The organism is Mixta calida, assembly GCF_002953215.1.
GTDB classification, from domain to species: Bacteria; Pseudomonadota; Gammaproteobacteria; order Enterobacterales; family Enterobacteriaceae; genus Mixta; species Mixta calida.
In genome coordinates, this window is sequence record NZ_CP026378.1 from 3,312,826 (window position 1) to 3,366,949 (window position 54,124).

Annotated in this window: 62 protein-coding genes and 1 other RNA gene (2 of these 63 running past the window's edge); 17 read left to right on the forward strand and 46 right to left on the reverse strand. The window is 57.6% G+C overall.

Translation table 11 applies throughout. From position 1 onward, the window contains the following. Positions 1 to 1,004, forward strand: the 3' portion of a protein-coding gene (gene csiE / locus C2E16_RS15730; RefSeq protein WP_038624680.1) for a stationary phase inducible protein CsiE. Its footprint begins 265 nt before the window's first position; the window shows 1,004 of its 1,269 coding nt (coding positions 266-1,269); its start codon lies off the left edge, out of view; it ends in the stop codon at positions 1,002 to 1,004. On the opposite strand, the gene C2E16_RS15735 is transcribed toward csiE, so the two are convergent. Both C2E16_RS15735 and glyA read right to left on the reverse strand, forming a co-directional pair. After that, positions 987 to 2,150, reverse strand: coding sequence for a 3-phenylpropionate MFS transporter (locus C2E16_RS15735; protein ID WP_038624678.1), 1,164 nt, complete (start codon positions 2,148 to 2,150; stop codon positions 987 to 989). The two genes, csiE and C2E16_RS15735, sit on opposite strands and share 18 nt — an antisense overlap. A 124-nt stretch (positions 2,151 to 2,274) precedes the next feature. Further along, on the reverse strand, positions 2,275 to 3,528 hold the full coding sequence (gene glyA, locus C2E16_RS15740; RefSeq protein WP_038624676.1) for a serine hydroxymethyltransferase: 1,254 nt from the start codon (positions 3,526 to 3,528) through the stop codon (positions 2,275 to 2,277). A gap of 318 nt (positions 3,529 to 3,846) precedes the next feature. On the opposite strand from glyA, the gene hmpA reads away from it, so the two are divergent. Further along, positions 3,847 to 5,031: an NO-inducible flavohemoprotein gene (gene hmpA, locus C2E16_RS15745; RefSeq protein WP_038624674.1), complete on the forward strand. Its 1,185-nt coding sequence runs from the start codon at positions 3,847 to 3,849 to the stop codon at positions 5,029 to 5,031. A gap of 36 nt (positions 5,032 to 5,067) precedes the next feature. Next, on the forward strand, positions 5,068 to 5,760 hold the full coding sequence (locus C2E16_RS15750) for an aspartate/glutamate racemase family protein (protein ID WP_038624672.1): 693 nt from the start codon (positions 5,068 to 5,070) through the stop codon (positions 5,758 to 5,760). 109 nt (positions 5,761 to 5,869) lie between these two features. On the opposite strand, the gene glnB is transcribed toward C2E16_RS15750, so the two are convergent. From glnB to purL, 5 genes are all read right to left on the reverse strand, one after another. After that, complete coding sequence (gene glnB / locus C2E16_RS15755) at positions 5,870 to 6,208, reverse strand: nitrogen regulatory protein P-II (RefSeq protein WP_038624670.1); 339 nt, start codon at positions 6,206 to 6,208, stop codon at positions 5,870 to 5,872. A 123-nt stretch (positions 6,209 to 6,331) separates the two neighbouring features. After that, positions 6,332 to 7,666 (reverse strand): two-component system response regulator GlrR, encoded by a 1,335-nt coding sequence (glrR, locus tag C2E16_RS15760; RefSeq protein WP_038624669.1) that lies wholly within the window; start codon positions 7,664 to 7,666, stop codon positions 6,332 to 6,334. Next, positions 7,666 to 8,397, reverse strand: coding sequence for a two-component system QseEF-associated lipoprotein QseG (gene qseG / locus C2E16_RS15765; protein ID WP_052133868.1), 732 nt, complete (start codon positions 8,395 to 8,397; stop codon positions 7,666 to 7,668). Before qseG ends, glrR begins: the two co-directional genes overlap by 1 nt. 5 nt (positions 8,398 to 8,402) lie before the next feature. Continuing rightward, on the reverse strand, positions 8,403 to 9,827 hold the full coding sequence (locus C2E16_RS15770; protein WP_038629909.1) for a sensor histidine kinase: 1,425 nt from the start codon (positions 9,825 to 9,827) through the stop codon (positions 8,403 to 8,405). 641 nt (positions 9,828 to 10,468) lie between these two features. Beyond that, complete coding sequence (gene purL, locus C2E16_RS15775; RefSeq protein ID WP_104951566.1) at positions 10,469 to 14,359, reverse strand: phosphoribosylformylglycinamidine synthase; 3,891 nt, start codon at positions 14,357 to 14,359, stop codon at positions 10,469 to 10,471. A 264-nt stretch (positions 14,360 to 14,623) separates the two neighbouring features. Between purL and mltF the strand changes: the two genes are divergently transcribed. After that, the gene (gene mltF / locus C2E16_RS15780) at positions 14,624 to 16,081 is read left to right on the forward strand and encodes a membrane-bound lytic murein transglycosylase MltF (protein ID WP_084970428.1); all 1,458 of its coding nucleotides are present in this window, start codon (positions 14,624 to 14,626) and stop codon (positions 16,079 to 16,081) included. On the opposite strand, the gene tadA is transcribed toward mltF, so the two are convergent. Both tadA and yfhb read right to left on the reverse strand, forming a co-directional pair. Next, positions 16,078 to 16,602 (reverse strand): tRNA adenosine(34) deaminase TadA, encoded by a 525-nt coding sequence (gene tadA, locus C2E16_RS15785; protein ID WP_038629908.1) that lies wholly within the window; start codon positions 16,600 to 16,602, stop codon positions 16,078 to 16,080. The genes mltF and tadA overlap by 4 nt on opposite strands. Positions 16,603 to 16,661: 59 nt before the next feature. Continuing rightward, on the reverse strand, positions 16,662 to 17,297 hold the full coding sequence (yfhb, locus tag C2E16_RS15790; protein ID WP_084970427.1) for a phosphatidylglycerophosphatase C: 636 nt from the start codon (positions 17,295 to 17,297) through the stop codon (positions 16,662 to 16,664). Between the two features lie 240 nt (positions 17,298 to 17,537). Here yfhb and C2E16_RS15795 point away from each other — a divergent pair, with 240 nt between their 5' ends. Then, complete coding sequence (locus tag C2E16_RS15795) at positions 17,538 to 18,377, forward strand: MurR/RpiR family transcriptional regulator (protein ID WP_038624665.1); 840 nt, start codon at positions 17,538 to 17,540, stop codon at positions 18,375 to 18,377. Positions 18,378 to 18,436: 59 nt separating this feature from the next. Continuing rightward, on the forward strand, positions 18,437 to 18,691 hold the full coding sequence (locus C2E16_RS15800) for a YfhL family 4Fe-4S dicluster ferredoxin (protein WP_038624664.1): 255 nt from the start codon (positions 18,437 to 18,439) through the stop codon (positions 18,689 to 18,691). A 12-nt stretch (positions 18,692 to 18,703) separates the two neighbouring features. On the opposite strand, the gene acpS is transcribed toward C2E16_RS15800, so the two are convergent. From acpS to rpoE, 11 genes are all read right to left on the reverse strand, one after another. Further along, positions 18,704 to 19,084, reverse strand: a complete 381-nt coding sequence (gene acpS, locus C2E16_RS15805; RefSeq protein ID WP_038624663.1) for a holo-ACP synthase — start codon at positions 19,082 to 19,084, stop codon at positions 18,704 to 18,706. Next, positions 19,084 to 19,815, reverse strand: a complete 732-nt coding sequence (gene pdxJ / locus C2E16_RS15810) for a pyridoxine 5'-phosphate synthase (RefSeq protein ID WP_038624662.1) — start codon at positions 19,813 to 19,815, stop codon at positions 19,084 to 19,086. Before pdxJ ends, acpS begins: the two co-directional genes overlap by 1 nt. A gap of 60 nt (positions 19,816 to 19,875) precedes the next feature. Beyond that, entirely contained in the window at positions 19,876 to 20,610 is a 735-nt protein-coding gene (recO, locus tag C2E16_RS15815) for a DNA repair protein RecO (RefSeq protein WP_038624660.1), read from the reverse strand. 7 nt (positions 20,611 to 20,617) lie between these two features. Next, positions 20,618 to 21,523 carry a GTPase Era gene (gene era, locus C2E16_RS15820; protein ID WP_038624658.1) on the reverse strand — a complete coding sequence of 302 codons (906 nt, stop codon included), beginning with the start codon at positions 21,521 to 21,523 and terminating at the stop codon, positions 20,618 to 20,620. Further along, entirely contained in the window at positions 21,520 to 22,200 is a 681-nt protein-coding gene (gene rnc / locus C2E16_RS15825) for a ribonuclease III (RefSeq protein WP_038624657.1), read from the reverse strand. The genes era and rnc overlap by 4 nt, the downstream gene beginning before the upstream one ends. A gap of 131 nt (positions 22,201 to 22,331) precedes the next feature. Next, positions 22,332 to 23,306 (reverse strand): signal peptidase I, encoded by a 975-nt coding sequence (lepB, locus tag C2E16_RS15830; protein ID WP_038624656.1) that lies wholly within the window; start codon positions 23,304 to 23,306, stop codon positions 22,332 to 22,334. Positions 23,307 to 23,315: 9 nt separating this feature from the next. Beyond that, positions 23,316 to 25,115 (reverse strand): translation elongation factor 4, encoded by a 1,800-nt coding sequence (lepA, locus tag C2E16_RS15835; RefSeq protein ID WP_038624655.1) that lies wholly within the window; start codon positions 25,113 to 25,115, stop codon positions 23,316 to 23,318. 204 nt (positions 25,116 to 25,319) lie between these two features. Beyond that, entirely contained in the window at positions 25,320 to 25,820 is a 501-nt protein-coding gene (gene rseC, locus C2E16_RS15840) for a SoxR-reducing system protein RseC (RefSeq protein ID WP_104951567.1), read from the reverse strand. Continuing rightward, positions 25,817 to 26,773, reverse strand: coding sequence for a sigma-E factor regulatory protein RseB (rseB, locus tag C2E16_RS15845; protein WP_084970426.1), 957 nt, complete (start codon positions 26,771 to 26,773; stop codon positions 25,817 to 25,819). Before rseB ends, rseC begins: the two co-directional genes overlap by 4 nt. Further along, on the reverse strand, positions 26,773 to 27,423 hold the full coding sequence (rseA, locus tag C2E16_RS15850; protein WP_038624652.1) for an anti-sigma-E factor RseA: 651 nt from the start codon (positions 27,421 to 27,423) through the stop codon (positions 26,773 to 26,775). Before rseA ends, rseB begins: the two co-directional genes overlap by 1 nt. A gap of 30 nt (positions 27,424 to 27,453) precedes the next feature. After that, complete coding sequence (rpoE, locus tag C2E16_RS15855) at positions 27,454 to 28,029, reverse strand: RNA polymerase sigma factor RpoE (protein WP_038624651.1); 576 nt, start codon at positions 28,027 to 28,029, stop codon at positions 27,454 to 27,456. Positions 28,030 to 28,194: 165 nt separating this feature from the next. Here rpoE and C2E16_RS20610 point away from each other — a divergent pair, with 165 nt between their 5' ends. Both C2E16_RS20610 and nadB read left to right on the forward strand, forming a co-directional pair. Further along, positions 28,195 to 28,467: a hypothetical protein gene (locus C2E16_RS20610; RefSeq protein WP_133052062.1), complete on the forward strand. Its 273-nt coding sequence runs from the start codon at positions 28,195 to 28,197 to the stop codon at positions 28,465 to 28,467. Between the two features lie 5 nt (positions 28,468 to 28,472). Continuing rightward, the gene (gene nadB / locus C2E16_RS15860; RefSeq protein ID WP_038624650.1) at positions 28,473 to 30,092 is read left to right on the forward strand and encodes an L-aspartate oxidase; all 1,620 of its coding nucleotides are present in this window, start codon (positions 28,473 to 28,475) and stop codon (positions 30,090 to 30,092) included. Here the strand turns inward: nadB and trmN are convergent. After that, a complete protein-coding gene (trmN, locus tag C2E16_RS15865; protein WP_038629906.1) occupies positions 30,077 to 30,814 on the reverse strand; it encodes a tRNA(1)(Val) (adenine(37)-N(6))-methyltransferase TrmN in 738 nt (245 codons plus the stop codon). The genes nadB and trmN overlap by 16 nt on opposite strands. Before the next feature lie 132 nt (positions 30,815 to 30,946). Here trmN and srmB point away from each other — a divergent pair, with 132 nt between their 5' ends. Then, positions 30,947 to 32,287, forward strand: a complete 1,341-nt coding sequence (gene srmB, locus C2E16_RS15870) for an ATP-dependent RNA helicase SrmB (RefSeq protein ID WP_038624648.1) — start codon at positions 30,947 to 30,949, stop codon at positions 32,285 to 32,287. 227 nt (positions 32,288 to 32,514) lie between these two features. Here srmB and grcA read toward each other — a convergent pair whose 3' ends face one another. Continuing rightward, complete coding sequence (gene grcA, locus C2E16_RS15875) at positions 32,515 to 32,898, reverse strand: autonomous glycyl radical cofactor GrcA (RefSeq protein WP_038624646.1); 384 nt, start codon at positions 32,896 to 32,898, stop codon at positions 32,515 to 32,517. A gap of 274 nt (positions 32,899 to 33,172) precedes the next feature. Between grcA and ung the strand changes: the two genes are divergently transcribed. Then, a complete protein-coding gene (gene ung / locus C2E16_RS15880) occupies positions 33,173 to 33,850 on the forward strand; it encodes a uracil-DNA glycosylase (protein WP_084970425.1) in 678 nt (225 codons plus the stop codon). A gap of 39 nt (positions 33,851 to 33,889) precedes the next feature. On the opposite strand, the gene grpE is transcribed toward ung, so the two are convergent. Continuing rightward, the gene (gene grpE, locus C2E16_RS15885) at positions 33,890 to 34,483 is read right to left on the reverse strand and encodes a nucleotide exchange factor GrpE (RefSeq protein WP_038629905.1); all 594 of its coding nucleotides are present in this window, start codon (positions 34,481 to 34,483) and stop codon (positions 33,890 to 33,892) included. 122 nt (positions 34,484 to 34,605) lie between these two features. Here grpE and nadK point away from each other — a divergent pair, with 122 nt between their 5' ends. From nadK to bamE, 3 genes are all read left to right on the forward strand, one after another. Next, positions 34,606 to 35,484, forward strand: a complete 879-nt coding sequence (nadK, locus tag C2E16_RS15895) for an NAD(+) kinase (RefSeq protein ID WP_084970424.1) — start codon at positions 34,606 to 34,608, stop codon at positions 35,482 to 35,484. 87 nt (positions 35,485 to 35,571) lie between these two features. Next, complete coding sequence (gene recN, locus C2E16_RS15900) at positions 35,572 to 37,233, forward strand: DNA repair protein RecN (protein ID WP_038624640.1); 1,662 nt, start codon at positions 35,572 to 35,574, stop codon at positions 37,231 to 37,233. Positions 37,234 to 37,419: 186 nt separating this feature from the next. Then, positions 37,420 to 37,773, forward strand: a complete 354-nt coding sequence (bamE, locus tag C2E16_RS15905; protein ID WP_038624638.1) for an outer membrane protein assembly factor BamE — start codon at positions 37,420 to 37,422, stop codon at positions 37,771 to 37,773. 37 nt (positions 37,774 to 37,810) lie between these two features. Here bamE and C2E16_RS15910 read toward each other — a convergent pair whose 3' ends face one another. Both C2E16_RS15910 and C2E16_RS15915 read right to left on the reverse strand, forming a co-directional pair. Beyond that, positions 37,811 to 38,098, reverse strand: coding sequence for an RnfH family protein (locus tag C2E16_RS15910; protein WP_038624636.1), 288 nt, complete (start codon positions 38,096 to 38,098; stop codon positions 37,811 to 37,813). Further along, positions 38,091 to 38,525 carry a type II toxin-antitoxin system RatA family toxin gene (locus C2E16_RS15915; protein WP_038624635.1) on the reverse strand — a complete coding sequence of 145 codons (435 nt, stop codon included), beginning with the start codon at positions 38,523 to 38,525 and terminating at the stop codon, positions 38,091 to 38,093. Before C2E16_RS15915 ends, C2E16_RS15910 begins: the two co-directional genes overlap by 8 nt. Before the next feature lie 159 nt (positions 38,526 to 38,684). Here C2E16_RS15915 and smpB point away from each other — a divergent pair, with 159 nt between their 5' ends. Beyond that, a complete protein-coding gene (gene smpB, locus C2E16_RS15920; RefSeq protein WP_038624633.1) occupies positions 38,685 to 39,167 on the forward strand; it encodes an SsrA-binding protein SmpB in 483 nt (160 codons plus the stop codon). Positions 39,168 to 39,211: 44 nt separating this feature from the next. Further along, positions 39,212 to 39,574, forward strand: a transfer-messenger RNA (tmRNA) gene (gene ssrA / locus C2E16_RS15925). Between the two features lie 123 nt (positions 39,575 to 39,697). Here ssrA and C2E16_RS15930 read toward each other — a convergent pair. The 9 genes from C2E16_RS15930 to C2E16_RS15970 all read right to left on the reverse strand — a co-directional run bounded on the left by C2E16_RS15930 (position 39,698) and on the right by C2E16_RS15970 (position 47,084). Beyond that, a complete protein-coding gene (locus C2E16_RS15930; protein WP_084971529.1) occupies positions 39,698 to 39,916 on the reverse strand; it encodes an ogr/Delta-like zinc finger family protein in 219 nt (72 codons plus the stop codon). A 72-nt stretch (positions 39,917 to 39,988) separates the two neighbouring features. Then, on the reverse strand, positions 39,989 to 41,086 hold the full coding sequence (locus C2E16_RS15935) for a phage late control D family protein (protein ID WP_084971531.1): 1,098 nt from the start codon (positions 41,084 to 41,086) through the stop codon (positions 39,989 to 39,991). Continuing rightward, positions 41,083 to 41,568: a phage tail protein gene (locus C2E16_RS15940; protein ID WP_084971533.1), complete on the reverse strand. Its 486-nt coding sequence runs from the start codon at positions 41,566 to 41,568 to the stop codon at positions 41,083 to 41,085. The genes C2E16_RS15935 and C2E16_RS15940 overlap by 4 nt, the downstream gene beginning before the upstream one ends. Next, complete coding sequence (locus C2E16_RS15945) at positions 41,565 to 44,204, reverse strand: phage tail tape measure protein (RefSeq protein ID WP_104951568.1); 2,640 nt, start codon at positions 44,202 to 44,204, stop codon at positions 41,565 to 41,567. The genes C2E16_RS15940 and C2E16_RS15945 overlap by 4 nt, the downstream gene beginning before the upstream one ends. Continuing rightward, on the reverse strand, positions 44,197 to 44,319 hold the full coding sequence (locus C2E16_RS15950) for a GpE family phage tail protein (protein ID WP_084971544.1): 123 nt from the start codon (positions 44,317 to 44,319) through the stop codon (positions 44,197 to 44,199). Before C2E16_RS15950 ends, C2E16_RS15945 begins: the two co-directional genes overlap by 8 nt. 14 nt (positions 44,320 to 44,333) lie before the next feature. Continuing rightward, complete coding sequence (locus C2E16_RS15955; RefSeq protein WP_084971535.1) at positions 44,334 to 44,657, reverse strand: phage tail assembly protein; 324 nt, start codon at positions 44,655 to 44,657, stop codon at positions 44,334 to 44,336. Between the two features lie 57 nt (positions 44,658 to 44,714). Further along, positions 44,715 to 45,230, reverse strand: coding sequence for a phage major tail tube protein (locus C2E16_RS15960; protein ID WP_084971537.1), 516 nt, complete (start codon positions 45,228 to 45,230; stop codon positions 44,715 to 44,717). Positions 45,231 to 45,242: 12 nt separating this feature from the next. Continuing rightward, the gene (locus C2E16_RS15965; RefSeq protein ID WP_084971540.1) at positions 45,243 to 46,415 is read right to left on the reverse strand and encodes a phage tail sheath protein; all 1,173 of its coding nucleotides are present in this window, start codon (positions 46,413 to 46,415) and stop codon (positions 45,243 to 45,245) included. Positions 46,416 to 46,451: 36 nt separating this feature from the next. Beyond that, positions 46,452 to 47,084 carry a recombinase family protein gene (locus tag C2E16_RS15970; protein ID WP_084971542.1) on the reverse strand — a complete coding sequence of 211 codons (633 nt, stop codon included), beginning with the start codon at positions 47,082 to 47,084 and terminating at the stop codon, positions 46,452 to 46,454. 135 nt (positions 47,085 to 47,219) lie between these two features. On the opposite strand from C2E16_RS15970, the gene C2E16_RS21505 reads away from it, so the two are divergent. Then, positions 47,220 to 47,516: a gp53-like domain-containing protein gene (locus tag C2E16_RS21505; RefSeq protein ID WP_016066020.1), complete on the forward strand. Its 297-nt coding sequence runs from the start codon at positions 47,220 to 47,222 to the stop codon at positions 47,514 to 47,516. A 19-nt stretch (positions 47,517 to 47,535) separates the two neighbouring features. Then, complete coding sequence (locus C2E16_RS21450; protein WP_218925957.1) at positions 47,536 to 47,937, forward strand: gp53-like domain-containing protein; 402 nt, start codon at positions 47,536 to 47,538, stop codon at positions 47,935 to 47,937. A gap of 69 nt (positions 47,938 to 48,006) precedes the next feature. Here C2E16_RS21450 and C2E16_RS15985 read toward each other — a convergent pair whose 3' ends face one another. The 12 genes from C2E16_RS15985 to lysB all read right to left on the reverse strand — a co-directional run. Further along, entirely contained in the window at positions 48,007 to 48,480 is a 474-nt protein-coding gene (locus tag C2E16_RS15985) for a tail fiber assembly protein (RefSeq protein WP_084971768.1), read from the reverse strand. A 106-nt stretch (positions 48,481 to 48,586) separates the two neighbouring features. After that, the gene (locus tag C2E16_RS20615; RefSeq protein WP_146107483.1) at positions 48,587 to 49,039 is read right to left on the reverse strand and encodes a gp53-like domain-containing protein; all 453 of its coding nucleotides are present in this window, start codon (positions 49,037 to 49,039) and stop codon (positions 48,587 to 48,589) included. Then, positions 48,960 to 49,247 carry a gp53-like domain-containing protein gene (locus C2E16_RS21455; RefSeq protein WP_409365943.1) on the reverse strand — a complete coding sequence of 96 codons (288 nt, stop codon included), beginning with the start codon at positions 49,245 to 49,247 and terminating at the stop codon, positions 48,960 to 48,962. Before C2E16_RS21455 ends, C2E16_RS20615 begins: the two co-directional genes overlap by 80 nt. Positions 49,248 to 49,311: 64 nt before the next feature. Further along, entirely contained in the window at positions 49,312 to 50,487 is a 1,176-nt protein-coding gene (locus C2E16_RS15995; protein ID WP_104951572.1) for a phage tail protein, read from the reverse strand. Continuing rightward, positions 50,484 to 51,098, reverse strand: a complete 615-nt coding sequence (locus C2E16_RS16000) for a phage tail protein I (protein ID WP_084971065.1) — start codon at positions 51,096 to 51,098, stop codon at positions 50,484 to 50,486. The genes C2E16_RS15995 and C2E16_RS16000 overlap by 4 nt, the downstream gene beginning before the upstream one ends. Then, entirely contained in the window at positions 51,095 to 52,015 is a 921-nt protein-coding gene (locus tag C2E16_RS16005; RefSeq protein ID WP_084971063.1) for a baseplate J/gp47 family protein, read from the reverse strand. Before C2E16_RS16005 ends, C2E16_RS16000 begins: the two co-directional genes overlap by 4 nt. Further along, positions 52,002 to 52,361 carry a GPW/gp25 family protein gene (locus C2E16_RS16010; protein WP_084971061.1) on the reverse strand — a complete coding sequence of 120 codons (360 nt, stop codon included), beginning with the start codon at positions 52,359 to 52,361 and terminating at the stop codon, positions 52,002 to 52,004. The genes C2E16_RS16005 and C2E16_RS16010 overlap by 14 nt, the downstream gene beginning before the upstream one ends. Next, the gene (locus C2E16_RS16015) at positions 52,358 to 52,936 is read right to left on the reverse strand and encodes a phage baseplate assembly protein V (protein ID WP_084971060.1); all 579 of its coding nucleotides are present in this window, start codon (positions 52,934 to 52,936) and stop codon (positions 52,358 to 52,360) included. Before C2E16_RS16015 ends, C2E16_RS16010 begins: the two co-directional genes overlap by 4 nt. Before the next feature lie 69 nt (positions 52,937 to 53,005). Then, positions 53,006 to 53,452, reverse strand: coding sequence for a phage virion morphogenesis protein (locus C2E16_RS16020; RefSeq protein ID WP_084971058.1), 447 nt, complete (start codon positions 53,450 to 53,452; stop codon positions 53,006 to 53,008). After that, complete coding sequence (locus C2E16_RS16025) at positions 53,452 to 53,877, reverse strand: phage tail protein (RefSeq protein WP_084971056.1); 426 nt, start codon at positions 53,875 to 53,877, stop codon at positions 53,452 to 53,454. The genes C2E16_RS16020 and C2E16_RS16025 overlap by 1 nt, the downstream gene beginning before the upstream one ends. After that, positions 53,840 to 54,088 (reverse strand): Rz1-like lysis system protein LysC, encoded by a 249-nt coding sequence (lysC, locus tag C2E16_RS20990; protein ID WP_257152277.1) that lies wholly within the window; start codon positions 54,086 to 54,088, stop codon positions 53,840 to 53,842. Before lysC ends, C2E16_RS16025 begins: the two co-directional genes overlap by 38 nt. Then, positions 53,973 to 54,124: the 3' portion of an Rz-like lysis system protein LysB gene (lysB, locus tag C2E16_RS21200; protein ID WP_084971069.1), read on the reverse strand. It continues 274 nt past the right edge of the window; only the last 152 of its 426 coding nucleotides appear in the window; its start codon lies beyond the right edge, outside the window; its stop codon occupies positions 53,973 to 53,975. Before lysB ends, lysC begins: the two co-directional genes overlap by 116 nt.

Genomic DNA, 54,124 nt, shown 5'->3' on the forward strand with positions numbered 1-54,124 from the left:
ACTGGCTGCGCCGCGCGCTGCGCGTCTCTCCGGTTTTTATTGAAAATACTTTTACCCCGGCGCTGCGTCAGCATTTGCAGGCGCGGCAAATCGAGAAGCTGCTCTACGACGAACATAACCTGCAGGCGTTGATCCAGCACTGTGCCGGACGCCTGCAGCGCAACTTCAGTCCACGCGATCGGCTGTTTTTGCAGCTGTTTATGCAATATTCGCTTTGCCATACGCGCCTCGCCGCCTTCAATGCGCAGCAGCGACAGTGGCTGGAAAAGAAAGCGGAGCGGCTGGCGGCGCAGGATGTTATTCGCCACTGGCAGCGGCGCTGCCGTTTTGCACCCGACGCCAGCGAAATCGATTTTTTCACGCTGCTGTTCAGCATGATTCACGCCCCCTCCGTCGGCCTGGCGCAGCAGCTGTGGGAACAGCAACTGCTGGAACAGACGCGGCTGCTGATCGCGCGTTTTCAGGCGCAGTCCGGCATGCGCTTCAGCGACGAGCGCGGGCTGTGCAGCCAGCTCTATACCCATCTGGCGCAGGCGCTGGATCGCTGTCATTTCGCGGTAGGCATCGACAAAAGCCTGTCGGAAGAGGTAATACGCCTCTATCCGCGCCTGCTGCGCGCCACGCGCACGGCGATTGAAGCGTTTGAAAATCACTACGGCATCCGCTTTTCGGCGGAGGAGCTGGGGCTGATTGCAGTAATTTTCGGCGCATGGCTGATGCAGGAGAATGCCCTGCAGGAAAAGCAGGTGCTGCTGTTAACCGGAGAGAACGCGGCGCTGGAGAGTCGGCTGGAGGAGCAGTTGCGCGAGCTGACGCTGCTGCCGCTGAGCGTGAAATATTTGCCGATGCGCGACTTTCAGCGTGACGGCGCGCCAAAGGGGGTGACGCTGGTGATTTCACCTTACACCACCCCGCTCCCGCTCTACTCACCGCCGCTGATTCATGCGCAGCAGCCTTTCACCGCGCAGCAGCAGCAGCGCATCCGTCTACTGCTGGAGTCCTGAAGCTTTCTGCGCCTGCGCGCGCGGTCGTAAAAACAGCGCCGGCACCACCAGCAGCGCCATTACCCAGAAGATCTTGCCCTGTAGCGCGTTGAACAGCACGCCGCATACCATGGTCATCACCGCGATGCCGCCGCCCATCGCCAGCGCGGAGTAAACCGATTGCATCCGAATCACTTCCCCGCCCTGCCGCGCAGCGATAAAACGCATCGCCGCCAGATGACAGACGGTAAAGCTGCCGCAGTGCAGGATTTGCGCCACGATCAGCCACGGCAGCTGCGTAGTGCTGGCCATCAGGCTCCAGCGCACCAGAGCGCAAATGCCGGAGAGCAGCAGCAGATCGCGCGCGCCCCAACGATGAAAGAGACGATTGCTCAGGGCGAAGATAACGATTTCCGCTACCACGCCCAGCGACCAGAGATAACCCACTACGCTGGCGGAGTAGCCTGCCTCCTGCCACCAAATAGCGCTGAAACCGTAATAGGCGGCGTGCGCGCCCTGCATCAGCGTCACGCAGAGTAAAAAGCGCCAGACAGCGTTTTCACACAGCATCGCTTTCCATTCGGCCCAGCCAGCGCTCTGCGCTTCGCGCGCGTCGCCCAATGGCATTACCGCGGGCCGCAGCAGCATGCCGCCCAGCATCATTACGATGCCGACGCTAAGCAGCGACAGCACCGCCTGGCTGTTCCAGGCGGTTACCAGCATGCCGGTAAGCGCCGAGCCGATCACGAACGCCAGCGAGCCCCAGAGCCTGACCGGCCCGTAGGGCAGCGCGATCTGCCGCGTCCAGGTGGCGGCCAGCGCATCGCTGAGCGGTACCAGCGGCGAGAAAAAGAGGTTGAAGCCAACCATTACCAGCAGCAGCCAGAGCCACTGCTGCTCTACCCAGAAGCCGACGGCGCAGAGCAGCGTCAGCAATGCCAGCAGGCGCAGCGCCAGCACCAGCTGAGAGGGATCGCGCACGCGCGACGCGATCAGCAGGCTGCCGACAAAGCGGGCGATCATCCCGGCGCCGAGCAGCAGGCCAATCTTCTCTGCGTCCAGGCCGGTGCCTTTCAGCCAGACCGCCCAGAACGGCAACCAGATGCCATAACAAAAAAAGTAGGTGAAGTAACCGAGTGCTAACCAGTAAGTCGAACGAACCGTCATATATCCCCCGCCATTGAGGCGCCTGGTTTAGCAAATTAACGAAACATAAGCAATTTTGGCGGCTTACAAAGAAAAACGCCCCGTTCACAGGAACGAGGCGTTTGTTTAGCGCAGAGGGTTAAGCTCAGGCATAAACCGGGAAGCGCGCGCAGATCTCGAGGACTTTTTGCTTCACGCGTTCGATAGTGGCTTCATCGTTGATATTGTCCAGCACGTCGACAATCCAGCCGGCCAGCTCGCGTACTTCCGCTTCTTTAAAGCCGCGACGGGTCACCGCCGGGGTGCCGATACGGATGCCGGAGGTGACGAACGGGCTTTTCGGATCGTTCGGTACGCTGTTTTTGTTAACGGTGATGTTAGCGCGTCCTAAAGCGGCGTCCGCTTCTTTACCGGTCAGGTTTTTATCCACCAGATCCAGCAGGAACAGATGGTTATGGGTGCCGCCGGAAACTACGTTGTAGCCGCGCTCCAGGAAAACTTCCACCATCGCTTTGGCGTTTTTCGCAACCTGCTGCTGATAAACCTTAAACTCCGGCTCCATCGCTTCTTTCAGCGCGACGGCTTTGCCTGCAATCACATGCATCAGCGGGCCGCCCTGGCCGCCAGGGAAGACGGCGGAGTTGAGTTTTTTATACAGATCTTCGTCACCGCCTTTCGCCAGGATCAGGCCGCCGCGCGGACCCGCCAGAGTTTTATGGGTGGTGGTGGTGACGATATGCGCATGCGGAACCGGGTTCGGATAGACGTCTGCGGCGATCAGGCCCGCCACGTGCGCCATATCGACAAACAGGTAAGCGCCAACGCTGTCGGCGATTTCACGCATTTTCGCCCAATCGCAGACGCCGGAATAGGCGGAGAAGCCGCCGATGATCATTTTCGGCTTATGCTGCTGCGCCAGAGTAGCCAGCTCGTCATAGTTAATTTTGCCGGTTTCATCGATGCCGTACGGCACGACATTGTAAAGTTTGCCGGACAGGTTGACCGGCGAACCGTGCGTCAGGTGGCCGCCGTGTGCGAGGTTCATGCCCAGAATAGTATCGCCCGGCTGTAGCAGCGCGGTGTAAACCGCGAAGTTAGCCTGTGAACCGGAGTGCGGCTGTACGTTGGCGTAGTCGGCGCCGAACAGCGCTTTAGCGCGATCGATCGCCAGCTGCTCGACGATATCGACATATTCGCAACCGCCATAGTAGCGTTTGCCCGGATAGCCTTCGGCATATTTATTGGTCAGCTGTGAACCTTGCGCCTGCATGACGCGCGGGCTGGTGTAGTTTTCTGAAGCAATCAGTTCAATATGCTCTTCCTGACGCACTTTTTCTTGCTCCATCGCCTGCCACAACTCGGCATCGTAATCGGCAATGTTCATCTCTCGCTTTAACATCCGCATCTCCTGACTCAGCTAACTTTTAACGGCAATTTTTAGCCCTGACGGGCGAAGGCCAACAGTGTAAACCCTTTTGCAGGGTGAAGCATAGCGTCAGGGACGGGTTTTTACGCAAACGATTGGCTTGAGCGCTGGCAAGGCTTAGGTGGCAATTTATCTCTCCACGCGAATCGGATATTTCTTCAACGCCACCTTGCCGTTTTTTCATTACTCTTAACAGTAACCCCTTTATTTTTACGGTCTTATTTACAAACGCAACCGGCAACCTTTAACATGCATATAAAATTCATGTTATAAATCTACCAGGAGAAGCCCATGCTTGATGCTCAAACCATCGCTACCGTTAAGTCCACCCTCCCCGCCGTCGCCGCCACCGGCCCTGCCCTGACCGCTCACTTTTATGACCGGATGTTTACCTATAATCCCGAGCTGAAAGATGTGTTCAATATGAGCAATCAGCGCAACGGCGATCAGCGTCAGGCGTTATTCGACGCTATCTGCGCTTATGGCGCCAATCTGGACAACCTGGCGGCCCTGCTGCCTGCGGTGGAACGTATTGCGCAAAAGCACACCAGCTTCTCCGTTAAGCCCGAGCAATATCAGATCGTCGGCAAGCATCTGCTGGCGACCATTGATGAGATGCTGCACCCGGGCGACGAAGTCCTGGAGGCCTGGGCCAAAGCCTACGGCGTGCTGGCTAACGTCTTTATCAATCGTGAAGAAGAGATTTACCACGCTAATGAAGAAAAACCTGGCGGCTGGCGCGGCACTCGCCCTTTCCGTATTGAGGCGATCGAACAGCAGAGCGAGGTAATCAAAAGCTTTACGCTGACGCCGGTCGACGGCAAACCGGTAGCGGATTTCCAGCCCGGCCAGTATTTGGGCGTGCATGTGCAGGACCCCGATTTCGCCAACCATGAAATTCGCCAGTATTCACTGACCCATGCGCCGAACGGCCACCATTATCGCATCGCGGTCAAACATGAACCACAGGGCACCGTCTCCGGCTGGATGCACGGCAAAGCGAAAGTGGGCGATGTGATTAATCTGGCGGCGCCGGCGGGCGATTTCTTCCTCCAGGCGGCTCCGTCGATGCCGGTGACGCTGATCTCCGCAGGCGTCGGCCTGACGCCGATGCTATCAATGCTGCATGGTTTGGCGGCGGAAAAACATCCGGCGCCGGTAACCTGGCTGCACGCGGCGGAAAACGGCTCGCTGCACGCGTTCGCGAACGAAGTGGCAGAGACCGGCGCACAGCTGCCTCATTTCCACAGCTATACCTGGTATCGTCAGCCGTTGGACGCGGATGCCGGACGTTTCAATGCGCAGGGCACGATGGATCTGTCGGTGGTGGCGTCCGAGCTGAACGAGCCTGACCGTCAGTTCTATCTCTGCGGCCCGGTCGGCTTTATGCAATTCATTGCCCGTCAGCTGTTGGACGCGGGCGTGCCGAACCAGCATATTCACTATGAGGTGTTTGGTCCGCATAAAGTGGTTTAAGCTGATCGTTTGAACCAACGCATGCACGGGTGAGCAATGAAAACGATCGGTTTGCTGGGCGGAATGAGCTGGGAGTCTACGGCGCTTTATTACAAAATCATCAACGAAGGCGTACAGGCGCGGCTTGGCGGATTGCACTCCGCCAGGCTGGTGATGTACAGCGTCGATTTTTATGAAATAGAACAGTTACAGGCGACCGGCGACTGGCAGACGGCGGGTGAAAAGCTTGCCGACGCCGCCCGTGCGCTACAGGCGGCCAATGCGGATTTTATCGTGCTGTGCACTAACACTATGCATAAGGTCGCCCCCGCCATTCAGTCGGCGGCGTCGCTGCCGCTGCTGCACATCGCCGATGCGACGGCCGAGGCGGTGAAATCATCCGGCGCGGGCAAGGTAGGCCTGTTGGGTACCCGCTTCACCATGGAGCAGCCCTTTTATAAAGCGCGCCTGGAGCAGCAGTACGGCATCGAGGTGCTGGTGCCGGACGAGGCCGGACGTGAAACCGTGCATCAGATCATCTATCAGGAGCTATGCCTGGGCCATATCAACGCCGCCTCGCGTGAAAAATACCGGGCGGTGATTGCCGAACTGGTGGCGCGCGGCGCCGAGGCAATTATTATGGGCTGTACAGAGATTACGCTGCTGATTGATCAAGAGGATGCAGAGGTGCCGCTGTTCGACACCACGCGCATCCATGCCGAGGCCGCCGTCGCGCTGGCGCTGGCGTAATTTCAGCGCCCGACGGGTTTCACGTCGCACGGCGCCACCTGAAGCGGCCCTGCTTCAGATAATAAAAAAGCCAGCCTTTGACGGGGCTGGCTTTTTTCAGCGCGGGCGATCAGATCGCTTCTTCGTCTTCTTCGCCGGTACGGATGCGCACTACGCGCGCCACATCGTACACAAAGATTTTGCCATCGCCGATTTTGCCAGTCTGCGCGGTTTGCATAATGGTATCGACACAGGTATCGACGATATCGTCAGCCACTACGATCTCAATTTTAACCTTCGGCAGAAAATCGACCATATATTCCGCGCCGCGATAGAGTTCCGTATGCCCTTTCTGGCGGCCAAATCCTTTTACTTCAGTCACGGTCATGCCGGTGATGCCGACTTCGGCCAGCGCCTCGCGTACATCGTCGAGCTTGAACGGTTTGATAATTGCGTCAATCTTTTTCATAACGGACCCTTTTTCTCTCCCTCCGTGGCCGGACGGGTAATACTCAGTATACGTGCGATGGACACGCCCTGTCTTTTTCGCAGGCTAAGCTACCATATCTGGCGGCGCAAGCGGCAGTAAAAACTACTCTTTGAAGTCGTTGGCATCCAGCTCGTGACGCGCCAGCAGCTTGTAAAATTCGGTGCGGTTGCGCCCCGCCAGCCGCGCTGCGTTGGTTACATTGCCTTTCGTCATTTGCAGCAGCTTGCGCAGGTAGTTCAGCTCAAACTGATGGCGCGCTTCGACGAACGTAGGCAACGCGGTGTTTTCACCCGCCAGCGCCTGCTCCACCAGCGCTTCGCTAATTACCGGCGTCGAAGTCAGCGCCACACACTGCTCGATCACGTTCACCAGCTGACGCACGTTGCCGGGCCAGCTGGCGGTCATCAGACGCTTCATCGCATCGGTAGAAAAGCTGCGGACAAAAGGCTTGTGCCGCTCCGCCGCCTGACGCAGCAGATGATTCGCCAGCAGCGGAATATCCTCCGCGCGCTCATGCAGCGCCGGAATTTTCAGGCTGACCACATTCAGGCGGTAGAAGAGATCTTCACGGAACTCCTGTCTCTCCATCGCTTTCGGCAGATCGCGATGGGTGGCGGAAAGGATGCGCACGTCGATATCAAGGTCGCGGTTGCTGCCCAGCGGACGCACCTTACGCTCCTGCAACACGCGCAGCAGCTTAACCTGCAGCGTCTGCGGCATATCGCCGATTTCATCGAGAAACAGCGTACCGCCCTCCGCCGCCTGAAACAGCCCTTCGCGCGCGCTGACCGCGCCGGTAAACGCGCCTTTGGCGTGTCCGAACAGTTCCGATTCCAGCAGCTGCTCCGGCAGCGCGCCGCAGTTGATAGCGATAAACGGCTTGCTGGCGCGCGGACTGGCGGCATGGATCGCTTTCGCCAGCACCTCTTTTCCTGTGCCGCTCTGTCCATTGATCAGCACGCTGACGTCCGATTGCGCCACCATGTGCGCCTGCTCCAGCAGACGCTGCATCAGCGGGCTGCGGGTGACGATCGCCTCCCGCCAGGCGTCATCGCTGGCTGGCGCGCTGTGCGCCAGCGCCTCATCGATGGCTTTATATAGCGCGTCACGGTCGACCGGCTTGGTCAAAAAGCTAAAAACGCCCTGCCGCGTCGCCGAGACCGCTTCCGGAATCGAACCGTGCGCCGTCAGGATAATGACCGGCAGACCGGGATGGAGGCGCTGAATTTCACCAAACAGCGCCAGGCCGTCCATTTCATCCATGCGCAGATCGCTGATCACCAGATCGACCTTTTCTTTATTCAGCTGGCGCAGCGCGTCTGGCCCGCTGTCGGCGGTAGTGACCTGAAACCCTTCGCTGGTCAGACGCATGCCCAGCAGCTTCAGCAGCGCGGCGTCATCGTCAACCAGCAGCAGACGGGCGGAGTTATGTGGCATTATTGCGCCTCTTTTTCGTTACTGTTTACGGCGGATGTCGGCGCAGAAGCGCCGGTGACGCTGTTTTCATCGCTATGGCTATTCTCAGAGACATCCGGCGATTTTCGTGAAGAGAGCTGACGCTCAATATCGGTTAGCGTCGACAGCTTGCGGCGCGTCTCCGCCAACTCACGGCTTAGCTGCGCCTGTTTTTGCCGCAGGGCGTCAAGCTGGTTGTCGCTTGACTGTTGCAGATGATGGTAGCGCGTACGCGTTTCCGACAGATCGAGCTGGGCCGCCTGATTAGCACGCCACAGCTGCATCAGCGGCCGCACCGACGCGGGAAAGGCGACGCTGAAGCTGTCGAGCTGAGCGATATACTGTTGGCGCTCGACCGGCGTTACGTTGCCGTTATCCAACAAAATCCCCTGTTTAAAGCTATTTTGCCAGCTGGTGGGCGGCCAGTTATGAGCCTCGGCGCGCGCCGCTATCGGCGACAGCCGCGCCGCGCAGTCGGTGGCGCGCAGCCAGTAAAGCGGGTTTTTGATGCTGTTGCCGTCGTTAATTTGCCAGATGCGCGCGCAGTCCACCGCCAGATAATCGACGATATTGATTTCCGGGTCGGGAAGCGACGCAGCCTGGCGCGGTAAAACGCTATGCGACGGCGCCTGGCAAGCGGCAACCAGCAGCATGGAAAGCAGCGCCAAACGTCGGCCAATGCGTTGTGCGACAGAAAAAGTAAAGAAGGTCATCGCGATTATTTCCCGACGCTTAAATTAAGTTCGATACGAAAGCAGACATCCGCCTCCTCCGTGTGAATAAAATGCAGATCGCCCTGCATGCGCCGCAGGCAATCTTTTGCAATGCTCAGCCCAAGTCCGCTGCCTTTGACCGCGCCCTTACGCTGTTGTCGCCCCTGAAAGAAAGGTTCAAAGATCATCGTCTGCTCCGCTTCCGGGATAGGCGTGCCGGTATTGGCGACGTCGATCCATACCCGATTGCCGTGTGTCTGGGTACGAAACCAAATGGTACCGGATTCACTACCGTAATAGACAGCGTTGGAATAGAGATTATCGATCACACGCGTCAGCAGCACCGGTTCGGCGCGACAGGTGGCGGCCTCCAGCTCAACGTGCGTCTGCATCAGCTTGGCGCGCGCCGTAAGGGCATGCGCATCGATCACGCTGTGAATGATTTGCGACAGGTCGACCGTTTCCAGCGGCTGCGGCGTATCGGCCAGCTTGCGGTTATAGTCCAGCAGCTGTTCGATCAGCCGCTGCAAATGTCGGCTGCTGCCGTCGAGAATGGCGACCACCTCTTTTTGATCGGCGGTGAGAGGACCGGCCACCTCGTCCGCCAGCAGCTCGGTGCCTTCACGCATGCTGGCCAGCGGCGTTTTCAGTTCGTGAGAGATATGGCGCAGAAACTCATGACGCTGCGATTCCAGCCACGCCAGACGTTCGCTCAGCCAGAGGATACGCTGCCCCAGCGCGCGGATCTCACGCGGCCCTTTAAAGCTGGCCATGTTGCCCAGCGGCCTGCCCTCGCCCAGCCGGTTGATCATTCGCTCCACGCCCTTTACCGGACCGATAATCATCCGGGTAAACAGCAGCACCAGCGCCAGCGTCACCAGAAACAGCAGCAGCGCCTGCCAGCCGAAAAATTGGCCGCGCTCGGCAATCTCGCGTTGCAGCTGCAGACCGCGGGAAAAGGCGGATTCGCGCGTCGCCTGCACCATCGCGGCGTTAGCGACGGAGAACGTTTCCAGACTGGCGGCGGCGGCGTTAACAGGATTGCTGTTCAGGCAATGCAGCTGCTCCAGCTGGGTCAGCGTCTGCCGCAGGCTTTGCCAGGCGCGCAGATCGGGCAGCACCTGCGCGTGGGCGTCCAGCATCTGCGAATAGCGCGTGCGCTGCGTCTGATAGAGCCGCGCCAGCACCGGATCGCCCAGCACGCAATACTGGCGGTAGCTGCGCTCCAGCTCCAGCGCGGTGCGCGCCATCGCCTCGCTGCGGCGCACGTCGGTCAGCGTGGTGCGGTTGGTATCCGCCGCCTGCTGGCTCAGCGCGGAGAGGCTTTCCCACGCCTGCCAGGCCAGCACCAGCAGCGGCAGCAGCACCAGCAGAAAAGCCATCAGCACCAGCTGACGCAGGGAACGGGGAAAGAGTCGCCAGTTTTTCACGCGCATTATCCTTGGTTGAAGTGAGGTTGATGCTAGCGAACAACGAGGCGGGAGGAAAGTCTGATCAAGACAACGGTGCGGGATAGCGCGCAAAATAAAACGGCAGAGCCGAAGCCCTGCCGTTTTAAGCGCGACGACTCTTCATCGCGCCGGGAATAGGTGGTGCCTAACTCAACGTTGCGCCCGGTGTTTGATAAAGCCGCGAACGGCTGTTATCGGTACGTGGACGGCAGGCACCGTTTTGTGCGTCATTCGGGATTTTTATGAAGCGCTAGACCGCCGAAGCAGGGCTGTCATAAACAGGTGAATGAGCCACTGCGGATATATTAGCAATTGTTATGCCAATTTAAAATAAAAATATTTAACTGCTTGATTAAGATAAGGTTAAAAAACAGCGCCATTGGCACAAGAGGATTATTACGCGGATAAGAGAGAAGTTTTATTAATAAGGGCGTCAGATTGTCGCTATTTAGCTACAGTATCTCATCAAAATATGTTACTCCATAAATTTCAACCACTTAAATGTCTCCTTTTAGAGACAGTTAAACTACCTGACTGTCGCAATCTGGCAACGGCTCCGCTAAAGATAAAAAAAACCGCACCCGAAACCGGTGCGGTTGCAGACTCACGCGACGCGAGTGTTAACCAAGCTGCTTGCGCGCATTACGGAAAATACGCATCCATGGGCCGTCTTCGCCCCACTCTGCCGGATGCCAGGAGTTGCTGACGGTGCGGAATACGCGCTCCGGGTGCGGCATCATGATGGTGACGCGGCCATTCTCGCTAGTCACCGCCGTAATGCCGTTCGGCGAGCCGTTAGGGTTGGCCGGATAATTTTCCGTTACCTTACCGTGGTTATCTACGTAGCGCAGCGCCACAATGCCTTTCGCTTCCAGCGCGGCGAGATGCGCGCCGTCGCGCACTTCCACAAAGCCTTCGCCATGCGAGACGGCGATCGGCATGCGCGATCCTGCCATCCCCTCCAGCAGCAGCGACGGGCTGGCCGCCACTTCCACCAGGCTAAAGCGCGCTTCAAAACGTTCTGACTGGTTGCGGACAAAACGCGGCCACAGGTCGCTGCCGGGAATCAGCTCACGCAGATTCGACATCATCTGACAGCCGTTGCAGACGCCCAGCGCCAGCGTTTGCGGGCGATGGAAGAAGGTTTCAAACTGGTCGCGCACGCGGCTGTTGAACAGAATCGACTTCGCCCAGCCTTCGCCTGCGCCCAGCACGTCGCCATAGGAGAAGCCGCCGCACGCCACCAGCGCCTGCATTTCCTCCAGCCCGATGCGGCCAGCCAGCAGATCGCTCATATGCACGTCCACCGCATCGAAACCGGCGCGGTGGAAAGCGGCCGCCATCTCAACATGGGAGTTGACGCCCTGCTCGCGCAGCACCGCAACTTTGGGGCGCGCGCCGGTAGCGATAAAGGGCGCGGCGATATCTTCCTGCGGCTGGAAGGTCAGATGAACGTTCAGGCCCGGATCGCTGTCCTCTTTTTTCGCCGCGTGTTCCTGGTCGGCGCAGATCGGATTATCGCGCAGGCGCTGCATCTGCCAGGTAGTTTCCGCCCACCAGACGCGCAGCGTAGTGCGACTTTCGCTGTAGATCGCTTTGTCACCTGAACGCAGGGTAAAGCGATCGCCTGGCAGCGCTTTGCCGAGATAGTGCACGCAGTCGCTCAGGCCGTGCGCGCCCAGCAGCGCTTCGACCGCCGCGCGATCCTGCGCCGCTACCTGAATGACCGCGCCCAGTTCTTCATTGAACAGGGCCGCCAGCGTATCCTCGCCCAGCGCGGCGATATCCGCGTCGATGCCGCAGTGTCCGGCGAAAGCCATCTCCGCCAGGGTTACCAACAGACCGCCGTCGGAGCGATCGTGGTAGGCCAGCAGTTTGCCCGCGCTGACCAGCGCCTGCATAGCGTTAAAAAAGCCTGCCAGCTGCTGCACGTCGCGCACATCGGCCGGCTTATCGCCCAGCTGACGGAAGACCTGCGCCAACGCGGTGGCGCCCAGCGCGTTATGGCCTTTGCCAAGGTCGATCAGCAGCAGCGCGTTATCTTGTTCCGCCCGCAGTTGCGGCGTAACGGTGCGGCGCACATCCTCGACGCGTGCAAAGGCGGTAATCACCAGCGACAGCGGCGCGGTGATTTCACGCTGTTCGTCACCCTGCTGCCAGCGGGTTTTCATCGACATGGAGTCTTTGCCCACCGGAATGGTCAAACCCAGCGCCGGACAAAGTTCCTCGCCCACCGCTTTTACCGCCTCATAAAGGCCGGCGTCTTCGCCAGGGTGACCGGCGGCGGCCATCCAGTTAGCGGAGAGCTTGACGCGCTTCAGCGCGCCAATATCGGTCGCCGCCAGATTAGTCAGCGCCTCGCCGACCGCCAGACGCGCCGAGGCGGCGAAATCGAGCAGCGCGACCGGCGCGCGCTCGCCCATTGAAAAGGCTTCGCCGTGGTAGCTGTCGAGGCTGGCGGTCGTCACCGCGCAGTTGGCTACCGGCACCTGCCACGGGCCAACCATCTGATCGCGCGCCACCATGCCGGTTACGCTGCGGTCGCCGATGGTGATCAGGAAGGTTTTTTCCGCTACGGTCGGCAGATGGAGCACGCGCTTCACCGCCTCTTCCAGCGTCATGCCGTCGCGCGCCAGGGCTTCGTTCTGCGCCTGCTGACGACGCACATCGCGCGTCATCTTCGGCGTTTTGCCCAGCAGCACGTCCAGCGGCATATCGATCGGCTGGTTATCGAAGTGGCTGTCGGAGAGCGTCAGGTGCTGTTCTTCCGTCGCTTCGCCAATCACCGCATAGGGGGCGCGCTCGCGCTGGCAAAGTTGATCAAACAGCGCCAGCTTGTCCGGCGCCACCGCCAGCACATAGCGCTCCTGCGATTCGTTGCACCAAACTTCCAGCGGGCTCATGCCCGGCTCATCGTTGAGGATGTCGCGCAGGTTGAAACGCCCGCCGCGGCCGCCGTCGCTCACCAGCTCCGGCATGGCGTTCGACAGGCCGCCCGCGCCCACATCGTGGATAAACAGAATCGGGTTCTGCTCGCCCAGCTGCCAGCAACGGTCGATCACTTCCTGACAGCGGCGTTCCATTTCCGGGTTGTCGCGCTGTACCGAAGCGAAATCGAGATCGGCGTCGGACTGGCCTGACGTCATAGAAGAAGCCGCGCCGCCGCCCAGACCGATATTCATTGCCGGGCCGCCCAACACGATCAGTTTCGCGCCAACGCTGATTTCGCCTTTCTGAACGTGATCGGCGCGGATATTGCCGATACCGCCCGCCAGCATGATCGGCTTATGGTAGCCGCGCAGTTCGCTGCCGTTGTGGCTGTCGACCCGCTCTTCATAGGTGCGGAAATAGCCGTTCAGCGCCGGACGGCCAAATTCGTTGTTAAACGCCGCGCCGCCCAACGGGCCTTCCGTCATGATGTCCAGCGCGCTGACGATGCGATCGGGCTTGCCAAAATCCTCTTCCCACGGCTGCTCGAAGCCGGGAATACGCAGGTTGGAAACGGAGAAGCCCACCAGACCGGCTTTTGGCTTCGCGCCGCGGCCGGTGGCGCCCTCATCGCGGATTTCGCCGCCGGATCCGGTCGCCGCGCCAGGCCACGGCGAGATCGCCGTTGGGTGGTTATGGGTTTCCACTTTCATCAGGATATGGGTCGGTTCCTGATGGAAATCGTAAACGCCGCGCTGCGCGTCGGCATAAAAGCGACCGACCTCGGAGCCTTCCATCACCGCCGCGTTGTCTTTATAGGCCGACAGGACATAATCCGGCGTCTGCGCGAAGGTGTTTTTGATCATTTTGAACAGGGATTTCGGCTGAGCTACGCCGTCGATCACCCAGTCCGCGTTGAAGATTTTATGGCGGCAGTGTTCGGAGTTCGCCTGAGCGAACATATAAAGCTCGATATCGTTCGGGTTGCGCCCCAGTTTTTCAAACGCGGCCAGCAGGTAATCAATCTCGTCGTCGGCCAGCGCCAGGCCCAGTTTCTGGTTAGCCTGCTCCAGCGCCGCGCGCCCCTGCGTCAGGATATCCACGCTTTGCAGCGGCTGTGGCTGCTGCTGAACGAACAGCTTTTCCGCATCGGCCAGATCGTCATACACGGTTTCCATCATGCGATCGTGCAGCAGCGCGGCGAGCTGCGTCCACTGCGCTTCCGTTAGCTGCGGCGCCTGTACGTAAAACGCCAGGCCACGCTCCAGACGACGCACCTGCGGCAGATCGCAGTTGTGCGCGATATCGGTCGCTTTAGAGGACCAGGGAGAGATGGTGCCCGGACGCGGCGTTACCAGCAGCAGACGCCCTTGCGGCGCATGTTCGGCGAGAGAAGGACCATATTTCAGCAGGCGTTGCAGGCGGGATTTTTCTTCTGCGTTCAGCGGTGCGCTGACATCGGCAAAATGGACATACTCGGCGTAAATATCACTCACCGGCAGGTGAGCGTCCTGAAAACGGGTCAGCAGTTTGTTTACACGAAATGCCGACAGGGCGGGCGAACCACGCAGAATTTCCATCATTAAGATCTCTCGTCAGAGCGCCGGAGGACGCTTCTTTGGGCGCAACAGGGAAAACGGGCGATATTATAGAGAAACGGCCCGCCTAACGAAACCGTTTGCGTGGATTTTTCCGCGCCTGGAATTAGCCTGAAAATTGCGCATATCCTGCTATTGCAGTTGCTCTGCGCCGCTTTGTTGCGCAAAATGCCCCACGCTCTGGGATTTAATAGATAACAAACGCTGCCCGAAGAGACAGAGGCCTGAGAGCCACCGAGAGATAAATATTTGAAATATTTGAAAATTAATTATCTGCTGATCGGGTTGATTACCGTCCTGCTGGCGGTAGCGCTCTGGCCGACCATTCCCTGGCACGGCAGCGCGCAAGACAAGATCGCGCAGATAAAATCGCGGGGGGTGCTGCGAATCAGCACCATTAATTCTCCGCTAACTTACTACACCAGCAACAATGCCCCGGCCGGAATGGATTATGAGCTGGCGAAGCGCTTCGCCGATTATTTGGGCGTCAAACTGCAGGTCAATGTTCATCAGAACCTGAACGACCTGTTTGACGATCTCGACGACGGCAAAGCCGATCTGCTGGCTGCCGGGCTGATTTACAATAGTGAACGGCTGGCGCGCTTCCGCACCGGCCCCAGCTACTATTCCGTTTCGCAGCAGCTGGTTTACCGCATCGGCACGCCGCGGCCAAAAAACCTGGGCAATCTGAAAGGCCGACTGACGGTTGCCTCTGGTTCAGCCTATATGTCGACGCTGCGTAATATCAAAGAGAATCAGTATCCCGATCTGGACTGGGCGATCTCGACCGATCAGGGACCGAAAGCGCTGCTGGAAGCGGTCGCCAACGGCGAGCTGGATTACACCATCGGCGATTCAGTCACCATCGGCCTGTTGCAGCGCATTCACCCGCAGCTGGCGGTGGCGTTCGACATTACCGATGAGGAGCCGGTCACCTGGTATATGCAGCGTGAAGAGGACGACAGCCTGAACGCGGCGATACTCGACTTTTTCAGTCAGATGGAAGAGGAAGGCGCGATGGCGCGGCTGGAGGAGAAATATCTCGGTCACGTCGGCGCCTTCGACTATGTCGATACGCGCACTTTCCTGCGCGCTATCGACGATATCCTGCCCGATATCCGCCCGCTGTTCGAGCGTTACGCCGCGCAGATCGACTGGCGCCTGCTGGCGGCCATCTCCTATCAGGAATCGCACTGGAATCCTCAGGCGACCTCCCCGACCGGCGTACGCGGGCTGATGATGCTGACGCGCAACACGGCAGACAGTTTGCAGGTGGCGGATCGTCTCGACCCGGAGCAGAGCATCCGCGGCGGCAGTGAATATTTGCAGCGCATGATGGAAAAGGTACCGGAGTCGGTACCGGAAGATGAACGCATCTGGTTTGCGCTGGCGGCCTATAACATGGGCTACGCCCATATGCTGGACGCGCGCAAGCTAACGCAAAAACAGGGCGCCAACCCCGACAGCTGGGCGGATGTAAAGCTGCGCCTGCCGATGCTGAGCCAGAAACGCTATTACAGCCAGACCACCTACGGCTACGCGCGCGGCCAGGAAGCCTATAACTATGTGGAAAATATCCGCAAGTATCAGCTCAGCCTGGTCGGTTATTTACAGGAGCAGGAGAAAAAACTGGCCCAGCGTAAAACGCTGGAGGCCACGTTAGGGGAAGGTTATCCGGCGGTCGCGCCCGACATCGCCATGAATTAAGCGGCGCTGCCCGGCGTCGCCCCCTGCTCTGCGGCACGCTGCGCCTGACGCTGCGCCCGCTTCTGTTCGCGGCGCATACGAAAAAAGTCACTGAGCATCGCGGCGCATTCGTCCGCCAGCACGCCCTGTTCCACTCTGACCTGATGATTCATGCCGGGATGTCCCAGAATATCCATCAGCGATCCGGCGGCGCCGGTTTTCTCATCGCGCGCGCCGAATACCAGACGACCGATACGGCTATGAACAATCGCTCCGGCACACATAATGCAGGGCTCCAGCGTGACATAGAGGGTGGTGTCCAGCAGGCGGTAATTTTCCAGAACTTTGCCGCCTTCACGCAGCGCCATCATCTCCGCGTGCGCGGTTGGATCGTGCTGTCCTATCGGCCGGTTCCAGCCTTCGCCGATCGCTTTATCGCCCTGCACCAGTACCGCCCCGACCGGAACTTCGCCCTGCTCGCGCGCCCGACGCGCCAGCTGTAATGCATAGCGCATCCAGTATTCATCAATCGTTTCGCTCACGGTACTCTCCAGCGGAAAAATGCGGCTGGCATTATAACCAAACCTGTTGGCTGACAAAATTATTCCAGCTGTTGCAGTTCGCCCTGCGGTGTTACGCGCCAGCGGTGCTGGCAGAAAAAAAGCAGCGGGTTGTCCTGTTTGCTGTCGCTATAGCCGCTGTACAGCTGCAGCGGCGTACCGATCTGCTCTTCCAGCTGCACCACTTTTTCATGGCCCAGGCAGCGCAGGCTAAGGATGCGTCCGCCCCATGCACGCTCCATCTGGCTGGCGATCAGCTTGACGCGCGGCAGGAAGGCGGAGTCGTAGTAAACCTGCTCCACCAGCGGCTGCGGCGAACCCGTAATTAACCAAACGTCGGCGTCGTTGCTGCTCAGGTAATCGGTCAGCCGCTGCTGCACCACTGGAAACGCCACTACCCGTTGGCGGAACCAGCGCGCGAAACTCGCCTCGCGGCGCTGAAGCGTCGCTTCGCTATGGCCGAAGGTGATCGACCAGAGCAGCAGGCTCATCGGCCAGCGCGCCGCGCGTCCCTTAATCAGCAGCCCCATTCCCACTATCGGCAATAGCGGAACCACCAGCAGCAGGTTCAGCGGTTGTCGCCACAGCAGATAGCGCATAAAGGTGCCGAACATATCCTGTTGATGTAAGGTGCCGTCCAGATCGAAAAACACTACCCGTCGTTGCGAATCCGCCATTAACCCCTTCTCCTTCATCAACCTTTCGCTTCAGCCTTCATTAGTGTAGACAGTAGCAGCAATAGCTGGCTAACGGCAGCCTCATCGCAATGTGATTTGGCATCAGGGGCAATCCGCGTTATACAATTAGAGAATCAATGTCTTATGCTTACTCTCCAGTGAGTAAGCTGCTCAGGCAGCAGGCCACACTATTACCGCCCCGCTGCTTGCAGTGGGCAATAACTATCTGAAGGAGCCGCCATGAGCGCCCTGTTACGCATTCGCCAGCTTTATCCAGGGCTGGCGCTGAATGAGCGCCGGCTGGCCGATTATTTGCTGGCGCAGCCCGGCCACGCCTGTCAGCTCAGCTCGCCGCGTCTGGCGCTGGAAGCGGGCGTAAGCCAGTCAAGCGTGGTGAAGTTCGCGCAGAAGCTGGGCTATAAGGGTTTCCCGGCGCTGAAGCTGGCGCTGAGCGAATCGCTGCGGGCGAAAGACGCGATTACGGTGCATAACCATATTCTTAGCGGCGATCCGCTGAAGGTGGTGGGCGAAAAGCTGTTTACCGAGAAGGTTTCCGCCATTCGCGCCACGCTGGACATCAACAGCGAAGATAAGCTGATGGAGACGCTCGACCTGATTAAGCGCGCCGGCCGCATTGTGCTGGTGGGCATTGGCGCTTCCGGTCTGGTGGCGAAAGATTTTTCATGGAAGCTGATGAAGATCGGCATCAGCGCCGTGGCCGAACAGGATATGCACGCGCTGCTGGCCAGCGTACAGGCGCTGCGCGCCGGGGATCTGCTGCTGGCGATCTCTTACAGCGGCGAACGGCGGGAGATCAATCTCGCCGCGCAGGAGGCGGCACGCGTCGGCGCATGGGTGCTGGCCTTTACCGGCTTTACGCCGAATACGTTGCAGCAGTGCGCCACCCACTGCCTTTATACCGTCGCGGAAGAACAGAGCACCCGCAGCGCCGCTATCTCGTCGACCTCCGCGCAGCTGGCGCTCACCGATCTGCTGTTTATGGCGCTGGTGCAGCAGGATGCGGAGCGCGCTTCCAACTATATCCGGCACAGCGAGGCGCTGGTAAAAAAACTGGTATGATCTGTTCACGGGCGTATAATGGCCGCGCTTCAGGCTATTCAGGCAGGACCGGGGACATTATGGCGTTACTGATTACCAAAAAATGTATTAACTGCGATATGTGCGAACCGGAGTGCCCCAACCAGGCGATATCGATGGGCGATGAGATCTACGTTATCGATCCTTATCTCTGCACCGAATGCGTGGGGCACTATGATACCCCGACCTGCCAGAGCGTCTGTCCTATCGATAACACCATCATCGCCGATCCGGCGCACCGCGAAGAACGCGAACAGCTGTGGGAAAAGTTTGTGGTTATCCATCATGCGGTATGAGGCGTCGCCGCCTCACCCTTCGATAATCACCGTCGCGCAGGCATAGTGACGCTCATCCGCCAGGGTGACATGCACATGCCGCACGCCCAGCTTCGCCGCCACTTCCGCCGCCTGCTGGAAAAAGCGCAGCTCAGGCTTGCCCAACGCATCGTTATAAACTTCAAACTGATTAAACGCCAGGCCGCCGCGAATGCCGGTGCCGAACGCTTTGGCCGCCGCCTCTTTCACCGCGAAGCGTTTCGCCAGGAAGCGCACCGGCTGCTGGTGAGTCTGATACTGTCGCCACTCGTTTTCGCTCAGCACGCGGCGCGCCAGGCGATCGCCCGAACGGGAGATCACCCCTTCGATGCGCTCGATTTCCACGATATCGGTGCCAAGCCCAAGAATAGCCATTAGCGACGCGCTTCCCGCATCAGCAGCTTCATCTCTTTCACCGCATCGGCCAGCCCGCTCATCAGCGCGCGCCCGATAATCGCGTGACCGATATTCAGCTCGTGCATTTCCGGCAATGCGGCAATCGGCAGCACGTTGTGATAGGTCAGGCCGTGGCCGGCGTTCACCTTCAGCCCTTTGGCGGCGGCCCAGGTAGCCGCATGCGCGATGCGCGCCAGCTCGGCGTCGCGCGCCTCGCCCTCTTCCGCTTCGGCGTAAGCGCCGGTATGAATTTCAATATAAGGCGCGCCCGCCGCTACGGCGGCGTCAATCTGCCGCTCGTCGGCGTCGATAAACAGTGATACCAGAATGCCCGCCGCGTTAAGGCGCTGTACCGCCGCGCTGATTTTCTCCTGCTGTCCCGCTACGTCCAGCCCGCCTTCGGTGGTGACTTCCTCACGCTTTTCCGGCACCAGACAGCAGAAATGCGGCTTCAGCTCGCAGGCGATCGCCAGCATCTCTTCCGTCACCGCCATCTCCAGATTCATGCGCGTTTCAATGGTCTGACGCAGCAGGCGCACATCACGATCGGTGATGTGGCGACGATCTTCGCGCAGGTGAACGGTAATGCCGTCGGCGCCCGCCTGTTCGGCCACAAAGGCCGCCTGCACCGGATCGGGGTAGTGGGTGCCGCGCGCATTACGCACGGTGGCGATATGATCGATATTGACGCCTAATAACAACTCAGCCATAACAGTCCTCAGAATGTTGTAGTTATGCAGGCAGCGCCACGCCTTCGGCGCGCGCTGGGTTTATTCCTGATTGTTTTGTGCATCCGCGCGTTTTTTAGGGATGAACTGACGGAACAGCTCCTGACTTTTTAACGGTTTGCCGCCCAGCCACGGCTTCAGCGCCATGCGGGTAAAGCGTTTGGCGGCGCGCAGCGTATCGCCGTCGGGAAACTCGCGCTCATACAGCGCCCGCAGCTGTCGTCCGGTAAAGCTGCGCTGATTGATCACCAGGCTGGCGATAAAGCCTTTCTCTTCACGATAGCTGTAGGTCATGCCGTCTTCAATATCCTCGCCGGTGCCGGCGCAGTGCAGGAAGTCGACGCCGTAACCCATATGGCCCAGCAGCGCCAGCTCAAAACGGCGCAGGGCCGGTTCCGGGCTGCCGTTGGCTTCCGCAAGAGACTGGAGACAGTGAAGGTAATCGAAGAAGAGTTCAGGAAACGGGGTTTCATGCTGCAGCACGCGCGCCAACAGCTCGTTGACGTAAAGACCGCAGTAGAGCGCGATGCCGCTCAGCGGCAGCGCCAACGAAACGGCTTCGACGTTGCGCAGGGTTTTGACTTCGCCGCGCCCGCCCCAGCGCACCAGCAGCGGCGTGAAAGGCTGGAGCGCCCCCTTAAGATGGGAGCGCTTCGAACGCGCGCCTTTGGAGATGACGCGCACCCGCCCATGGTTTTCCGTAAAGAGATCCAGCATCAGGCTGGTTTCGCTCCAGGGCCGTCCATGCAGAACAAAAGCGCGCTGCCAGCCTTCCATTCAGCAATCAGAGATCGTCAACATAGCCCAGGCTACGCAGCGCACGCTCGTCATCTGCCCAGCCGGACTTCACTTTGACCCACAGTTCAAGATGCACTTTCATCTCGAACAGCTCTTCCATATCCTTACGGGCTTCGATGCCGATGGTTTTAATCTTGGCGCCTTTGTTGCCGATCACCATCTTTTTCTGGCCTTCACGTTCAACCAGGATCAGACCGTTGATATCGTAGCCGCCGCGTTCGTTGGTGATGAACTGCTCAATTTCCACCGTGACCGAATAGGGCAACTCGGCGCCCAGGAAACGCATCAGTTTTTCACGAATGATTTCCGAGGCCATAAAGCGCTGCGAACGGTCAGTAATGTAATCTTCCGGGAAGTGATGTTCGGCTACCGGCAGGCGCTTGCGCACGATGCTGGCGATAGTGTCGACATTTTTGCCGCTTTCAGCGGAGATCGGCACCACATCCATAAAATCCATCTGCTGGCTGAGGAACTGCATATGCGGCAGCAGGATCGACTTGTCGGTGATGTTGTCGACTTTATTGATCGCCAGCAGCACCGGCACTTTGTTCTCTTTCAGCTTGTTGAGAACCATCTCGTCGTCCGCCGTCCAGCGCGTGCCTTCTACCACGAAGATAACCAGCTCGACGTCGCCGATGGAGCTGCTGGCGGCGCGGTTCATCAGGCGGTTGATCGCCCGTTTTTCTTCGATATGCAGGCCTGGGGTATCAACGTAGATCGCCTGATACGCGCCTTCCGTATGAATGCCCATGATGCGGTGGCGCGTGGTTTGCGGTTTACGCGAGGTAATGGAAACCTTCTGCCCCAGAAGCTGGTTCAGCAGCGTCGATTTTCCAACGTTTGGGCGGCCGACAATCGCAATAAAGCCGCAGTGCATCTCTTGTTCGCTCATTCGAGTCCTAACTTAATCAGCGCCTGTTCGGCCGCTGCCTGTTCAGCTTTGCGACGGCTCGACCCGGTGCCCACCACCGGCTCCGCCATGCCGCTCACCTGACAGTGAATGGTAAATTCCTGGTCATGCGCTTCGCCACGCACCTGCACCACCAGATAGGAGGGCAGCGGCAGATGGCGACCCTGCAGATACTCCTGCAGACGCGTTTTTGGATCTTTCTGTTTGTCGCCCGGACTGATTTGATCCAGTCGGCTCTGATACCAGCTAAGGATCAGCCTTTCCACCGTCTGAATATCGCTGTCGAGGAATACGCCGCCGATCAACGCTTCTACCGTATCGGCAAGGATCGATTCCCGACGGAAGCCGCCGCTTTTCAGCTCGCCAGGCCCCAGACGCAGGCATTCGCCTAAGTCAAATTCGCGCGCCATCTCCGCCAGCGTATTGCCGCGCACCAGCGTCGCGCGCATACGGCTCATATCGCCTTCATCCACGCGAGGAAAGCGGTGATAGAGCGCATTGGCGATAACAAAGCTCAGGATGGAATCGCCGAGAAACTCCAGACGCTCGTTGTGTTTACTGCTGGCACTCCGGTGGGTTAATGCCTGCTGCAGTAGTTCCTGATGAGTAAAAGTGTAGCCCAGCTTTCGCTGAAGCTTATTAATGAGGATGGGATTCATGCGATACCAATTTCAACAATGCGTCAATTATGCTGCATACGAAACAGGGCTGACGACGGTCAACGCTAAACAGTTTCGTTTGCAGTGGCTTCCCGCCTGCGGGAAGCCATCCGTTTTACAGACGGTCCGATTTAGTGGATGCCGCCGATACGACTCAGGCGAACGCCGGTAGGCCATTCTCCTTCCTGCTTTTCAAAGCTCATCCAGATGGCGGTCGCTTTACCAACCAGATTTTTTTCCGGCACGAAGCCCCAATAACGGCTGTCAGCGCTGTTATCGCGGTTATCGCCCATCATAAAGTAGTGGCCGGCAGGCACGACCCAGCTCGCCTGCGGCTGTCCCGGCTGCTGATAATACATGCTGGCCTGACTTTGCGCCTCAGTTACCAGCAAAATATTGTGGGTGACGTCACCTAACGTTTCTTTACGGGTCGCCAGACGCAGGCCGCCGCGCATGGTTTCGCCCTGCGGCACCTGCCAGAAACCGTTGCCCGATTCATTGCCGTCAAAACCGCTGAAGGTCTGAATAAAGTTACTTGGCGCCACGTCCGAATAGGTGATCGGCAACGCTTTGTCGCAGGCTTTGCCGCTGTCGCACGCCGGGTTCACCGTCAGCGTTTTATTCAGCGCGTCGTAGGTCACGCGGTCGCCCGGCAGACCTATAACGCGTTTAATATAATCGAGGCTCGGATCCTTCGGGTATTTAAACACCGCGATGTCGCCGCGCGCGGGATGCCCGGTCGGGATCAGCGTGGTCTGGGTAATCGGATCTTTAATGCCGTAGGCGAACTTCTCCACCACGATAAAATCGCCGATCAGCAGCGTCGGCATCATCGAACCGGACGGGATCTGGAACGGCTCGTAAATAAACGAGCGCACCACAAACACCACAGCCAGCACCGGAAAGACCGACGCGGCCGTTTCCACCCAGCCCGGCTGCTTCGCGACTTTCGTCAGCGTGGCGTTATCCAGCGTGCCGCCGGTTTGCGCCTGCGCCTGAGCCTGCTGCGCGCGACGCGCCGGCGCCCACTTGAACCGGTCGATGCACCAGATGATGCCGGTGACCAGCGTCGCTATCGCCAGAATCAAGGCGAACATATTAGCCATCAGATATCCTTATTTGCCGTCTTTGCCCACGTGGAGAATGGCCAGGAACGCTTCCTGCGGCAGCTCGACGTTGCCGACCTGCTTCATGCGCTTCTTACCTTCTTTCTGCTTCTGCAACAGCTTTTTCTTACGACTGACGTCGCCGCCGTAGCATTTCGCGAGTACGTTTTTACGCAGCTGTTTAACCGTCGAACGGGCGATGATGTGGTTGCCGATCGCCGCCTGGATAGCGATATCAAACTGCTGGCGCGGGATCAGCTCTTTCATCTTCTCGACCAGCTCGCGACCGCGATACGGCGCGTTATCACGGTGGGTGATCAGCGCCAGCGCATCGACGCGCTCGGAGTTGATCAGCACGTCCACGCGCACCATGTCCGACGCCTGGAAGCGCTTGAAGTTGTAGTCCAGCGAGGCGTAGCCGCGCGAGGTCGACTTCAGGCGGTCGAAGAAGTCCAGCACCACTTCCGCCATCGGGATTTCATAAGTCAGCGCCACCTGGTTGCCGTGATAGACCATGTTGGTCTGCACGCCGCGCTTCTCAACGCAGAGGGTGATCACGTTGCCCAGATATTCCTGCGGCAGCAGCATATGACACTCCGCGATCGGCTCGCGCAGCTCATTAATGTTGTTTAACGGCGGCAGCTTGGAAGGGCTGTCGACGTAGATAATCTCACCGCCGGTGGTTTCCACTTCATAGACTACGGTCGGCGCGGTGGTGATCAGGTCGAGATCGTATTCACGCTCCAGACGCTCCTGAATGATCTCCATATGCAGCAGGCCAAGGAAGCCGCAGCGGAAACCAAAGCCCAGAGCCGTTGAGCTTTCCGGCTCGTAGAACAGCGAGGCGTCGTTCAGGCTCAGCTTGCCCAGCGCGTCGCGGAACGCTTCATAGTCATCGGAGCTTATCGGGAACAGGCCGGCATAGACCTGCGGCTTCACTTTCTTAAAGCCCGGCAGCGCCTTTTCCGCCGGCATTTTGGCGCCTGTCAGGGTATCGCCCACCGGTGCGCCGAGGATGTCTTTAATGGCGCAAACCAGCCAGCCGACTTCGCCGCAGTTAAGCGCATCGCGATCGACCTGCTTCGGCGTGAAGATGCCGAGACGGTCGGCGTTATAGACCTGACCGGTGCTCATTACCTTAATTTTTTCGCCTTTGCGCAGCGTGCCGTTTTTGATGCGCACCAGCGAGACGACGCCCAGGTAGTTATCGAACCAGGAGTCGATGATCAGCGCCTGCAGCGGGCCGTTGGGATCGCCTTCCGGCGGCGGGATGTCGCGCACCAGGCGCTCCAGCACGTCCGGGACGCCTACGCCGGTTTTCGCCGAGCAGCGCACCGCGTCGGTGGCGTCGATGCCGACGATATCTTCAATCTCCTGCGAAACGCGATCGGGATCGGCGGCCGGCAGATCGATTTTGTTCAGTACCGGCACCACTTCCAGATCCATTTCCATGGCGGTATAGCAGTTAGCCAGCGTCTGCGCTTCCACGCCCTGCCCTGCATCTACCACCAGCAGCGCACCTTCGCAGGCGGCAAGAGAGCGTGATACTTCATAGGAGAAGTCCACATGGCCTGGGGTATCGATAAAATTGAGCTGGTAAGTTTCGCCGTTCGGCGCTTTGTAATCGAGCGTCACGCTCTGCGCTTTAATTGTGATGCCGCGCTCACGCTCCAGATCCATTGAGTCCAGAACCTGCGCTGCCATTTCACGATCGGTTAAGCCGCCGCAAATCTGGATCAGACGATCTGATAACGTTGATTTGCCGTGGTCAATGTGCGCGATGATCGAAAAGTTTCTTATATGCTTCATTATGGAGGTTATTCTGCCTTACAAATGCTGAAACTCTCGCGATGCAACCTCAGGAGAGCGTGTAATATCACAGGCGGAGACGGCCCGAAAGGCGCATTGTACACGACATATCAGGGTGGTGGAATCATCGCGCCGGGAGATAAAGCAAGGAAAACGGGATGATAGCGTATTTGCCGCGATGGTGGTGAAAAAAAGCGCAAAACATTAGCCGAACGAGGATTGCCCGTCCGGCGAAAGCTTACAGCGCCTCTTGCTCCACGCGCAGCGCGTCGGGGGAAGCATGATATTGAGAATAACCGGCTGGAAGGCTTCGCGAGCGCCAAAGCGCGACGAGACGCCTTTCGCGACGATAAAGCCGCCGATGCCGCCGAGCAGCGCGCCGCAGGCGGCCGCCAGATCGGTATGGAACTGCATCTGGAACAGGCCCGCCAGCAGGAACAATCCGAGCAGCGGCGTCATATACACCAGCAGCGCCGATCCCAGCAGGCTGCTTTCGCGGATGCCCAGCTCTACGCGCTGGCCCGGCTGCAGCGGCTTTTCGCTGGCGATCTGCATCACGTGCGCGTTTTTCGGCCCCAGCTTGTTCAGCATGGCGCTGCCGCACCCTTTACGCGCCGAGCAGCTGTTGCAGGTCGTTTTCACTTCCGAGTGCAGCGTGGCGATGCCGTCCTGCCACGCAACCACCGTGGCCCATTCTCTCATCATCGTTGCGTACCTAAGTTGATGCTGTCGGCGATACGCTTCGCCGTCGCGGGCGGCAGTTCGCCGACAATAGTAATGTCAGTGTTGTTGCGCGTAGCAGTTTGCACCGTTCGACGGCCAGTGCGCAACAGCTGCGTCGTACTGCTTTTATCCGCCGGGCTGACGTTTATCGAGAAACTGAAAAGGCCGTCGGAATAAAATCTTGATTCGACAGGTTTATCGATAGAAGGCAGCGTACGGCGGCTCTGCGCCACTTCCGTCATTCCCGCTGGCAGCCAGCCTGGCGTCCAGTTAAAGCTGACTTTTTGCCCTTCCGGCACCGAGAGCGACGGCGGAAGGTTCGCTTTCTCCAGCCCCTGCATCAGGTTGCGCACACCCTCGTCGACGGCGAAGCTAACCACGCGATACTGTTCCAGCGTTTCGCCGTCGCGATCGAGCAGATCGATACGCAGCGGCAGCTTGGTTTCACTGTCGAGCCAGACGATATAGCTGTAGCGCGTACCGTCGCGCGCCACGATGCGCACCACTTCGCACAGCTGATCGGCAATGCGCGTACGGCCCACCGGCACAAAATCGTAGCTGGTGGTCAGGCGCTTGAAATCGGCGTTAACGACTGCCGGCAACGCATCGACAATGTGCGTGCCGGGCAGCGAAAACGGCTCAAGCCCCGGCTCGAAGTAGCTGATATCGTTACCGCGCTGGATCACTTCCCGACGCGGTCCATCCATCTGCAGCAGCTGCGCGTAAACCTTGTTATCGATCACCGCGTGGCGATAGCGCAGCGATTCGATGCCCAGCCGGGAAACGTTGATATAAGCGAGTTCATAATTAAGGGACTGACTGGCCTGTTCCATCTGTTGCAACAACGCCCCGGACGCAGTTTCCTGCGCCGGGGCGATGGCTGAATAAAACAGGCCGCCAGCCAGAAGGCTAACGGCACACCAGAGTTGCTTCATTACTGCTGCTGTATTCCTAACGACTGATTTCCTGGAACCTGAACCTGAGCCTGTTGCGGGCCGGTGGGATCAAATTGCATCTGCTCGGTATGCAAGCGACGCTGCAGTTCGTAATCCTGCAGCATGGCATTGACCCGACGACGCTGCTCCTGCACTTGCTGGCTGGCGCTGTTGGTGTCAAAGCTGTCGGACGGCACGCCGAGGCTGACCGGCGACGCTTTGCCCATCATCGGCAGCGTATTGAACACCGGCGCTTCAGAAGCCTGACCCGACTCCTGCGGCTGATTATAGTGCTGAACGCCAACGATCACTGCCAGCGAGACGCAAGCGGCCACGCCAACCTGTGTAATTTGCGCGGCCCAGGGACGCATTTTCTTCCAGAAAGGCATTTTTTCCCAGCGTGCGGGTTCCGGCTGCGCTTCCGGGATAAACGCGGTTACGTTGCGAGCAGGTTCCTGTTCGATCGCAGCGGCGACGCGCGCGGCGATATCAAAATGGACGGTGTCGCCGACATCACCACGCAGCGTATCGCGGATAAGATGGTAGCTCTCCCAGCTTTGCTGCAGTGTAGCGTCTTTAGACAATGCGGAGATCACTTCGTTGTCCAAAGTTTCGCCATCCATTAAAGCGGAAAGTTTTTCTTTCTGCATGCCTTAGTACCCTTCCTGTATCCGTTATCGCTAACGTTGGATAAGCGGTTGAACTTTGTTGTCAATGGCCTCTCGCGCGCGGAAAATGCGCGAGCGCACGGTGCCTACCGGACAATCCATGATGGCCGCTATCTCTTCATAGCTTAAACCATCCAACTCCCGCAGGGTGATCGCCATGCGCAAATCCTCCGGGAGCGACTCAATGGTACGGAACACTATCTGTTTCAACTCATCAGACAACATTAAGTTCTCAGGGTTCGATATTTCTTTTAGCGCGCCCGCGCTTTCAAAGTTTTCCGCCTCTATCGCATCCACATCGCTGGATGGCGGACGGCGGCCCTGAGCGACCAGATAGTTTTTCGCGGTATTAACGGCAATACGGTATAGCCAGGTGTAAAACGCGCTATCGCCGCGGAAAGAGTCCAGCGCGCGATACGCTTTGATAAAAGATTCCTGTACGACATCGGGCACGTCGCCTGACGGAACGTAGCGTGAAACCAGGCTCGCCACTTTATGCTGGTAACGAACAACCAGTAAATTGAATGACTTCTGATCTCCTTTCTGTACCCGCTCAACGAGAATCTGATCCGTTAATTGCTCGCTCATCCGAGGTAATATCTCCCCAAATCATTCTCCACGCGTAAATGAACCACCAGCAAACACTCAAGTTTATGAGCAAGCCCTCATTAGAGCCGGTCATTAGACATTAGTTCAGTTACGCCGTTTTTTTATTGCCTCACCGGGTACTTTTACACGTCTGGATTATTGAGCATGCTGAGAAAACGTACGCCGCTGCTGTTTTTGATCGTAGTTAACCGATTACCGGGCGTAAGCCGCAGAGTACCCGATGCGCATGACATTTTCATCACCAAAGCGCAATTATTGTCCTTTGTTAATCATAATAAACACCGCACAGAGTTATCCTACCCTGCCATAAACGCTGGATACATTGCATTGCGCCAGATCGTGCCTTTCGACGCTTTATCGCTTTTTAATCGCGCCGTTTCGCCTTATGCTCTGCTGACCACTTGTTTAGTAAAATAAACACCATGAGCGAAATTTCCGATTATCAGTGTGACGTTTTGATTATTGGCAGCGGCGCGGCGGGTCTCTCGCTGGCGCTGCGCCTGGCGCAAACTCAGCAGGTTATGGTTCTGAGCAAAGGCCCGGTCAGCGAAGGCTCCAGCTTTTATGCGCAGGGCGGCATCGCCGCCGTTTTCGACGAAATGGACAGTATCGAAGCCCATGTGGAAGATACGCTGGTCGCTGGCGCTGGTCTTTGCGATCGCGATGCGGTGGATTTTATCGCGCGCAATGCGCGCCACTGCGTTGAGTGGCTGATTGAACATGGCGTCGCCTTTGATAAAGAGACACAGCCTGATGGCGAGGAGCGCTATCATCTGACGCGCGAAGGCGGTCACAGCCATCGCCGCATTTTACACAGCGCCGACGCCACCGGACGCGAAGTGGTCACCACGCTGGTTTCTCAGGCGATGAGCCATCCTAATATCCGTATCCTGGAGCGCACCAACGCCGTCGACCTTATCCTTTCCGATCGTCTGGGACTGCCAGGCTCGCGGCGCGTGCTGGGGGCCTGGTTCTGGAACCGCAATCTGGAGCGGGTTGAGACCTGCAGCGCGCGCGCCGTGGTGCTGGCCACCGGCGGCGCAGCGAAGGTTTATCAATATACCACCAATCCCGACGTCGCTTCTGGCGACGGCATCGCTATGGCCTGGCGCGCCGGCTGCCGCGTCGCGAACCTGGAATTCAATCAGTTCCATCCAACCTGCCTGTATCATCCACAGGCGCGTAACTTTTTACTGACCGAAGCCCTGCGCGGCGAAGGCGCTTATTTACGGCGTCCTGACGGCAGCCGCTTTATGCCCGACTTCGACGCGCGCGGCGAACTGGCGCCGCGCGATATCGTGGCGCGGGCTATCGATCATGAAATGAAACGCCTCGGCGCCGACTGCATGTATCTTGATATCAGTCATCAGCCGGCCGATTTTATCCGCGCCCACTTCCCGATGATTGACGAAAAACTGCGGTCGCTGGGCTTCGATTTAACCCGCGAGCCGATTCCGGTGGTGCCGGCGGCCCACTATACCTGCGGCGGCGTGATGGTCGATCATCATGGACGTACTGATATCGACGGGCTCTATGCGATTGGCGAAGTCAGCTATACCGGCCTGCATGGCGCGAATCGCATGGCCTCCAATTCGCTGCTGGAGTGCCTGGTTTACGGCTGGTCGGCGGCCGAAGATATGCTGGCTAGCCTGCCACAGGTCACCCGCGTCGATAATCTGCCCGCCTGGGATGAAAGCCAGGTGGATGATTCCGACGAAAGAGTGGTGATCCAGCATAACTGGCATGAGCTGCGGCTGTTTATGTGGGATTACGTCGGCATCGTGCGCACCACTAAACGTCTGGAGCGCGCCAGCCGACGCATCGCGCTGTTGCAGCAGGAGATCGAGGAATATTACCGCCACTTCCGCATTTCCAATAATCTGCTGGAGCTGCGGAACCTGTTGCAGGTGGCGGAGCTGATTATTCGTTGCGCCATGCAGCGCAAGGAGAGTCGCGGGCTGCACTATACCCTCGACTATCCTGAGACGCAGCCGGAATCGGCTCCGACTATCCTGACGCCGCCGGGCTACATAAACAGATAAAAATCCTGGGTCAGGCTGCAAAAGGCGGGAGAATAACAGCGGTCTGGCCCACGAATCACCAGGCGCTCCAGCAACACTTCGCCAGGCGCCGGCGAAAACCCTAACAGCACGCGGTGCGGCAGCCGCGTATCGTTTTCCGCAATGTCGTTGCGAAAGCGCAGATGCCAGCCGCGCGTTAGCGCCAACGCGACAAAACGCTTTCCTTCCTCTTCCGGTAGCACCAGGCAAAAGTACCCTTCTTCACTGATTAGCGTCTCCGCGCTGCGCAGCAGATCCTCATGGGTCAAGGTGTGGGTAGCACGAGCATTATCGCGGGCCGGGGTCGCGCAGGCCGGGCCCGGTTTGAAATAAGGCGGATTGCTGACGATCAGGGAATAACGTTTTTCCTGCTGCATCGCCCAGCTGAAAATGTCCGCCTGATGAATGCGAATTCGCGCCGCCCACGGCGACTGCGCGGCATTCTCCGCCGCCTGCGCTGCCGCGTCGCCGTCCAGCTCAACCGCGTCGATCTCTACCGATTCCGCAGTGCGCTGCGCCAGCATCAGCGCCAGCAGGCCGCTACCGGTGCCAATATCAAGAATGCGTACCGCCTGCGCAACCGGCGCCCACGCGCCCAGCAGAATGCTGTCGGTGCCGACCTTCATGGCGCAGCGATCGTGCGCAATAAAAAAACGTTTAAAAGTGAAGCCGTTGCCACGTAATGGCGGTTTTGATTGCGACATAATCAGGACCAAAGACAAAAACGGTGTCAGCATAGGGGAAATAAGAAAGGGTTAAAAGCCATAAACTGCCGACAAACAGATGAAGATCGTCGCCAATCTGTCTATAATCAGCGCCCCAAACTGAGGTAGACCATGACCGCAAGCACATTTTCCGAACTCGAACTTGATGAAAGCCTGCTGGACGCATTGCAGGACAAAGGCTTTTCCCGCCCCACCGCTATCCAGGCCGAAGCGATCCCCGCCGCGCTGGATGGACGCGACGTGCTGGGTTCAGCACCAACCGGGACCGGGAAAACGGCGGCCTATCTTTTGCCGGCGCTACAGCACCTGCTGGATTTTCCTCGTAAAAAATCTGGCCCGCCACGGGTTCTGATCCTGACGCCAACGCGTGAGCTGGCGATGCAGGTCGCAGAGCAGGCCCAGGCGCTGGCGAAACATACTCAGCTGGACATCGCCACCATTACCGGCGGCGTGGCCTATATGAATCATGCCGAAGTGTTCAGCGAAAACCAGGATGTGGTGGTGGCGACCACGGGGCGCCTGTTGCAGTACATCAAAGAAGAAAACTTCGACTGCCGGGCGGTAGAAATTCTGATCCTCGATGAAGCGGATCGCATGCTGGATATGGGCTTTGCCCAGGATATCGAAACCATCGCCGGGGAGACCCGCTGGCGTAAGCAGACGATGCTTTTCTCCGCCACGCTGGAAGGCGACGGCATTAAAGACTTCGCCGAGCGCCTGTTGAATGAGCCTGTGGAGATCGATTCCGATCCGTCGCGTCGCGAGCGCAAGAAGATCCAGCAGTGGTATTACCGCGCCGACGACGTGGCGCATAAAACCAAACTGCTGGTGCATCTGCTGAAGCAGCCGGATGTATCACGCTCTATCGTCTTTGTGCGCAAGCGCGAGCGCGTGCATGAGCTGGTGGGCTGGCTGCGCGAAGCGGGTATCAACGCCAGCTATCTGGAAGGCGAAATGGTGCAGGCGAAGCGTAACGAAGCGCTGAAGCGTCTGATGGATGGTCGCGTTAACGTGCTGGTCGCTACCGACGTCGCCGCACGCGGCATCGATGTGGATGATGTCAGTCACGTATTCAACTTCGACCTGCCGCGTACCGCGGATGTCTATCTGCATCGCATCGGCCGCACGGGCCGCGCCGGTCGCAAAGGCACCGCGCTGTCGCTGGTAGAAGCGCACGATTATCTGCTGTTGGATAAAATCAGCCGCTATATCAGCGAGCCGTTGAAAGCGCGTACGATTGATGAGCTGCGTCCGGTAACGCGCGCGCCAAGCCAAAAACTTAAAGGCAAGCCGTCGAAGAAAGTGCTGGCGAAGCGCAAAGAGAAAGAGAAGAAAAAAGAAGACGAGAATAAGCCGCGCGTTAAGGTACGCCATCGCGACCGGAAAAATATCGGTAAGCGACGCAAGCCTGCCGCCGACAGCGCCAGCAGCAACAAAGAAAACGCTGAATAATTGCTCCACGCTACAAAAAACCGCCGTAAAACGGCGGTTTTTATTTAGGCTATTAACTGAATAATGGTTAACAGACTGTTAATTTGAATGCAGTACGTTAAAAGCGGCATTGCCCAAAACTGACCCTCGCCAATAAAGCGAAAACCCCTTGTTTTATTGGCCTTTATTTACTGCGTAACGTTGTCGCTTTTTTCAACATTCCTTCAACGATTGCCACGCTTTTTCGCTTACAGGCTTTCAGTAAAGGTACGAGTAATCACATCACGCTGCTGTTCTGGCGTAAGCGCGTTAAAACGTACGGCATAACCGGACACGCGAATAGTCAGCTGCGGATATTTTTCCGGGTGCTTAACCGCATCCTCCAGCGTTTCGCGACGCAGCACGTTAACGTTCAGATGCTGACCGCCTTCAACGCGCACCTGTGGTTTCATTTCCAGCGGCACTTCACGATACTCAAACTGGCCCAGATCGCTCACCGGCACCACCTGATCTTCGGTGTACTCGCCTTTTGCACAGACGCAACGCGCTTCGGATTTTTCGTCATCCAGTAACCAGAATGAGTTGAGCAGCGCGCTGTTGTTGGTTTTTGTAATTTGGATACCTGTAATCATAGTTGCCTCCCAGGCGTAATGACGCTAACGCCATTAACGGCGTCAGGTTTGCGTTTAAAACTTCCGAGACTCTATATACCAACCTGTGGCAGGGCCAACTTTGACCAAGGTCAATTAATCCCTTTCACTCAAACGGGTTACAAAGCTAAATTTTTGTTTTAAATCAAATTTTACCGATGAATTATTTTTGTAAATTTTCAATTTTTTTTAAAGGCTTGCTCGCTGGCGTAGAGTCGCTACTCTGATGTTTTGTTTACAAGAAAGGGAGATTGTCATGGGTAAAACGGTAACCTGGCATGACGTATTGGCGACGGAAAAAGAGCAGCCCTATTTTGTCGAAACGCTGGAAATGGTGGCTAAAGAGCGCGCGTCAGGCGTAACGGTCTATCCGCCTAAAGAAGATGTGTTCAATGCGTTTCGTTTGACCGAGCTGAACCAGGTAAAGGTGGTCATTCTGGGCCAGGACCCTTATCACGGCCCTAATCAGGCGCACGGACTGGCGTTCAGCGTCAGGCCTGGCGTAGCAGTACCGCCTTCGCTTATGAATATGTATAAAGAGCTGGAAAGCGACATTCCCGGCTTTCAACGGCCGAATCACGGTTTCCTGGAGAGCTGGGCGAAACAAGGCGTGCTGCTGCTGAATACGGTATTAACCGTAGAGGCGGGCAAGGCGCATTCCCATGCGCGTTTTGGCTGGGAAACCTTTACCGATCGCGTGATTGCGGCGATTAACGAAAACCGCGAAAACGTGGTGTTTCTGCTGTGGGGATCGCACGCGCAGAAGAAAGGCAGCATTATCGACACAAAACGACATCATGTGCTGAAAGCGCCGCACCCCTCTCCGCTTTCCGCGCACCGGGGATTCTTTGGCTGCAAACACTTTTCGCGCACCAACGCCATCCTTAGTCAGCAGGGCGAAACGCCGATCGACTGGACGCCGCACCTGCCCTGATGCAACAACGCCGTGGCTTCAGGCCACGGCGCCGGGAAATCAGCTTTTTGCTTTTGCGACGGCCACCATCGCCGGTCGCAGCAGACGACCATTCAGCGTATAACCGCGCTGCATCACCATCATTACGTGGTTCGGCGCAACCTCATCAGACTCCATCATGGACATCGCCTGATGAACGTCCGGGTTGAACGGTACGTTAGTTTCACCCACGACTTCCACACCGAACTTGCGCACCGCCGCCAGCAGCGATTTCAGCGTCAGCTCGATACCTTCGATCATAGCGCTCAGTTCAGGATTGTTCTTATCCGCTACTTCCAGCGCGCGCTCAAGGCTGTCGATAACCGGCAGCAGCTCGTTAGCAAATTTTTCCAGGGCGAATTTATGCGCTTTTTCGACGTCCTGCTCGGTACGGCGACGGATATTTTCGATTTCCGCCTGCGCGCGTAGCTGCGCGTCGCGTACGCCATTTTGCAGCCCGGCTAACTGTTCTTCAAGCTGAGCGATGCGCTCATCACGCGGATCCACCACTTCTGCTTCAGCCTCTGCAGTCTCCGCGTTATCGTTTTGCTGCTGTTCCATTTGAATCTCTTCTGAGACTTGCTCGTTTGGTGTGTTCTGATCTTTACTACTCATGAATTTCTCCGCGTTTTGCACATTCATCTCGCTGGTTCGCTTATTATGGGGATCAGATTTATGGTTTCAAGGGAACCAGTCACAATGTCAGGGCAATTTGCCCCATGAGGAATACCTGCATAATGAATAAACATTTCCAGTGCATCGGCATCGTCGGACATCCGCGTCATCCTACCGCCCTGACCACGCATGAAATGCTCTGGCGCTGGCTGACCGAGAGAGGGTATGAAGTCATTGTCGAACAGCAAATCGCGCGCGAACTGTCACTGGAACATGTACAAACTGGATCGCTGGCGGAGATCGGTCAGCGGGCCGATCTCGCCGTTGTGGTCGGCGGCGACGGCAATATGCTGGGCGCGGCGCGCGTGCTGGCGCGTTACGATATCAAAGTGATCGGCATTAACCGCGGCAATCTGGGTTTTCTCACCGACCTGGATCCCGATAACGCGCAGCAGCAGTTGGATGACGTGCTGCGCGGCGACTACATCATTGAAAAACGTTTTCTGCTGGAAGCGCGCGTCTGCCGCGGCGAAGGCGCGCCCCGCATCGGCACGGCGATCAACGAAGTGGTGCTCCATCCCGGCAAAGTGGCGCATATGATCGAATTTGAAGTTTATATTGATGAAAACTTCGCTTTTTCACAGCGCTCCGACGGCCTGATTATCTCCACGCCGACCGGTTCGACCGCTTATTCCCTTTCGGCGGGCGGCCCGATTTTAACGCCTTCTCTTGATGCCATCGCACTGGTGCCGATGTTCCCACATACCCTTTCCGCGCGACCGTTGGTGATCAACAGCAGCAGCACTATCCGCCTGCGTTTTTCCCATATGCGCAGCGACCTGGAGATTAGCTGCGACAGCCAGATTGCGCTGCCGATACAGGAAGGCGAAGATGTGCTGGTCCGGCGCAGCGACTACCACCTCAGCCTTATCCACCCCAAAAACTACAGTTACTTCAATACGCTAAGCTCAAAGCTCGGCTGGTCGAAAAAATTATTTTAAAAAGCGCAACGCGCCACTTTACTGTATATAAAACCAGATTATACTGTACGAAAAACCATATCTGTGTTTATGTACAGGAAGGCGTGTATGCTGGCCCAACTCACCATCAGTAATTTTGCTATTGTTCGCGAGCTGGAAATCGATTTTCAACGTGGCATGACCGCGATTACCGGTGAAACCGGCGCCGGTAAATCTATTGCGATTGATGCGCTGGGGCTGTGCCTTGGCGGCCGCGCCGAAGCGGATATGGTGCGTCAGGGCGCGAATCGCGCCGACCTTTGCGCCCGCTTCAATCTGAAAGACACCCCCTCTGCCCAGCGCTGGCTGGAAGAAAATCAGCTGGACGACGGCCATGAGTGCCTGCTGCGCCGCGTTATCAGCAGCGATGGCCGCTCACGCGGCTTTATCAACGGCACCTCCGTTCCGCTCTCTCAGTTACGCGATCTGGGACAGCTGCTGATTCAGATTCATGGTCAGCATGCGCATCAGCTACTGCTGAAGCCGGAACATCAAAAATCCCTGCTTGACGCCTACGCCGATCAGCCGCTGCTGATGCAGAGCATGGCGGCTAACTATCGTCAGTGGCATCAGAGCTGCCGCGCGCTGGCGCAGCATCAGCAGCAAATGCAGGAGCGCGAAGCGCGCCGCGAACTGTTGCAATATCAATTGAAAGAGCTGAACGAATTTGCGCCGCAGGCGGGTGAATTCGAGCAGATTGATGAAGAATACAAACGCCTCGCCAACAGCGGCCAGCTGCTTTCTACCAGCCAGCAGGCGCTGCATTTACTGGCGGACGGCGATGACAGCAATCTGCAAAGCCTGCTCTATACGGCGCGTCAGATGATGGGCGAGCTGGTGACGATGGATGATAAGCTGAGCGGCGTGCTGAATATGCTGGAAGAAGCGGCGATTCAGATTAGCGAAGCGAGCGATGAGCTGCGTCACTACTGCGACCGCCTCGATCTCGACCCGAACCGCCTCTATGAGCTGGAACAGCGTCTGTCGCGTCAGATCAGTCTGGCGCGTAAGCATCACGTTGCGCCTGAGGCGCTGCCGGCTTTCCATCAGCAGCTGCTGGAAGAAGAACAGCTGCTCTCTCAGCAAGAGAGCGATCAGGAAGCACTGAGCCGGGCGGTGACGCAGCATCATCAGGCTGCGCTTGCCAGTGCGCAGAAGCTGCATGAGCAGCGCGCCCATTTCGCGCAGGAGCTGACCCAGCTGATCACTGAAAGCATGCATGCGCTGTCGATGCCGCACGGACAGTTCAGCATTGCCGTACAGTTCAACCCGGATCAGCTGACCGCGGAAGGCGCGGACCGTATTGATTTCCGCGTCAGCACTAACCCCGGCCAGCCGCTGCAACCGCTGGCGAAAGTCGCTTCAGGCGGTGAGCTGTCGCGTATCGCGCTGGCGATTCAGGTGATCACCGCGCGTAAAATGGATACGCCGGCGCTGATTTTCGATGAAGTGGATGTGGGCATCAGCGGACCGACCGCCGCCGTGGTAGGCAAACTGCTGCGCCAGCTGGGCGAATCCACGCAGGTCATGTGCGTTACGCACTTACCTCAGGTGGCAGGCTGTGGCCATCATCATTTCTTCGTCAGCAAAGAGACTGACGGCGCGATGACGGAAACCCATATGCAGCCGCTGGACAAACGCGCGCGCCTGCAGGAACTGGCGCGTCTGCTGGGCGGCAGCGAAGTCACGCGCAACACGCTGGCGAACGCAAAAGAGCTTTTAGCCGCCTGATATGCACTTTTTTACATTCCTGCGGTCATATGCTTGCTCTGTAAAGGTTTCCAACTGCGGTCAGGTTTATTATTATCGACAGCTTGTCGCCTGAATGAAACACGATGACCGCAGGCTGTGTTCAGACCGTGCTGGCACCAAATTCGCCTGACTGAAAGGCGTTGAGCCCAAAAAAGGAATGTATAAATGCGCTGTAAAACGCTGACTGCTGCTGCAGTGTTACTTCTCATGATGACTGCTGGCTGTTCCACTCTGGAGCGCGTGGTTTACCGTCCTGATATCAATCAGGGTAACTATCTGACCGCCACCGACGTTGCCAAGCTGCGCGTTGGCATGACGAAACAGCAGGTCGCTTACACGCTGGGTACGCCAATGATGAGCGATCCTTTCGGTAGCAATACCTGGTATTATGTGTTCCGTCAGCAGCCCGGCCATGAAAAAGTTTCCCAGCAAACGCTGACGCTCACTTTCGACAGCAACAGCGTGCTGACCAATATCGATAATAAACCGAACCTGAACGACAATAAGTCCGACCGTTAAGCGGGTTTCAGATATCAAAAAAGGCGCTGAGGCGCCTTTATTTTTTGGCCGAGCGTTCCGCCCGTTGACGGCGTAGCTCTTTCGGATCGGCAATCAGCGGACGGTAGATTTCTACGCGGTCCCCTTCGTTAAGCTCATCCTGCAATTTCACCGGCCGGCTGTAGATGCCGATTTTATTCTGCGTCAGGTCAATATCCTGGCGCAGTTCAAGCAGGCCGGATGCCCGTATCGCCTGCTCAACGCTGCTACCCTCCGCCAGCTTCACCTGGCGCAGGTACTGTTTTTCAGGCAGCGCGTAAACCACTTCAACCGTAATATCAGGCACGGTAAACCTCTTTGGCGCGATGAGTGAACGCCTGCACCATGCTGTTCGCCAGCTCTTTAAAGATGCGTCCGAACGCCAGTTCAACCAGCATGTTAGTGAACTCGAACTCCAGATTGAGCTCTACTTTACAGGCGTCATCGCCGAGCGACGTGAATGTCCACCCGCCGGTTAATTTACGGAACGGGCCATCCACCAGCTGCATATGAATGCTCTGGTTATCCGTCAGCGTATTGCGGGTCACGAACGTCTTGCTGATGCCGGCCTTAGAGACATCAACCGACGCCGTCATCTCCTGTTCGGAGGCGGATAGCACGCGGCTCCCCGTACAGCCCGGCAGGAATTCCGGATACGAATCGACATCATTCACTAACTGGTACATTTGCTCAGCGCTGTAAGGCACAAGCGCGGAGCGGCTAATCTGGGCCATATCGTTTCCTGTGATTCATAAAACGTACAAATAATAGCATTTTCAACACTCAAACAAAAATTCTCTGAGTCGCAAGGCGTGCTAGAATAGCTTTTTTTCCCGGCGGTTTTGGGTCGGGGGATGCGATTAACACTGGTCTGATGTAAACTAAGTTGCACTATGACAAAGAAAAAAGCACATAAACCCGGTTCTGCCACTATTGCCCTTAACAAACGCGCCCGCCATGAATACTTCATTGAGGAAGAGTTCGAAGCGGGACTGGCGCTACAAGGATGGGAAGTCAAATCACTGCGCGCCGGTAAGGCGAACATCAGCGACAGCTATATTCTGCTGCGCGATGGCGAAGCTTATCTGTTTGGCGCGACGTTTCAGCCGTTGTCAGTCGCTTCCAGTCACGTCGTCTGCGATCCCACGCGCAACCGTAAACTGCTGCTGAACCAGCGCGAGCTGGATAGCCTGTACGGTCGCGTCAATCGCGAAGGCAATACGGTAATCGCCTTGTCGCTTTACTGGAAAAACGCCTGGTGCAAACTGAAGATTGGCGTGGCGCGCGGTAAGAAGCAGCATGACAAGCGCGAAGACGTGAAGAGTCGCGAATGGCAGCTGGATAAAGCACGCATTATGAAGAATGCCAATCGCTAAGCGCTGGATTCATCACTCGTTTTTTGCTATACTCTTTAATTCTTGGGGCTGATTCTGGATTCGACGGGATTCGCGAAACCCAAGGTGCATGCCGAGGGGCGGTTTGCCTCGTTAAAAGCCGCAAAAAAATAGTCGCAAACGACGAAAACTACGCTTTAGCAGCTTAATAACCTGCTTAGAGCCCTCTCTCCCTAGCCTCCGCTCTTAGGACGGGGATCAAGAGAGGTCAAACCCAAAAGAGATCGCGTGGATGCCCTGCCTGGGGTTGAAGCGTTAAAACTAATCAGGCTAGTCTGTCAGTGGCGTGTCTGTCCGCAGCTGCCAGGCGAATGTAAAGACTGACTAAGCATGTAGTACCGAGGATGTAGGAATTTCGGACGCGGGTTCAACTCCCGCCAGCTCCACCAAATAAAACAAGGGGTTACGCGAAAGCGTAGCCCCTTTTTTTTGGCAGTGGCGGCAAAATGGCGGCAGAGAAAAAGCAGTGGCGGCACCAGACATAAAAAAACCCGCTTATGCGGGTTCTTTACTTATAGCCATAAGACTTGCTGCGCCTTACGATTTGGATGGGGCGGCACGGGTGTAACTTTAGCCGGTTTGGTAATAATCGCTGCTACTGTTTCAAGTGATTTGAAGGTACAGCTGCAATTAATATTCTGGCACTGGTTGTAGCGTTCTTTAGTTGTTTTAGAAATTTGAGTGCTGCTGCGCGTGTGAGCAGCATGACCGCACTCAGGACAATTCATCATCTTTGTCACCCTATCGCATGAGTTCACTTAATGAGATGCAATTTATCATTATCGAGAACATTCCGATAGAATTTATTCCATCTCAAGACTATCAATCTTCACCTCCAGTTCCAGACTGGTGGTAAAGCCGCCGTCACTGCTCAGGCTGTGCGTCAGCGTGGTGATAATCCAGCTGCTGCTGTCTACCTGCTGTTTGAAGCCGCTGACTTTTACCGGCATTTCCGTATAAAGGTCCGCACGCCCGCGTGCCAGCTGAATTGAGAACGTCGCCACGCCGCGCTGCAGTCGCTCCCACTGCATTTTAGCCGCCCGCTCTGCATTGCTGCGGCTGGCATAGGTCCGGCTCAGTACCAGCACGTTTTCATCCGTGCCGATAAGATAATCGCCCTGCTTTGCCTCCGGCTCCTTTTTCTTCGCGGTGCTTTTCCGCCTGCGCTTAACCTTCGTGGTTTCCTTTTTGGCCGGTTCACGGGTGTGCAGCCAGCTGGCAATCACGCCGGTGTAGGCGTCACGGTCCGCCAGGGTAAAGCGGTGACTGTCGCCCGCCGAACGGGTCAGCGTGATAACCGGCAGGGTTTTACCGCTGGCCGTCCTGCCCTGCCCCTGCCGGATAAACAGCAGTTTTCCGTTCTTCACGCAGGCCAGCGCCCCGCACTGGCGCGCCAGGCGCATCAGAAAACTGGCATCTGACTCGTTGGTCTGGTCCAGGTGATCGATCGCCATCTTTGCCATATCCTCACCCAGCGCCGGGTCCAGCTTGTGCCTGGCAGCAATATCTTTCACCATGTCGCCCACGGTGGTTTTGTGCCATGACTTTTCGCGTCGGGTATTGAGCGTTTCGCGGAAATCGGCACTGCGGGCGCGCAGTACCAGCTTGTCCGGTGCGCCGGTGTGTTCGATTTCGTCCACGGTGTAAGAGCCTTTTGAAATCAGCGGCTCGCCCTGCCAGCCCAGCGCCAGATTAAGCTGAACGCCCCGGCGCGGCAGCTGCAGCTGGCCGTCCGCGTCGTCCAGCTCGATGTCCAGCTGGTCCGCCTCAAAGCCACGGTTATCGGTCAGCGTCAGGCTAATCAGTCGCTTTTCGATGCGCTGCGTGATGTCGGCGCCGTCCATCGTCAGTCGAAAGGCGGGCGCGCTGGCCGTGCCGGTTATCCATTGTATTGCGCTCACTGGAACAGCCCTCCCACGGCGGCGGCCGCTTTTCCTGCTGCGCCGCTGGCAGCCTTTTGCATCGATGCCAGCTGGTCACTCAGGCTGCCGAACATTTCACCCAGCGACTCGTCCACCCGTTTCAGCGTTATGGTGAACTCGATGCGTCGGCACGCGCCGTTACTGAAAAATTCAGCCCGCGTCTGGTTCAGGCTCTCAATCACGAACATGCCAAAGATGGTGCCGCTGCCCTCAATCAGCGGCCACGCCTTGCCCAGCTCCGCCATCTGCTCCAGCGCAAACAGCGACAGCCTGCCGCCGGTAATTTCCGGCAGCAGCTTGCCGGTCAGCGTCAGCGTGTCGGTGTCCGGCCCCAGAAACTGCGCGGACGGCCGCAGCCCCACGCGGCTGTTGGTGGGAAAGCGCCAGCTGCGCTGATACTGCAGTTCCTGATACGGCACCGTTTTCAGCATGAAAACAAACAAACCCAGCGTCATCATCATTCGTCAAATCCTCCCCGGTCACGGTAACTGCTGCGGGCGCGGGCCTGCGCCTGCCGCTCTTTTGCCTCCAGCTGGCGCATCACCTCCGCCACCACGTCCTGCGCGCTCTGTCCCGGCTGCTGCACAATGGTGAATGAAAAACTGTTATGTACCGGCGCAGCCTGCCCCCCTGATGCGGCGCCCCCGTCCCCGGCGCTCTGCGATTTGGCTGGCTGGCTCATCGGATGCAGCGGGCGGGCAGCGGCAGGCGTGGCGGCCACGCCCATGACCAGAGCGGCAGATGCGGCCAGCGCAGCAGTCCGGCGGCGGCTGGTTACACTGGCCGGGCCGTTCACGATTTCCGGCCCGTTTTCACCCACAACGCCGAACTGCCCGGACGGGATAAAACCGCCGCTGTCAAACAGCCCGGCAAAGCCTGTTTTCTTCGGCGCCGCAGGCTTGCCCGCAGGTCCGTTGCCGCCTGCGGTATCCGGCTTCATCCAGTCCGGCAGGTAGCTGTTCAGCGACGTCAGCTTACTTTTCAGTGCCTCCCATTTCTGGCTGATGCCCGCCATCAGGCCGTCAATCATCTGCGCCCCTGCCTCCTGAAAACGAGCCGGCAGTGCCTGCACGCCTGCCACGATTTCATTCCACTTTGTACTGATATACGTGGTGATCGCATTCCATGCGCCGCTTACGCCGCCCCGGATGGTGGCCCAGAGCGCAGCGAATTTCGGCCCCAGCGTCTCCCAGTTCTGCCAGATAGCCAGCGCCGCCATCGCAATCAGGCCAACAGTCGCCAGAATCGGGTTCGCCATCATCAGCCGCCCCAGCCATAAAATGCTGTTGCCCACCATGCCCAGCGCACCCCGGATCAACCCGAACGCGCTGACCGCACGGATACCCAGCACGCTGCAGCTCATGCGCAGCAGGGCCAGCGGGCCAAGAATGGCCGCCGCCGCCAGCGACAGCGCCCCGATGGCCGTCACTGCAATGGCAAGCCCGGCGGCCAGCCTGAACAGCGCAGCGGTCAGCTGTGGATGTTGCTGAACAAACTTCCCCAGCGCCGAGGCCAGATTGCCCAGCCAGTCAACCAGGCGTTTCAGATCAGGGGCCACGGTTTCCCCGATCGCGGACATGGCATTGGTGAATGAGCCGCTGGCGGCGTCCCATTTGTTGCCCAGCGTTTTCAGCGAGGCGTCCACGCGCTCACGCAGCGATGCCTGATTTTCCAGCTTGGCTGCCGTTTCCCGGTAGCCTGCCAGCCCTTTGGTGATCATGTTGTTCAGCACCTGCAGGGTTTCAGAGTCATCGCCAAACATGTCCTTGAGCGTGCTGTATTTCTTCTCGGTACTCAGTTTGTTCAGCTGGTCCAGCTGCGCATACATCTTTTCGATCCCGGCAAATTCCCCCTTACCATTGGTAAAATCGAACTTAACGCCGGTGCCCTTCAGGTCCTTGTTCACGTCCCCGATTTTTTTACTGTCCATCATGGCCTGCAGCACCTTGCGGTAGGCGTTCCCCGCCGAGCCGCCGTCCATGCCCTGCTGGTCCGCCATGACCAGCAGCGGCGCAAAGGCTTTTGCCGCATCCAGCCCCTTCATCTTGATGATGTCCATCGCGCTGCCGATTTTGGCGTAGCCCTGCAGCATGTTTTCCGAATCCACCCCGGCGTAGAAGCCTTTCTGGATGATGTCGGTCAGCGCCATCATGTCTTTTTCCGAGGTCTGCGTGGCATCCTGCAGCTTGGCGGCAAACTCCGCCGCGTCCGTGGGCGCCATCTTCAGCTGCACGCCCAGATAGGCGGTCGCTTCGCCCAGCCCGCCCAGAATGGACTGCGCGGACATGCCCTGACGGCGCAGCATGGTCATCATGTTCTGGAAATCCGCCGTGGTGCCGGGCAGCCTGTCGCCCAGACTGACGGCCAGCCGGTTTATTTTTTCAAACTCCGGCGCGACCTTCGCCCCCGGCCCCATCATGGAGGCGGCCAGCTGCGTGGCGGCGTCCTCCGACTGTGCGTAGGCGCTGACCGGGGCCATCATCGTCATGCCCGCAGCCACACCGGACGCCACCATACCGGCGCCGTTCCCGGCAAGGTTATTGCGCAGTTCCTGCGTTTTCTCCCGGCGCGCCCGGATGGCGTTCAGCTTCTGCTGCCGTTCGCCCAGCTTTTTCAGCGCCGCCTGCTGGCGTTCAAGGGCACCGCTGGCGGCTTCCGCGTCGGTTTTCAGGCGGCGCTGCGCTGCGCTCAGCTGTTTTGTATCGATACCGGCGGCGTTCAGCGCCTCACGCTGGCGCTGCACGGACAGGCGCAGCCCGTTATATTTCTGCTGCAGCTCACTGGCGCGGTTTTTGGCCTGCTCCAGCAGCCGGGCCTGCTGCGCCGTGGGGCGGTTGGTGGCGGCAAATTGTGTCGCCAGCGCGGCAGCTTCCTGTCGGGCTGCGGCCAGATTTTTTTCAGTGATGGCAAGCTGTGACCGGGTTTTGCGGAACCCGTCGATTTTTCCGGCCTGCTCGTTCAGGGATTTCAGGGTGTCTTTACTGGCTTTCAGCGCGGCGGCCAGCTCCTTAGAACCGGCCTGCGCGTTTCGGAAAGGACGGGTGATTTTATCCACCGCGTTTAAAACCACCTGCAGCCGCAGGTTTGTGTCACTCATCGTCACCGGCTCCGCTTCGCAATATCGCTTTATGCCGCCACTCCAGCACTTCGGTAAGCGGCATCACGTCAGTGACGGACGGCGGCCAGTGAAAAATGGTGGCGATGTCCGCCACCAGGTCATCCACCGTCAGTTCGTCGGGAAATCCGACAGCACCGACTTCGGCAACAAAAAAGTGACCACCTCCACCGACAGCGAAAGCAGGTCGGCAGGGTCCATTTCGGCAATCTCATGCGGCTGCAGCGCGGGCTGGCTGATGCGCGGGATAACCGTCATCATGGCGTTCACGTCCATATCCATCAGCGCCTGCAGGCGGGTGCCACGCAGCGCGCCGGACTGCGGCTTGCGCAGGGTCACGCTGGTGATCTGCTCCTTGCCGCGCGTCACTGGCGTGTCCAGGGTGATGGTTTTCTGCTGCGGCTGCGGTACGGCGTCGTTTTTAATCTCTGTCATCGTTTTATATCCTGAATGCGTTAAGAAAATGCGGCAGGGCTTCCCCTGCCGGGGTTATCAGAGGCCAAGGGCGCTTTTGTGTTTTTCCATCAGGTCCGTGCCGCCGACGATTTCAACCATGTTCACCAGGTCAACCTCGTACAGCACCTCGCCGTTAATGGTCAGCTTCGCGTAGCTGTTGGTGCCGGACACTTTGGTGCTGTTGCTCTCACCGGTTTTCCACTCGCCGGAGTCCACCTCCTTGTGGCGGCCGCGCACGACCAGCTCCACCGCCTGCACCTCGCCGGTGCTGTCCGTCTGAATGGAGCCGGTAAAGCGCAGCTGAATGGCATCCGCCGTAGCGGCACCCATCTGCTTGAACAGCAGCAGCTCCGTGCCGCCGATGGAAAATTCAGTGTCCAGCGCGCCGTCATCCAGCCCCATATCAATGTCCACCGCGCCCGGCATCCCGCCGCCACGGTATTTTTCAAACTTGCGGGTAAACTTCGGCAGCGTCACGGACTCAACCAGCCCCATCCAGTTATTCCCGGCATTAAACATATTCAGGTGCTTCAGCTTGCGGGGTAATGCCATCTGTTTTTCTCCTTACGCGCTGACCTGGCTGGCAAAATTCACCAGATACTGGTCCGTGATGCGCTGGCGCAGCATCAGGTTTTCCAGCGGCGGCACCGGCGTGTAGTCATAGTCAATGGTGAGTTTGCCCGCCTTGAGCGTGTCCTTGTCGTTCACGCTCTCATCCAGCCAGCAGTCCGCGCCAATCAGGTAGCCCTGGCTGACCAGGCTGCGCAGTTTGGCGCGAATGCTTTCGATAATGTCGCGGGCCAGCGACGGGTTCAGGGCGCCGTCCACCGCCCACATCTGCGCCTCTGCCATCGTGTCCATCAGCACCTGCGCGGTGCGGGTGTAGTTCTCAAAGGCAAACAGCGGATCGTCGCTCAGGCAGCGGGAACCCCAGAAGCGGAAGCCGTCCTGGCGGATCAGCGTGGTGACGTCGTTCTGGTTCAGCAGGCCCGCGTCCGTTGCCGGGTCCTGCAGGTCCCAGAAGACGTCTGCGGAAATGCCGGTGACGCCGTTCACGCCCACGTTGGACAGGGTTTTGTGCCAGCCGGTCTGCTGGTCGATTTTGGCGCGCAGGCCCAGCGCCCGTGCGGTGGCATAGGCCGTGGCGTCCGCGTTCAGCACGGTGTCAAAGTTGATGAAATCCGGCCAGATAAGCATCCCTTCGCGCTGGCTGAAGTTGGCGCGATACGCGATCGCCTCTTCCACGGTCTTACAGCCGTAGGCAGAGAGGTAGGCAAAGCCGCGCAGGCTCTGCGCCACGCTCAGCAGTTCCGTTGCCACCGCCTGCGTGTCGTGTCCGGGCACGCCGAGGATGCGCGGCTTAACGCCGCATTTGGCCTGTGCGGTCAGCAGCGCTTTCATGCCGGTGCGTTTGCCATCTGCGGTCACGCCGCCGATGATGTTGGACGTGGTTTCCGCTTCGGTTTCGCCCTGCGCCACGCGCACAACCACGGTCACGGGTTTGGCCTGGTCACCGATCGCATCAAGCGAACGCGCCAGCGTGCCGGACTCCCCGGCTTTGCCGCTGGCGGTCAGCACGTCTGTGAGTAAAACGGGGGTATTCAGCGGGAAGGTTGCCGCGTCGGCATCGTCTGCGGTACAGACCATGCCCACAATCGCGGTGCTTATCGTTGAAATGGTGCGGGTGCCTTCGTTAATTTCCGTAACGCGCACGCCGTGATGATAATCGTCTGCCATGTAGCAAATCTCCGGTTAAGGGGTTTTGCTATGGTGTTACGTGGCTCCGGTTGATTCACGCCCTTGCTGTTGTATGAGGTCTGACACAACGGACGACTGGCTTTTTTTCAGTTCCTTTTGCTCAGCTGCCGGGATGTAGCGATACAGCGTCTTAACCGAAACATCCAGAACCAGCGCCACCTGATGCAGGGTCGCACCGTTACGTAACATCCGCCTGGCTCTTTCGGTTACCTCTTCTGTCATTATCCTGCGGCGCCCGCCGATGCGACCTTTTTCACGCGCCGCTGCCAGTCCTGCACGGGTACGCTCAACAATCAGCTCGCGCTCCATTTCCGCCAGCGCCCCCATGACATGAAAAAAGAAGCGGCCCATTGGTGTGCTGGTATCAATACTGTCGGTCAGGCTGCGGAAGTTTATTCCTTTTTCGCGCAGTTCCTCAGTCAGCATCACCAGATGGCGCATACTCCGGCCAAGCCGATCCAGTTTCCACACCACCAGTGTGTCGCCCTCCTGCAGGCAGCGCAGTGCTTTTTTCAGTCCCGGTCTGTCTGCCTTTTTTCCGCTTATTCTGTCTTCAAAAATCAGTTCACAATTTGCGCTCTGCAGTGCGTTACGCTGCAAATCGGTGTTCTGGTCATTTGTTGACACCCTGATGTAGCCAATCAGCACGGTAAACCTCGCATAAATGGCATGGAGTGTGCCAGCCTGGTGCTTTTCAGGGCCAGGGGTTTCTTTCGGTTTTTGGTTGGTTTGGGCGAGGCGGCAAAAAGGGATGTTGGTACAGGACTGAATCAAATCCCGGACATGAGCAGCTTTGGCGGAAAGAGAGGCGGTGCATGGTATAAACAACACCCGTCCGGCCTGATAGAGGTGGGCGGTTCAGTTGGTGTAAATGGTTCGGCCCAGACGCAAAAAATTACGGTTAATTATCCTATCCCGTTTCCGAGTATTTGCCTGGGTATCTGGTTTTCATTTCAGACTGAAGACCCCAGTCAGCGGTTTTGCGGAATATACGATCGTTCTTCCAGTTTGTCGTCGTTTGTTGCATCCGTGATGACGCCTACGTTGAATACTATTTATTTCCGGGCCATAGGATATTAGATGGCATTTAAACGTTGGTTTGGGCGAAGCAGCAAAACGGGATGTCGGAACAGGAGAAAATCACATCCCGGACATGAACAGCTTTGGGAGTAATTTATCCGGTAACGGTTATATGTTTTTCCCCGGTGGACTTATCCTGCAGTGGGGCAGGATTGCTGTGGATTATTCGATTGAGCATGGCTCTGCTACGGTGCCTGGAGGAAGCGTGCATAAATATAGGGGAATGGGGAATTTCCCTATTTCGTTTCCTAATGCATTAATGTGTGTTACAGCCACAAGTAATGATGTTCCGAATACATATATAGCCAGCATTTACCCGACCTCTATGCAGGATTTTAATTGGTCTTTTCAATCGGCCCAACCCTATTCAACCAGTAGCTCAGGTGCAAACACTTTTTGCTGGATCGCAATAGGTTGCTAAGATTAGGGGAAAATTAATAGTCAATTTAGAGTACTAAATAAAAAGCCCTTTCGGGCTTTTTTATTAGTGTTAATCGGGCCAGGCGGGAACAGTATAGCCATTATTTACAGCTTCAATTAAAATCCACTGGGGAATATCTGGCAGTTTGATTAACGGCCATCCCTCAGTGTTAGGCCATACTTTAAAGCTGGAGCGAACATTTAATAATTCCTCTCGCTGCTCACCTGACAAAGGAGTGTCATTAATGGTGTAGTCCTCAATTAACATTCTGTCTGTTGATAATATAAAATCATCACGTAACGTTCTGGCTTGCGCTTTTAATTCATCTTCAGTTACTTCATGAGCGGGCATGTCAGCCCAACACGGGTATCCTTCATTGTCAATAGACCGTACTTTTCCAACTGGCGGAATCCCAGTGAATTCCATAAAAGTATCGTTACTTATATCTTTTAAATCTTCCGGCAGTGTCCCTGCAGTCTGGTAGGCTTCTTTAAGGGCTTTAGGATAAAAAGCATTAGTTTTAGGACTAAACCAGTAGCTCATTAAAAATCTCCGATAAAATATAAAGCCCTACTCTAAATTTATTTTTCACTGAGTGTAATGACTTACTGTTGTGTCATGTATCAAACAACAGAACCCTAACCAACCTTTAATTGCCAATTAAAATATAGCGCCCATAACATGCTGATCCGTTAGCGCCCCGTGTCACATTCCCACCTACTGTTGCCGCGTCCAACATGGTGGCTGATGCTTTGACCTGGGTACGGCTTAATACCGTGATTGAATAAATGGTTGGCCGGGCAAAGTGCCCGGAATTATCATGAGTAGCGACAGCAGAGAAAATATTATTTGGAAACGCTACGGGAAGATCGACAGTGACTTCCATCCCTGAAGTCAATGAGGTAAACCTACCCCACTGAATCATGATGGCGGCGCCATTACTGAGTGGAATATTTAACCATCCAGCACCAGTAAGTGCAGCCGTCGGCGCTGGCAGTTTTGCCGCCTCGCCCAAACCAACGTTATATTCCGATCGCCAAATAAAAACCGTTGACGCTACCACTTGATATACTGGTAAGGCGCGCGATGGTAAATCCTGCATTATTTCGTTCAGTCGTTCCGTACGAGAGGCACGCAGCGCCGGTATCAGTAACAAATATGGCAAAAATATCTGTTGGAAATACTACGGGAAACTTGACTTTCCCTGTTGCGCTTCCAACTGCGACAGACGCAGATCCCCATTGCAAAATTAATCCCCCGGCAAGCTTCTGCCAGCCGGTTCTTGACAGACCGGATGAAAAAGCGTTCATGTCAGGGATTTGATTTTCTCCTGTTCCAACATCCCGTTTTGCCGCCTCGCCCAAACCAACGTTTTTACCAACCTATACCCCATACCGTTACTGTAGAAGGTGATTTGGAATAGCTGGACGCGGCAGCAAACGTCGCACGATCTACTATCGCGGATGATGTGTATGGGTTGCCATTCGTTGCATAAATGGTCGAATTGGTCAGAGCCTGAATAATTGAAAGGCAGGCGGCAGGAAATGCAACCGGCCATGATGAATTAACGACAACCATCGTCCCATCGGTAGATTGCGGCACGGTAACGGATTTCCACTGCAAAATAATATTCCGCACTGTACCGCTAATAACTACCGGTACGGAAAGCCACCCTGAACCGCTTGTTGCTGCTGAGGCTGCAGGCAGTTTTGCCGCCTCTCCCAAACCAAGATTTTTGAGAAACGTAGCCACGTCCGCGATATCGCTGCCGTTTTTCGCTATATCCATTTTCCCGGCTAACTGGTTAAGAACGGTCGCGGAAAAATTCGGGTCATTGCCCAGCGCATCGGCCAGTTCTTTCAGCGTGTCCAGCGTGGCGGGTGCGCTGCCTGCCAGCGCTGCCAGTGCCGCCTGCACAAACGCTGTGTTTGCCAGCTGCGTGGAATTGTTGCCCGCTGCAGGCGTCGGGGCTTTTGGCGTACCGGTAAAGGTCGGGCTGACCTTTGGCGCATACTGCGAATGTGGATCGGTAGCGGCCAGATGTTTTGACATCAGGCTGTCCGCGTACTGGCGTACCTCCAGCACGTTTTCATCCACATACTGGCGCGTTGCCAGTACCACGGACGGGTCCACCTTCAGCGTGATGGCCTCCGTGCTGCTGACAATCAGGATCATGCGCAGGCGCTGCGTTCGTCCGCTGCCCTCCTGCAGCTGCGGCTTGTAGGTGTCAGCGGTGTTACAGACCGCAATCAGCGTGCCGTCACCGTCAAACAGCCCCATTTCCCGAATCCAGAAGCCGCCCTCCGTTTCAGGAATAACCTGTTCAGCAATAATCTGGCTGCCGTTGGCCGCGTCAACGGTCAGCGAATTGAGCGCCGCCCGGCGCACCTCGTTTACCAGCTTCGTCTGGCTGGCGTTCGGCGTGGGCGACGTACCGCCACCGTCTCCCACCGCCATGTGCGTGATATTCAGCTTTGTGCCGAGCGATACGGCGTTGGCAATTTTCGCCGCGCCGAGGTTGGTGACAATCGCATAATATTTTTGTGTCATGGTCCCACTTCCAGCAAGTCGATAACGTGAGTCGCCGCACCCGGATAGCTCCGGCCGCTGACGGAAATAATGTCAGGTGTATAGGGGTAAACGGTGAGATCGTCACCGCCATAGCTGGCGGCACCGAGATAACACTGGCCGCCGCTTTGCAGGTTGATGGACATGCCCAGCATATGGCGACTGCACGGCTTCGCATCGCTTATCAGGCGCTCCAGCTCCTGATAGCTTTCTTCCGTGATGCCCTGCTCCTGCACGCCAATATCCAGCCGGAAGGTGCCGGGCGCCTCACCGTTCTGCCACCATTCAATAACGCGGATAAGAAAGCCGAACGGCTCCACCACGCGGCGCACCGCGCTGATGGTTCCCTTGTGCTGATGGATGTAAAACGCATCCTGTACCACCTTGCGCTTGACGCTCTCCGCCCAGCTCTCATCCCAGCGGTCCACCGAAAATGCCCAGGCAAGGTACGGTAAAAACTTTACCGGGCAGGTTGCCGGGTTCCACAGTTCACGCAGCGGCACCTTCAGCCCGGACAGATCGCTGCAGGCAGCGGCCAGCCTGCGCTCAGTGGCAGACGACCCCGGCGGTAACAGACTGTTATTCAGGCTCATACCGTTCCCCCTGCTGCATCACCCGCCACCGTTATCAGCGTGCCGGTGCAGTAACCTGCCTGCGTGCGGTCCATGATGATGTCGCGGGCCGGTTCGACCATTTCAACCCAGTCCACGCCAGCCACGCGCAGCACTGCCCCGTAAGAGTCCTGGCGCACGCTGCGCCCCAGCTTCGCCTGCTCTTTCAGGTAGGCGGCCAGCGCCGCGTTAGCAGCATCCAGACAGGGACCGGCCACCACGCCGTCATAAAGATGCAGCCTGGCTTCCACGCTGTAGGGGAATATTTCAGCGCCCTGCACCGTCACGCGGTCCGCCACCGGACGCACGCTTTCGTCATTCAGCGCGCTGTCCACGACAGTCAGCAGGTCAGCCGGTGCCGTGCCGTCCCCTTCCCGGCTCAGTACGGTAATTAACACCTCCGCCGGGGCCGGGCTGGTTGCCGATACGTCCGCCACACGCCCGTCCGCACTCTTGGCGTAAAACTCATAGGCCGCTTTCGGTCCGGCCACGCTCAGCCCTTCAAAGGCATCCGGCACGCGCAGGCGCAGGTCATCATCCGTTTCCATCTCCGCTTCAACCGGCGGGATAGCCTCCGGGTCCGCCGGGGTAATGGTCAGGCGCTTCAGGTTGTAATTCGCTGCCAGCTGGTCCAGATCGCTGCCGAGCGCATAGGCCACCATCACCGCCTGCGCGGCTTCGTTGATGCGCTGGCGCAGCAGGATTTCCCGGTAGGCATTTTCCTGCAGTAGCTTAACCACCGGCTCAGACTCCAGCGCCAGCGTACGGCGCACCGCTTCCTGCTCATCGGCCGGATGCAGCGCGATAAACGCCGCCTTGCGTTCCGCCAGCAGCGCCTCAAAGTCCGGCACCTCCACCACTTCCGGCGCGGGCAGCTGTGAAAGGTCAATTACCGCCACTGTTTCCTCCCGTTGAGACGTTCATGGCCAGCGGCGAACCGTCCGCACGCTGCCCGGTTAACTCCACCTGCAGGGAGCCGTCATAGTTGCGGCTGACCTGCAGGGCATTGAGCCTGATACGCGGTTCCCAGCGGCTCAGCGCGGCGTAGATGGCGGCCATCAGCTGCAGGTTCAGCGCATCGTTCTGCGGCTGGTCCATCAGGGCAAACAGCATCGAGCCATATTCACGCCGGGCAATACGGCTGCCCTGCGGGGTTACCAGAATGTCGCGGACCGACTGCCGGATATGGTCGGTGTCCGTCAGCGCCCTGCCGGTCTGCTGGTTCATGCCGCGATACATTGTCATTTCGGCCCGTCCGTTCTGCTGCTGCCACGTTCAACGCCGCCGTGATCATGATCGTCCACAATGACGCCGTTAGAACTCATGGCGCCGCCGCTCTGCGTCACGCCGCCGTTAATGGTCATTTCCGCGTTGATTTCCGCCTGGTCAGCGTTAAGCGCAAAGCGCTTCGTGTTCAGCTCCATATTTTCGGCACCCTCTATCACCACGTTCTGCACGCCCTTAATCAGCCAGCGATGCCTGGCCGGGTCATATTCAAACCAGCCGCCGTCCGGGTATTCGGTCACGCTGCCTGCCTCTGAATCGGATGGCGGCGGGAAGGTATCGGAGTAAATGGCGGGCAGCGCAAAGGCGGTTTCCAGATGGCCGCCGAGGCTCAGCAGCACAACCTGCTCCCCCACGGTGGGTGCCCACCATGTGCGGGTGTTACCGGCGCGCAGGGTCAGCCAGCTAATCCAGTTGGTTTCAAGGTCTCCCGTTTTCACCCGGCACAGCCATTTGTCCCGGTCCACGTCCGAGACAATGCCGGTGCGGATCAGGTTGGTGATAAGGCGCATGAGTTCGGTGAGTTGTGCATTCATAAAGGAAGATTGCCATTAACAAAAAAAGAGAGGCACCAGGCAGCGTTGTAAGGGGCATGGCACAAAAACTTATTCACTCAGCCAGCGCAGCAATGCTTCCTGCACTGTGGTTTCCACCTCACCGTTTATGCCCAGCAGCGGGCGCGCTGCGTATTTCACTTCAGGACCGCCCCGGCTCACCCGATCGCGCAGTCCGTAGTGATGCACACGGGCAATACGCTGCACCTGCCCGGTAAACCGGACCTCTGCCTGGCTGGCGTTAGCCTGCGCTTTGAGGTATTTCACCGTTTTCAGCTTCGTGAACATCCTGCGCTTAACCCGTCCCTGTTTCGTCCGGGCGGTCATGCGGCGCGGCTCCCATGCCGTTCCGTCCGGTGCCCTTTGTGCGGTGATGTTCTGCTGCTGAATGTGCCGGACATCCCGCGCCACCTCACGCAGCATCCGGGTGCGCGCTGCCGGTTCCAGGTTTGCCAGCAGCGCGGCCAGCCAGTCGTCAATCTTTTGCAGTTCATCCATCAGCGGCCCGTCCAGTATTCTTCCGGCTCGTCCGGCTCCGGCACGGCTTCAACCTGCATCTGCCCGTTGACCTCCCGCGCCAGCACCCGCTCCGTCAGCTTCAGGTTCAGACTAAGGTCACAGGCACCGTTGCCCAGAATATCCACCTCAAAGGTAAACAGCTTTTCCCGCTCGTCAGGGTTATGCAGCGCATCAGGCTGATTGTCCCGCAGCCAGTAGAGAATGGGCGCCATCAGCAGGTTCTGGTCACCGGTGAAATCCGTCACCACCACATTCAGGGTGTAACGGTACTCCCATGAAATCGATGCGGCAGCGGTGGCAACCAGTGAACCGTTATCCACAAACAGGTGCAGTCGGTCCGGGTTTTCCCGCACGTAGGGCACCGACTTATTCAGGGCGTGGCGTAAGGACTGCGGTTTGTTCATCGTCTTTTTCCTGGCAGTTCACTATGGTGTCCACCTTGTCTGCGCAGTTCGCCCAGGCGGCTTCCGTCTCATCCAGCAGGCGCATCAGATCGCCGTTACTGCGCGGGGCGGCTTCCGGCAGTTGGCAGCGCGTTATTCTGGGACAGCCAGTCACGGTAAGGCTGACCGCCGGTGATGGCCGGTCGCTGGCGCAGCCGGACAGCAGCAGCAGGCAAAGGGGCAGCAGCCCAGCGGCGATACGCTTCAT

What these genes read in the sequence shown, in the direction of transcription:
- smpB (WP_038624633.1), top strand. Translation starts at nt 38,685, where the DNA reads ATGACAAAGAAAAAAGCACATAAACCCGGTTCTGCCACTATTGCCCTT.
- C2E16_RS15750 (WP_038624672.1), top strand. Translation starts at nt 5,068, where the DNA reads ATGAAAACGATCGGTTTGCTGGGCGGAATGAGCTGGGAGTCTACGGCG.
- C2E16_RS15795 (WP_038624665.1), top strand. Translation starts at nt 17,538, where the DNA reads ATGAGCGCCCTGTTACGCATTCGCCAGCTTTATCCAGGGCTGGCGCTG.
- grcA (WP_038624646.1), bottom strand. Translation starts at nt 32,898, where the DNA reads ATGATTACAGGTATCCAAATTACAAAAACCAACAACAGCGCGCTGCTC.
- C2E16_RS15955 (WP_084971535.1), bottom strand. Translation starts at nt 44,657, where the DNA reads ATGACAGAGATTAAAAACGACGCCGTACCGCAGCCGCAGCAGAAAACC.
- C2E16_RS15960 (WP_084971537.1), bottom strand. Translation starts at nt 45,230, where the DNA reads ATGGCATTACCCCGCAAGCTGAAGCACCTGAATATGTTTAATGCCGGG.
- C2E16_RS16020 (WP_084971058.1), bottom strand. Translation starts at nt 53,452, where the DNA reads ATGGATGAACTGCAAAAGATTGACGACTGGCTGGCCGCGCTGCTGGCA.
- era (WP_038624658.1), bottom strand. Translation starts at nt 21,523, where the DNA reads ATGAGCGAACAAGAGATGCACTGCGGCTTTATTGCGATTGTCGGCCGC.
- trmN (WP_038629906.1), bottom strand. Translation starts at nt 30,814, where the DNA reads ATGTCGCAATCAAAACCGCCATTACGTGGCAACGGCTTCACTTTTAAA.
- C2E16_RS21455 (WP_409365943.1), bottom strand. Translation starts at nt 49,247, where the DNA reads ATGAACGCTTTTTCATCCGGTCTGTCAAGAACCGGCTGGCAGAAGCTT.
- C2E16_RS15940 (WP_084971533.1), bottom strand. Translation starts at nt 41,568, where the DNA reads ATGATGATGACGCTGGGTTTGTTTGTTTTCATGCTGAAAACGGTGCCG.
- C2E16_RS21505 (WP_016066020.1), top strand. Translation starts at nt 47,220, where the DNA reads ATGAGCAGCTTTGGCGGAAAGAGAGGCGGTGCATGGTATAAACAACAC.
- rseA (WP_038624652.1), bottom strand. Translation starts at nt 27,423, where the DNA reads ATGCAGAAAGAAAAACTTTCCGCTTTAATGGATGGCGAAACTTTGGAC.
- yfhb (WP_084970427.1), bottom strand. Translation starts at nt 17,297, where the DNA reads ATGGCGGATTCGCAACGACGGGTAGTGTTTTTCGATCTGGACGGCACC.
- C2E16_RS16025 (WP_084971056.1), bottom strand. Translation starts at nt 53,877, where the DNA reads ATGAACAAACCGCAGTCCTTACGCCACGCCCTGAATAAGTCGGTGCCC.
- rpoE (WP_038624651.1), bottom strand. Translation starts at nt 28,029, where the DNA reads ATGAGCGAGCAATTAACGGATCAGATTCTCGTTGAGCGGGTACAGAAA.
- C2E16_RS15965 (WP_084971540.1), bottom strand. Translation starts at nt 46,415, where the DNA reads ATGGCAGACGATTATCATCACGGCGTGCGCGTTACGGAAATTAACGAA.
- recN (WP_038624640.1), top strand. Translation starts at nt 35,572, where the DNA reads ATGCTGGCCCAACTCACCATCAGTAATTTTGCTATTGTTCGCGAGCTG.
- C2E16_RS15915 (WP_038624635.1), bottom strand. Translation starts at nt 38,525, where the DNA reads ATGGCCCAGATTAGCCGCTCCGCGCTTGTGCCTTACAGCGCTGAGCAA.
- glrR (WP_038624669.1), bottom strand. Translation starts at nt 7,666, where the DNA reads ATGCCACATAACTCCGCCCGTCTGCTGCTGGTTGACGATGACGCCGCG.
- lepA (WP_038624655.1), bottom strand. Translation starts at nt 25,115, where the DNA reads ATGAAGCATATAAGAAACTTTTCGATCATCGCGCACATTGACCACGGC.
- C2E16_RS15995 (WP_104951572.1), bottom strand. Translation starts at nt 50,487, where the DNA reads ATGACACAAAAATATTATGCGATTGTCACCAACCTCGGCGCGGCGAAA.
- ung (WP_084970425.1), top strand. Translation starts at nt 33,173, where the DNA reads ATGGGTAAAACGGTAACCTGGCATGACGTATTGGCGACGGAAAAAGAG.
- C2E16_RS16000 (WP_084971065.1), bottom strand. Translation starts at nt 51,098, where the DNA reads ATGAGCCTGAATAACAGTCTGTTACCGCCGGGGTCGTCTGCCACTGAG.
- C2E16_RS15800 (WP_038624664.1), top strand. Translation starts at nt 18,437, where the DNA reads ATGGCGTTACTGATTACCAAAAAATGTATTAACTGCGATATGTGCGAA.
- hmpA (WP_038624674.1), top strand. Translation starts at nt 3,847, where the DNA reads ATGCTTGATGCTCAAACCATCGCTACCGTTAAGTCCACCCTCCCCGCC.
- C2E16_RS15945 (WP_104951568.1), bottom strand. Translation starts at nt 44,204, where the DNA reads ATGAGTGACACAAACCTGCGGCTGCAGGTGGTTTTAAACGCGGTGGAT.
- glyA (WP_038624676.1), bottom strand. Translation starts at nt 3,528, where the DNA reads ATGTTAAAGCGAGAGATGAACATTGCCGATTACGATGCCGAGTTGTGG.
- bamE (WP_038624638.1), top strand. Translation starts at nt 37,420, where the DNA reads ATGCGCTGTAAAACGCTGACTGCTGCTGCAGTGTTACTTCTCATGATG.
- C2E16_RS20610 (WP_133052062.1), top strand. Translation starts at nt 28,195, where the DNA reads ATGCTGAGAAAACGTACGCCGCTGCTGTTTTTGATCGTAGTTAACCGA.
- C2E16_RS15930 (WP_084971529.1), bottom strand. Translation starts at nt 39,916, where the DNA reads ATGATGAATTGTCCTGAGTGCGGTCATGCTGCTCACACGCGCAGCAGC.
- rseB (WP_084970426.1), bottom strand. Translation starts at nt 26,773, where the DNA reads ATGAAGCAACTCTGGTGTGCCGTTAGCCTTCTGGCTGGCGGCCTGTTT.
- acpS (WP_038624663.1), bottom strand. Translation starts at nt 19,084, where the DNA reads ATGGCTATTCTTGGGCTTGGCACCGATATCGTGGAAATCGAGCGCATC.
- C2E16_RS15985 (WP_084971768.1), bottom strand. Translation starts at nt 48,480, where the DNA reads ATGAGCTACTGGTTTAGTCCTAAAACTAATGCTTTTTATCCTAAAGCC.
- lepB (WP_038624656.1), bottom strand. Translation starts at nt 23,306, where the DNA reads ATGGCTAATATGTTCGCCTTGATTCTGGCGATAGCGACGCTGGTCACC.
- nadB (WP_038624650.1), top strand. Translation starts at nt 28,473, where the DNA reads ATGAGCGAAATTTCCGATTATCAGTGTGACGTTTTGATTATTGGCAGC.
- rnc (WP_038624657.1), bottom strand. Translation starts at nt 22,200, where the DNA reads ATGAATCCCATCCTCATTAATAAGCTTCAGCGAAAGCTGGGCTACACT.
- C2E16_RS15735 (WP_038624678.1), bottom strand. Translation starts at nt 2,150, where the DNA reads ATGACGGTTCGTTCGACTTACTGGTTAGCACTCGGTTACTTCACCTAC.
- C2E16_RS20615 (WP_146107483.1), bottom strand. Translation starts at nt 49,039, where the DNA reads ATGCAGGATTTACCATCGCGCGCCTTACCAGTATATCAAGTGGTAGCG.
- pdxJ (WP_038624662.1), bottom strand. Translation starts at nt 19,815, where the DNA reads ATGGCTGAGTTGTTATTAGGCGTCAATATCGATCATATCGCCACCGTG.
- purL (WP_104951566.1), bottom strand. Translation starts at nt 14,359, where the DNA reads ATGATGGAAATTCTGCGTGGTTCGCCCGCCCTGTCGGCATTTCGTGTA.
- C2E16_RS16010 (WP_084971061.1), bottom strand. Translation starts at nt 52,361, where the DNA reads ATGACAATGTATCGCGGCATGAACCAGCAGACCGGCAGGGCGCTGACG.
- recO (WP_038624660.1), bottom strand. Translation starts at nt 20,610, where the DNA reads ATGGAAGGCTGGCAGCGCGCTTTTGTTCTGCATGGACGGCCCTGGAGC.
- srmB (WP_038624648.1), top strand. Translation starts at nt 30,947, where the DNA reads ATGACCGCAAGCACATTTTCCGAACTCGAACTTGATGAAAGCCTGCTG.
- C2E16_RS16015 (WP_084971060.1), bottom strand. Translation starts at nt 52,936, where the DNA reads ATGAATGCACAACTCACCGAACTCATGCGCCTTATCACCAACCTGATC.
- rseC (WP_104951567.1), bottom strand. Translation starts at nt 25,820, where the DNA reads ATGATGAGAGAATGGGCCACGGTGGTTGCGTGGCAGGACGGCATCGCC.
- qseG (WP_052133868.1), bottom strand. Translation starts at nt 8,397, where the DNA reads ATGACCTTCTTTACTTTTTCTGTCGCACAACGCATTGGCCGACGTTTG.
- glnB (WP_038624670.1), bottom strand. Translation starts at nt 6,208, where the DNA reads ATGAAAAAGATTGACGCAATTATCAAACCGTTCAAGCTCGACGATGTA.
- grpE (WP_038629905.1), bottom strand. Translation starts at nt 34,483, where the DNA reads ATGAGTAGTAAAGATCAGAACACACCAAACGAGCAAGTCTCAGAAGAG.
- nadK (WP_084970424.1), top strand. Translation starts at nt 34,606, where the DNA reads ATGAATAAACATTTCCAGTGCATCGGCATCGTCGGACATCCGCGTCAT.